This window comes from Hylemonella sp. GW821-FHT12C09, assembly GCF_058807395.1.
In genome coordinates this window covers 54093-109104 of record NZ_JBXAQQ010000012.1, presented here as the reverse complement: position 1 = coordinate 109104, position 55012 = coordinate 54093, and the positions used below count along the sequence as shown (strand labels likewise).

The following is a 55012-nucleotide window of genomic DNA, read 5'->3' as shown; positions in this document are numbered from 1 at the left end:
GGTGACGAGGTGCTGCGGCAGGTCTGCCACCGCGTCAACAGCCTGCTGGCAGGCCAGATGCGGCTGGGGCGCGTCGGCGGCGACGAGTTCGTCATCCTGCTGTCAGACACGCGCATGCCCCTGGCCACGGTCATCAGCCGCGGCATCATCGACAGCATCGACGAGAAACCCTTCCGAGTCGGCGAGAAGGCCTTCTATGTGCGCGGCTCCATCGGCCTGATCGAGGTCAGTCCCGGCACGCAGTTCAAGGAGGTGCTCTCCACCTCAGACCGTGCCTGCCGCGAAGCCAAGACCGGCCAGTACCGCGGCTTGGTCGTGTACGAACAGGATTCCCCGGCCTTCCGGGAGCACCAGGCTGAACTGCGGCTGATCGGCGAGCTCTCGGCGAGCGAGACCATTGCCGGGCTCTTCCTCGAAATGCAGCCCATCATGTCGCTGACCCGGCCGAACGATGCGCTCAACTTCGAGGTGCTGCTGCGCATGCGGGATACCGCCGGCAACCTGGTGCCGGTCAGCCGGGTGATTGCTGCGGCCGAGGACAGCGGACGCATGAGCAAGATAGACCACTGGGTACTGTCCACCACCCTGGCCTGGCTGGACCAGCATCGGGCCAAGTTGCTGCGCACACAGTTCGTCTGCATCAACCTCAGCGGCGCCTCGCTCAATGACGAGGAGTTCATGCAGGAGGTGTTCGACATCCTGCGCCGCAACAGCCATGTCTCCAGTTTCCTGTGCATCGAGATCACCGAGAGCATCGCCCTGCACGACCTCAAGAACACGCGCCGTTTCATCGACAAGGTGCGCAGCTATGGTGCCCGGGTGGCGCTGGACGATTTCGGGGCCGGCTACACGTCTTTCTCCTACCTCAAGGAGTTGCCCGCCGACCTGCTCAAGATCGATGGCAGCTTCGTGGTCAACATGAACCAGCACCCGGCCAATGTGTCCATTGTCGAGGCCATCGTCAATCTGGCGCGCAACCTGGGCATGAAGACGATCGCCGAATGGGCCGAGGATGCCGCCACGGTGCAGGCCCTGGCGGAAATCGGCGTCGACTATGTGCAGGGTTATGCCGTGGCGCGTCCCATGGCGCCGGAGAAGATCCTGGAAGTCAGCTCGGCCGCCAGCTTCATCAAGAATGTCGAGCTGCTGCACTTTGTCGAAGCCCAGGACCGGCAGAACAACCCGCTGGCCCAGCTCGACCTGCTGATCGACAACGACAAGCAGTCGCCCCCCAAGATCCACTGAGAACCTGCAAATAAATCTGCTGCGCGGCCCAATCGCCGCGTTGGGCGGTGCTCGGGCCGCTCGCTACGATTTCCTTACAAGTTCGGAGCCTCTGCCCTGCGCGCTCAAGCTGCGGCGGCGCGCAGCGCCTGGCGCAACTCCTCGCCCAGTTCGGGCTTGTGGGCAAAAGGATCGGTCGGGTTGCGCGCCTGCATGATATCTTCCAGGCGCGTCTGTACCGAGGCGATGGCCTTGGGATGGCTGTAGATATAGAACTGGCCTGCTGCTGCCGCGTCGAAGACCTTCTGCGCCACCTCGGCCGCCGTCACCTTGCCCGAACTCACCGCCTTGTCGCTCATGGCCTGGCCGATGAGCTGGCTGCGCGTGGGCTTGCCCATGGCCAGTTCGCCCGGCCGGTTGCGTTCGCTCTGGTGGATGCCGGTGGGCACGAAGAACGGACACAGTACCGACGCATGAACCTGCTGCGTCACCAGGGCCAGGTCCTGGTACAGGGTCTCGCTGAGCGAGACCACCGCATGCTTGCTGACGTTGTAGACGCCCATGTTCGGCGGATTCAGCAGGCCGGCCATGCTGGCGGTATTCACGATGTGGCCGCGGTAGGACGAATCCTTCTGTGCAGCCTCCAGCATCATGGGCGTGAACAGGCGCACGCCGTGGATCACGCCCCAGAGGTTGACGCCCAGCACCCACTGCCAGTCCTGTACCGTGTTTTCCCAGACCAGGCCGCCGGCGCCCACGCCGGCGTTGTTGAAGACGAGGTGCGGTGCACCGAAGCGCTCCTGGACACGACGCGCAAGATGCTCCATCTGCGCGGCATCGGAGACGTCGACCTGTTGGGCCAGCACCTCGGCACCGGCGGCCTTCATCTCCGCAGCCGCACGGTCCAGCGCATCCTGCTGCACGTCGGCCAGCACCAGTTTCATGCCCAGGCGGGCGCCGATGCGTGCGCACTCCAGCCCGAAGCCGGAACCGGCACCGGTCAGCACGGCGGTCTTGCCGGCGAAATCCTTGATCATGTTGTCTCTTCCTTTTTGAGTACGTAGCCGATGCGGGGGAAATGGACATGGACCACGCCCGCGCGCCCATCGACGCGTCGGATCGTGTAATGCATGCGGGTGGCGGCCACCAGTTCCCCCGTACTGGGCTCGGGGCCGAAACTGTCGCTGGCGATGCTGACCCGGCTGCCCAGCGCAATACCGTGCTCATCCTGGAAAGGATGGTCGGCGAGAACCGCCCCCCTCTCCGGCGACGCCGCGCAGTGCGCGATGGCGGCCGCGGCGTCCAGTTCGCTGCGTCTGCCCTGCCCCATGGCCGCCATGCGCGCCATCCAGGCCTGGACCGAGGGCGTGGCTTCGAGGATACCGACCATCGCAGGCGTCTGGGTCTGCGTAAACCAGAGCGGGTGGTAGGCCGCGAAGTCGGCCACGCAGGGCGCATCTCCCAGCAGGTAGTCCTGCCCGTGCAGCATGTCCGAGAGTCGGCGCAGGTAGCTGCGGTAGGCCGCCGTGGCATCCGGGGCTGGCGCCCGGGGTACGGCCGTGCGCATGCGCGCACGGTCTTCACCGAAGGTCTTGGCGATCGGGCCCCATTGCTCGGGTGCGCCACCGCCAAAGACCTGGGCCATGCCCCTGGGCTGGAAGTTGTAGCTCATGGCGGCCCAGAACAGGCGCTCGTCGGCCCACTGGGCGACCACACGGGCCAGGCCTTTGTTCCCGGAGGGGTAGAGGGCGGGCTCGGGCTGCAGGTGTTCCAGCACGTCGCAGATCAGGGCCGTGTCGCAGTAGATGTGTGAGCCGATCTGCAGGACAGGCGTCTTGCGGTAGCCGCCGGTCAATGCCACCACATCCGGCTTGGGCAGGAGGCTCGGCACGGTGACGGATTTCCACGCCAGGCCCTTCCAGCCCAGGATCAGGCGGATCTTTTCCGAGAAAGGGGACGATGCGTAATGGTGCAGGATCAGGTCAGCCACGGGCTCTCCTCGGCGCAAAGATCTGCGACCAGGTGTCGCGGATATCGCGCACCTCGGCCTCACCCAACGCCCTCTTGTCTTCCAGCAGCCGGTGCAGGCGCGGCAGGTTGTAGTGCGGTACCGCCGGGTACAGGTGGTGCTCCAGGTGGTAGTTCACATGGTGCGGAAACAGGAAAAAACGCCCGATCCAGTTGCCCACACTGCCCCAGGTCCGGTTGGTACGGGCCGCCGTCAGCGGGGAGCTGAGATCGCGCACCGCGCCGTGTTCGCAGATGGCCCGCAGGCGAAGGATGGGTTGCAGCGTCGTGAGCAAGGGCAGGGTCCACAGGGCCAGATAGACCAGCAGGCCGTCGAGGCGGCCGATCAGTGCGGCGCACAGCGGCGCCAGCAGATGGAAGGCCACCACGCCCCAGCGATCGCGCCGGGCCGCCGCGCGCAACTGCGGCGAAGTGTCGTCCAGCGGGGAGATGCGGCGTTTCGTGTCTTCGTTGATCGCCGGTGAGCCGAAGAAGTAGGCGTAGGTTTTCCAGGCGTTCCAGCCGATCAGGTCCTGCCCCAGCTTCTTCCACAGATAGGCCTTGCCGCGCGGGTAGCCGCCGTGGATGGCCGTGTCCGGATCTTCGGGGCCATAGAGGTTGTTGTGGTGCAGGCGGTGCGTGACACGATAGGTGCACATGGAAACCCCGCCGCTCATGCCGATCAGGCGTCCCAGCAAATCGTTGAGGGTGCGGTTCGCGAGGAGGCGGTAATGGGCCGCTTCGTGCGCCAGGATGAAGAGGCCGTGCTGGGCCACGCCGATCAGTACCAGGCCAGCCAGTCCACCGGCCCACCACAACGGCGTCGGCCACGCAGACAGTACCAGCGCCATGCCGGCGGCGGCCAGCAGCAGGGTCTGCGCGACGGCAAGCAACGAGCGGGTGTCCGAGAGCCCGGTCAGCGGCGCCAGTTCCTCGGCGGACAGCAGGCGCCGGGCCTGGGCATTGCGGCTGCCGGGCGCGCGCAGATCGTCGCGGAACTCCTCACCGCGCCGTGCAATGCCCTGCCCTGCGCCATCGCCTTGCTGCGGGTGCGGGGCATGGTCCATGGCAATGCCTAGATCAGCTTGACGAGCTGCTTGCCGAAGTTCCGGCCCTTGAGCAGGCCCAGGAACGCCTCGGGTGCGGCTTCCAGATTCGGGGCGACGCTCTCGCGTGGGCGCAGCTTGCCGGTGCCCACCAGGGTGCCGAGTTCCTTGAGGGCCTCGGGCCAGACTTCCATGTGCTCGCTGACGATGAAACCCTGCACCTTGAGTCGGTTGGTCAGGATGAGCTGCGGATAGGTCATGGGCACAGGCTGACCATCGTAGCCGGCGATCATGCCGCAGACGGCGATGCGGCCGTGCGCGTTCATGCGCGACAGCACGGCATCCAGCACCAAACCGCCCACGTTCTCGAAATAACCGTCGATGCCATTGGGACAGGCTTGCTTGAGCGCCTTGGACAGCGAGCCCGCGTCCTTGTGCTGCTTGTAGTCGACGCAGGCGTCGAAGCCCAGTTCCTCGACCACATAGTCGCACTTGTCCTTGCCACCGGCAATGCCCACGACACGGCAGCCACGTGCCTTGGCGAGTGCACCGTAGGCGCTACCCACGGCGCCCGCGGCGGCGCTGACCACCATGGTCTCACCGGCCTTGGGCTCGATGATCTTGACCAGGCCATACCAGGCGGTGACGCCCGGCATGCCGACCGCGCCCAGGTAGTGGCTCAGCGGCACATGCGTGGTGTCGACCTTGCGCACCGCGCCGGGCTGGTTGGCATCGACCACGCTGTACTCCTGCCAGCCGCCCATGCCCACCACCTTGTCGCCGGCGGCGAACTTGGGGTGGCGGCTCTCCACCACCTCCCCCACGGTGCCTCCGATCATGACCTCGCCCAGGGGCTGGGGCTGCGCGTAGCTCTTGCTGTCGTTCATACGCCCGCGCATGTACGGGTCCAGGCTCAGGAAATGGTGGCGCACCAGCACCTGGCCGTCCTGCAGTGCAGGCGTCTGGACGGTGACAAGCTTGAAGTTGCTGGCCGTGGCTTCGCCCTCGGGGCGGTTGTCGAGCAGGATCTGGCGGTTGCTGGGCATGGTGTGTCTCTGTAGGTCTGGGTCAGTCGGTGGAAATCACGTTGAGCGCCTGGCTGTCCTTGGGGCCGGTCGGCAGGCGCCTGACGTACTTGAAGGTGCCGGTGGCGTGCGAGCAAGGTTTGCCCTCGGCGTCGTAAAGGGTGGCCTCGGTGAAGGCCAGGGTGGCGGTGCGGTGGATCAACCGGCCCCTGGCCGTGAGCTTGCCGCGCGCGGCCTGCATGAAGCTGGTTTTCATTTCGATGGTGACCACGCCCATCTCGGGCTGCACGCTGCGCGCCGCCGTGGCCATGGCCACATCCATCAGCGTCATGGTGGCGCCACCGTGCGTGACGGCAAAGGAATTCAGGTGCTCGGGTCTGGCCTCGTAGTGCAGTTCGGACTGGCCATCTTCGAAGCGCTCCAGGGTGAAACCCAGGTGATCGACAAAGGGGACGCGTACGCCAAAAGGAATCGACATACAGCCTCCTCAACCTCCGGTCACGCAGCTCACGCCGCCATCCACGGCCAGCCACTGGCCGGTGATGTGCTTGCCGGCGGCCGAAGCGTAGAGCACGCACAGGCCCTTGAGGTCCTCGTCGTCACCCAGGCGCTGCAGCGGCGCGTGCTTCTTCAGGTTCTCTTCGCCCCAGGCGGCCAGGGTGCCGGCTGTCATCTTGCTCGGGAAGAAGCCCGGGCAGATGGCGTTGACGTTGATGCTGTACTTGCCCCATTCGGCGGCCAGAGCGCGCGTGAAGTTGATCACCGCGCCCTTGGAGGTGTTGTAGGCGATGGTGGTCATCTCGGGCGGGTTACCGCCCAGGCCGGCGATGGACGCCACGTTGATGATGCGGCCCGACCTGCGCGGGATCATGCTCTTCTTGCCGATCACCTGGCTCAGGATGAAATAACCGCGGATGTTGAGGTTCATCACCTTGTCCCAGGCGGGAATCGGATGGTCTTCGGCGGGCGCGCCCCAGGCGGCACCGGCGTTGTTGACCAGGATGTCCACCTCGCCCATGCGCTGCATGGTTTCATCGGCCAGGCGGTGGATGTCGTCTTCGCGGGCGCAGTCGGCGGCGATCCAGCGCGCGTCGATACCGGCGGCCTGCAGGTCGGCCACCGCCACCTCCAGCTCGTCGGCCTTGCGGGCGCTGATCATGATGCGTGCTCCGGCCTCGCCCAGCGCCTGGGCCAGCTGCAGGCCCAGGCCGCGTGAGCCGCCGGTGATCAGGGCGGTCTTGCCCTTGAGGTCGAAAAGTTGCTGGATGTTGCGTGTCATGGTCGTCTGCCTTGGTTCCTTGCTTATTTCATGCGGGAGCGGATCCAGATCAGCAGGACCCCGGTGCCCGCGACGATGGTGCCGCCGATCTGGAGGATGTCGGCCAGCCGCCTGTCGTAGCGCTGCACGAACATGCCCAGGACCAGCGCGATCAGCCCGCCATAGACAAGTATCCAGACCAGCCGCTCGACGCGGAGTTTGTTGAGTTCGCTTGCCATCAGAACGCCTCCTCGGGAAATTCCGCACACGTCATGTCACGGGATTCCACCACCTTAAGCCAGGCGCCGATTTTCGGCAATTCATATCGGAAGAAAAATTGCGTCGCCAGCAGGCGGCCACGCTGGGTCATGTCCCGGCTGTCCGGTTTGGCCGCCAAGGCTACTTCGAGCCAGATCCAGGCCAGCACCGTGTGGCCGAAAGCCTGCAGATAGGGCACGGCATTGGCCAAGGCCTCACCGGGCTGACCGGTGGACCAGGCCGCTTTTGTCGTCGTGCCGACCTGCTGCAGGGCCTGGGCCAGCTGCGCAGCGTAGGGGGCCAGTTCGACCTGCGTCTGCGCACGGGCGATGGTGCTTGTCATGCGGCCGGCCAGCAGCTGCAGGCCCCGGCCCTCCTCCATCAGCACCTTGCGACCCAGCAGGTCCAGGGCCTGGATGCCGTGTGTGCCCTCGTGGATCATGTTGAGGCGGTTGTCGCGCCAGTACTGCTCCACCGGGAAATCGCGCGTGTAGCCGTAACCGCCGTGGATCTGGATGGCCAGGGAATTGGCTTCCAGGCACCACTCGCTGGGCCAGCTCTTGGCGATGGGCGTCAGCACCTCCAGCAGCAGGCGAGCCTCGTCGGCGGCCTCGGATGTGCCCGTATGCTGCTCGTCGACCAGGCGCGCGCAATAGAGCTGCAGCGCCAGCGAGCCTTCGCAATACGCCTTCTGCGCCAGCAGCATGCGCTTGATATCGGCGTGTTCGATGATGCGGATCTGCGGCTGGGTCGCGTCCTTGCCCGCCGGGCCCAGTCCACCGCCGGGCCGCCCCAAGGTGGACTGCGCCCCCTCGGGGGGCAGCGACGACGCGCCAGCGCGGAGCGTGGGGGCTTGTATCGGCCGGCCTTGCGGGCGGTTCCTGGCGTAGTCCAGCGCGGCCTGGTAACCCGCCATGCCCAGCATGGTGGCCGCCATGCCGATGCCGATGCGCGCCTCGTTCATCATGTGGAACATGCAGCGCAAGCCCTGGCCGGGCTGGCCCACGAGATACCCGATCGCCCCACTGTCACCGCGCACCGGGTACTTGCCTTCACCGAAGTTCAGCAGGGTGTTGCTCGTGCCGCGCCAGCCGCACTTGTGGTTCAGGCCGGCCAGCGCCACGTCGTTGCGCTCCCCGGTCAGCTGGCCCTGTGTATCGACCAGCTTCTTGGGCACGATGAACAGCGAGATGCCCCGTGTCCCCGGTATCGTCTTGCCATCGGCACCAGGGATCTTGGCCAGCACCAGGTGGATGATGTTCTCGGTCAGCTCGTGTTCGCCGGCCGAGATCCACATCTTGTTGCCCCTGAGGCGGTAACGCGGGCCGAGCGGATCCGTGGCATGGTCCGCACCATCAGGAACCGCACGCGTGGCGATGTCGCTCAATGACGAGCCGGCCTGCGGTTCGCTCAGGCACATGGTGCCGGAGAAACGCCCCGCGAATTCGTTTTTGGCAAAGACCTCTTTCTGCAGATCCGTGCCATGTGCCATCAGCAGGTTGGCATTGCCGGAAGTCAGCAGGCCCGAACCGATGCTGATCGAGGCCATGGCGAAGAAGGAGTTGGCCGCCGCCTCCACCGTATAGGGCAGCTGCATGCCGCCGATGTCGTAGTCCTGCGCGGCGCTGAGCATGCCTGAGGCCGCGTAGGCCTTCTGGGCATCGTGGGTGGCCTGCGGCAGGATGACCCGCTCGCCATCGAAGCGCGGCTCCTCGGTGTCGACCGTTCGGTTGAACGGTGCGTATTTCTCGCGGGCGATGCGCTCGCAGGTGTCGAGCACCGCGTCGAAGGTCTCGCGGTTGTGGTCCGTGAAACGCTCGCGCGCATTCAGCGTTTCGGCCGCGAGCCACTGGTAGAGCAGGAAGTCGAGGGTCTGCCGGTAGCTCATGGTGCGAGGCGCCTTTCCTGCTGTTTACAGCACCTCGAACACGCCGGCCGCGCCCATGCCGCCGCCGATGCACATGGTGACCACCACACGCTTGGCGCCGCGGCGCTTGCCTTCGATGAGGGCATGGCCGGTCAGGCGCTGGCCACTCACGCCATAAGGATGGCCCACGGCGATGGCACCGCCGTTGACGTTCAGGCGGTCCGCCGGGATGCCCAGCTTGTCGCGGCAGTAGAGCACCTGCACGGCGAAGGCTTCGTTGAGTTCCCAGAGGTCGATGTCCGAGACCTTCAGGCCCAGGCGCTTGAGCACCTTGGGCACCGCAAACACGGGGCCGATGCCCATCTCGTCGGGCTCGCAACCGGCCACGGCAAAGCCCAGGAAACGGCCCAGGGGCTTGAAGCCGCGTTTGCTGGCGAGCTCTTCGCTCATGAGCACGCAGGCGCCGGCACCGTCGGAGAACTGGCTGGCATTGCCGGCCGAGATCACACCGCCGGGCATGGCCGGCTTGATGCCGCTGATACCTTCTTTCGTGGTGCCTTCGCGCAGGCCTTCGTCCGCGCTGATCGTGACCTTCCTGGTGATCAGGCCCAGGGTCTTGTCGGCCACGCCGGCCGTCACCGTGATGGGGGCGATCTCGGCGTTGAACAGGCCAGCGGCCTGGGCCGCGCAGGCCTTCTGCTGGCTGGCGGCACCGTATTCGTCCATCACATCGCGGCCGATGTTGTAACGCTTGGCCACCTGCTCGGCGGTCTGCAACATGTTCCAGTAGATCTCGGGCTTGGCCTTGAGCAGGGCAGGGTCCGTGATCATGTGGCGGTTGGCCTCGTTCTGCACGCAGGAGATGCTCTCCACGCCGCCGGCCACGTAGACATCCCCCTCACCCGCGATGATGCGCTGCGCGGCCATGGCGATGGTCTGCAGGCCCGAGGAGCAGAAACGGTTGATGGTGACACCGGAGACGGTGACCGGGCAACCGGCGGCCAGGGCGATCTGGCGCGCGATGTTGGAGCCCGTGGCGCCCTCGGGCGTGGCACAGCCCATGAGCACGTCGTCCACTTCGCCGGCGTCGATGCCGGCGCGCTGGATGGCGTGCTGCACGGCATGGCCACCGAGGGTGGCGCCGTGGGTCATGTTGAAAGCGCCCTTCCAGCTCTTGGCCAGGGGGGTGCGTGCGGTGGAAACGATAACGGCGTTGGTCATGTCTGAATCTCCTAATGCTTAGCCGTTGAAGCTCTTGCCTTCGGCCACCAGGCGGGCCAAGAGGGGGGCCGGCTGCCAGAACTTGGCGTCGTCCAGCGGGTTCTGCGCAAAGCGTTGCATGCTCTGGACCACGTTGAACAGGCCGATGGTGTCGGCGTACTGCATGGGGCCGCCACGGTGGATGGGGAAGCCGTAGCCGGTCAGGTAGACCATGTCGATGTCGCTGGCGCGCGAGGCAATGCCCTCCTCCACGATATGCGCCCCCTCGTTGACCAGGGCGTAGACCAGGCGCTGAACGATCTCTTCGTCGGAGATCTTGCGCGGCGTGATACCCATGTCCTTGCGGTGCTTCTCGATCATCTCCACCACGACCGGGCTGGGGATGGCGTCGCGCTTGCCGGGCTTGTAGTCGTACCAGCCGGCGCCGGTTTTCTGGCCGTACCGGCCCATCTCGCACAGGAGGTCGGCGGTCTTGCTGTATTTCATGCCCGGCTTTTCCACGTAACGACGCTTGCGGATGGCCCAGCCGATGTCATTGCCAGCCAGGTCACCCATGCGGAAGGGACCCATGGCGAAGCCGAATTTCTCGACCGCCTTGTCGACCTGCTCTGGCGTGGCGCCCTCCTCGATCAGGAAACCGGCCTGGCGGCTGTATTGCTCGATCATGCGGTTGCCGATGAAACCGTCGCAGACACCGGAGACCACGGCGGTCTTTTTGATGGTCTTGGCCACGGCCATCACGGTGGCCAGCACGTCCTTGCCGGTCTTGGCGCCGCGGATCACTTCCAGCAGCTTCATGACGTTGGCGGGACTGAAGAAATGCAGGCCCACCACGTCCTGCGGGCGCTTGGTGAAGGAGGCGATCTTGTTGACGTCCAGCGTGGAGGTGTTGGAAGCCAGGATGGCACCGGGTTTCATGACCTCGTCCAGCTTCTTGAACACGGTCTCCTTGACACCCATCTCCTCGAAGACAGCCTCGATCACGAGATCGGCGTCCTTGAGATCGTCGTAGTTCAGCGTGGTCGACAGCAGCGCCATGCGCTGCTCGTACTTGTCCTGCTTCAGTTTGCCCTTCGTGACCTGGGCTTCGTAGTTCTTGCGGATGGTGGCCAGGCCGCGGTCCAGCGCTTCCTGTTTCATCTCCAGCATTTTCACGGGAATGCCGGCGTTCAGGAAATTCATGGTGATGCCGCCACCCATGGTGCCGGCGCCGATGACGGCCACAGCCTTGATCTCGCGTTTCGGGGTGTCTTCCGGCACATCCGGAATCTTGGAGGCGGCACGTTCCGCGGCGAAGATGTGGCGCAGTGCGCGGCACTCAGGGGTCCACATCAGGTTGATGAAGATCTCGCGCTCGTAGAGCAGACCTTCGTCGAATTTCTTCTTGGTGGCGGCTTCCACGGCGTCCACGCACTTGAGCGGGGCTGGGAAATTCTTGGACATGCCGCCCACCATATTGCGGGCGAACTGGAAATAGGCGTCTCCCAGCGGGTGCTTGGCCGGCAGGTTGCGCACCAGAGGCAGCGGGCGCACGTCGGCCTTTTCCTGGGCCAGGGCAATCGCTTCGTCCAGCAGTGTTTCGTTGGACTTGGCCAGTTTGTCGAAGAGCTTCTGGCCGGGCACCATGGCCAGCATCTCGCTGGGCACCGGCTCGCCACTGACGATCATGTTCAGCGCGGGCTCCACACCCAGGGCGCGCGGCAAACGCTGCGTGCCACCGGCTCCAGGGATCAGACCGAGTTTGACTTCAGGCAGGGCCACCTTGCAGCCCGGCGCAGCGATGCGGTAATGGCAGCCCAGGGGCAGCTCCAGGCCACCTCCCATGGCGATGGTGTGCATGGCGGCCACCACGGGCTTGGCCGAGTTCTCGATGGCCAGGATGACGCTCAGCAGGTTCGGTTCCTGCAGGGCCTTGGGGGTGCCGAATTCCTTGATGTCGGCGCCGCCCGAGAAGGCCTTGCCTGCACCCGTGATGACGATGGCCTTGACCTTGCCGTCGGCGTTGGCCTTGGCCAGTGCCTCGGTGATGCCCTTGCGGGTTTCGTAGCCCAGGCCGTTGACGGGCGGGTTGTTCAGCGTGATCACGGCGACGTCGCCATGCACCTTGTATTCAGCGCTCATGCTTGCGTTCCTCGGGTGGTTCAGAAAATCGAACGATCGTTCGATTTTTGATTGTAGAAGGTTTATGTTGCGATGCAACGAGGGTTTGTCACGGCTGGGACAAGCGCTCCACTGTGCCGGCACACAGCGCTCCAAACTTGTAAAGAAATCGTAGCGAGCGGCCCGAGGGCAAGGCGGACGGAGCGCAGCCACCGGAACGTACTTCTGTACGTGAGGATGGCGAGCACCGCCCAACGCGGCAATCGGGTCGCGCAGCAGATTTATTCACAAGTTTCAGACCTCCAGCCACTCCTTGCGGGTATAGCTGTCGTTGCGCAGCGCTTCGGGGGTGCCCTCGAAGACGATGCTGCCGTGCCCCATGACCAGGGCGCGGTCGGAAATGGCCATGGCGATGGTCAGCTTCTGCTCGATCAACAGCACCGAGATGCCGCGGTCCTTGAGCGTCTTCAGGTATTGGCCCACCAGTTCCACGATCTTGGGCGCCAGGCCTTCGGTCGGCTCGTCGATGATGATGAGGTCCGGGTCGCCCATGAGGGTGCGGCACAGGGTGAGCATCTGCTGCTCGCCGCCTGACAGCACGCCGGCTTCGGTGTGCTGGCGCTCCTTGAGGCGCGGGAACATGGCGTACATGTCATCGAAGGTCCAGCGGCTCTTGCGCCCCTTGCCTTTCTCACCCAGCATCAGGTTCTGGTGCACGGTCAGGTCGGGGAAGATGTCGCGGTTCTCGGGCACGTAGCCCAAGCCCAGGTGGGCGATCTCGAAGGCCTTCTTGCCCTGGATCTCCTGGCCCTTCCACTGCACGCTGCCGGCGCAGTCCACCAGGCCCATGACGGCCTTGGCCGTGGTGGAGCGCCCGGAGCCGTTGCGACCCAGCAGGGCCACGATCTCGCCGGGCTGCACCTCGAAATGCACGCCGTGCAGCACATGGCTCTTGCCATAAAAGGCGTGCAGGCTCTCAACTTTCAGCAATGCAGACATGTCAATGGCCTCCCGCCTGCGAGTCGGCCACGGTGGAGCCCAGATAGGCTTCCTGCACGCGGGCGTTCGCGCGTACCGCTTCCGGCGTGTCAAAGGCCAGCAGCTCGCCGTAGACCACCACGGCAATCTTGTCGGCCAGACCGAAGACCACGCCCATGTCGTGCTCCACGGTCAGCAGGGTCTTGCCCTCCGTCACTTCGCGGATCAGCTTGATGAACCGCGTGGTCTCGCTCTTGCTCATGCCGGCCGTCGGTTCGTCCAGCAGGATCACGCTGGCGCCGCCGGCGATGGTCACGCCGATCTCCAGGGCACGCTGCTCGGCATAGGTCAGGTTCACGGCCAGGATGTCGCGCTTCTTGTCCAGGCGGATCATCTCCAGCAGTCCCTCGGTACGGTCGTTGGCGTCTTCCAGATCGGCCAGGAATTTGAAGAAGGTGTAGCGGTAACCCAGGCTCCAGAGCACGGCACAGCGCAGGTTCTCGAACACGCTGAGTTTGGGGAAGATGTTGGTGATCTGGAAGCTGCGCGCCAGGCCCATGCGGTTGATCTCGTAGGGCCGCATGCCGTCGATACGCTTGCCGTGCAGCAGCACTTCGCCACTGGTGGGGCCGAAACGCCCGCTGATCAGGTTGAACAGCGTGGACTTGCCGGCGCCGTTGGGGCCGATCACTGCCACACGTTCACCGGGCTGCACGACCAGATCGACGCCACGGATGATCTCCGTCTTGCCGAAACTCTTGCGCAGCGCCTTGAGCTCCAGTGCAGGTTGGGTCATGTTCGTGGCCCCGCTCATAGCGCTTCCCTCCGCTTGATTTCTTTTTCGATGTCTTCCTGGACCAAGCCCCATTCATGCACATAGTGGCGGCGGCACAGCTCGAACAGGCCCAGGCCCGTGAGCATCACGAAGGCGCCCCCAAACCAGTGGTCCGGGCTGTGCGCGTTGAGCGGAAGGCCGATGAAACGCAACTCCGGCCCCATGGAAAGATTGAGCTGCAGGTGGTAGACCATCTCGATCAGCACCGCCGCCCCCACCAGCAGCACCAGGGCCGAAATGGCCAGGCCCAGGTAACTGACCCAGAGCTTGCGCAGGAAACCGAAACTGGCCACACGCAGGTTCATCATGATCAGGCTGGCGATGCCGCCAGGGGCGTACATCACCATGAACACGAAGATCAGGCCCAGGTACAGCAGCCAGGCCTTGGTGATCTCCGACAGCAGCACCGAGGCCAGCACCATCAGCACGCCACCGATGATGGGGCCGAAGAAAAAGGTGGCGCCGCCCAGGAAGGTGAAGAGCAGGTAGGCGCCGGAGCGGATGCCGCTCACCACTTCGGCCGTGACGATCTCGAACAGGATGACCCCCAGGCCACCCGCGATGCCGGCGAAGAAGCCCGAGATGATGAAGGCCAGGTAACGCACGCGCTGCGTGCTGTAGCCGATGAACTCCACCCGCTCCGGGTTGTCACGCACGGCGTTCAGGATGCGGCCCAGCGGTGTGCGCGTGAAGGCGAACATGAGGGCCACACAGACGAAGGTGTAGACCGCGATCAGGTAATAGACCTGGGTGCCGGGCCCGAAGCTGATGCCGAAGAAGGGCTGGCCCACGACCCGGTTGCCCGAGACACCGGCCTCGCCGCCGAAGAATTCGGAGAACATCAGTGACATGGCGAACACCAGTTCGGCCAGGCCCAGCGTGATCATGGCAAAGGGTGTGCCGGACTTGCGTGTCGTCACGTAGCCAAAAAGCAGGGCAAAACCCAGGCCGGCGAAGCCGCCGATGATGGGCAGCAGGCTCACGGGAATGGGCAGGGTTCCCTTGCTGACCATGTTCAAGGCATGGATGGCCATGTAGGAGCCCAGGCCCGAGTAGACGGCGTGGCCGAAGCTGAGCATGCCGCCCTGCCCCAGCAGCATGTTGTAGGACAGGCAGGCGATGATGGCGATGCCCATCTGCGAGAGCATGGTCACCGACAGGCTGCTGGTAAACAGCTTGGGCACAAAGAGCAGCAAGAGGGCAAAGAGACCCCAGATGATCCAGCGACCAACGTTGTAGGGCTTGAATTCGTAATACTGCTTCACTGCGCGATTCCCATGGCACTACGTTTCAGCAAAGAAGGATGCATACCACGATGCAAACCGAGGGCTACCGCGGAACCGGCTTTGCCGGGCCGCTGGTTGCGCCCCCTTGAGGGGGAGGCGCCGAAGGCGCTTCGGGGGTGTTTCATATTCATTCGTCCCGTGTACCGAGCAGGCCCTTGGGCCGGAAGATCAGGATCAGGACCAGGAAGAGATAGGGCAGGATGGGTGCGACCTGCGAGAGCGTGAGCTTGAGCACCGAGTTGTTGCGAGCTGCCGCGCTGAGCTCCAGGCCCAGCTGCTGCGCCAGCGTGATGAAGGAATAGTCAAAGGCCACGGCAAAGGTCTGGATCACGCCGATCAGCACCGAGGCCAGAAAGGCGCCAGAGAGCGAACCCAGCCCGCCCACCACCACCACCACGAAGATGACGGAGCCCACGGTACCGGCCATGGCCGGCTCGGTGACGAAGGTGCTGCCGCCGATCACACCGCCCAGGCCGGCCAGCGCAGCGCCGGCGCCGAACACCAGCATGAAAACGCGGGGCACGTTATGCCCCAGGGATTCAACCATCTCGGGGTGTGTCAGCGCGGCCTGGATCACCAGGCCGATGCGGGTGCGGGTGAGCATGAGCCACAGGGACACCAGCATGAACAGCGCCACCAGCATCATGAAACCGCGCGTGGCCGGGAAAGGCGAGCAGGCCGCGGCCGCACAAAGCTCGGCCGGCGCCACGCCCCAGACCAGGCTGATGCCCTCGGCAGCATGGTTGACCAGCGTGAACATCGGGCCCTGCAACAGCTCGGGCGGGCGGAATTCCACCGCCGTGCGGCCCCAGACCAGCTGCACCAGCTCGAGGATGATGTAGGACAGGCCGAAGGTGATCAGCAGTTCCGGCACGTGGCCGTATTTGTGCACCTTGCGCAAGGCGAGGCGCTCGAACACCGCGCCCAGCAGACCCACCACCAGCGGGGCCATGATCAGTCCGGGCCAGAAGCCGACCAGAGAGGCCACACTGTAGCCAATGTAGGCCCCCAGCATGTAGAAGCTGGCATGGGCGAAATTGAGCACGCCCATCATGCTGAAGATCAGCGTCAGCCCGGAGCTGAGCATGAACAGCAAGAGCCCATAGCTCAAGCCGTTGAGCATGGAGATGATGAAGAACTCCATCAGGAAACAACCTTCCGTGTCTGCCGGGCAGACCTCAATACGTACACATTCCTGTCAGACATGAAAAGGGCCCGACCTTTTCAGAACAATCGGGCCCCATGCCTGGCTGCAGTCAGGAAAACTCAGGGACGCTTCATCTGGCAGCTGGTGGGGGTGCTGGACACGTAGGACGGGAATTCCTTCACCAGGGCCAGGGTCATGCCGGTGTTCTCCGGGCTGTACGGGAACTTCTTGTCCGCCTTCTGCCATACCGTCAGGAACAGCGGCTGCTGCATCTGGTGGTCGGTCTTGCGCATTTCGACATCGCCGTTGTAGCTCTTGAACTTCAGGCCTTCCAGGGCGGCCGCCACCTTGACGGGGTCGGTTGACTTGGCCTTGGCCATGGCTTCACCCAGCGCCTTGTAGATGTGGATGACCGAGCCGGTGTAGAAGTCGTCCTTGAATTTGGCCTTGTATTCGGCCTGCCACTTGCCCATGTCACCACCCATGTTGTAGTGGTTGTAGGACACCTGGAAGACGCGGCCGGCACTGGTCTGGCCCAGGGCGGTCGGCGTACCGCTCACGCCGGTGTAGTAGGTGTAGAACTTGCCGTTGTAGCCGCCTTCGTTGGCCGCCTTGACCAGCAGGGCCAGGTCGGAACCCCAGTTGCCGGTGATCACGGTGTCGGCGCCAGAAGCCTTGATCTTGGCGATGTAGGGCGCGAAGTCGCGCACCTGGGCCAGCGGATGCAGGTCTTCGCCGACGATCTTCACATCGGGGCGCTTGAGCGCGATCAGCTCCTTGGCGAACTTGGCGACCTGGTGGCCGTGCGAGTAGTTCTGGTTGAGCAGGTAGACGCTCTTGATGTCTTTCTGGTCCTTCATGAAGGTGGTGATGGCTTCCATCTTCATGGAGGTGTCAGCGTCGAAGCGGAAGTGCCAGTAGCTGCACTTACTGTTGGTGAAGTCGGGGTCCACGGCCGAGTGGTTCAGGTAGATGATTTCCTTGCCGGGGTTGCGCTCGTTGTGCTTGGCCACGGCGTCGATCAGCGCGCCGGCCACCGAAGAGCCGTTGCCCTGGGTGATGTAGCGCACGCCCTGGTCGATGGCGGCCTTGAGCTGGTTCAGGCTTTCCGCCGGGCTGAGCTTGTTGTCGAGGGCGATGATCTCGAACTTCACGCCGGCCGGGTTGCCCGCGCCGCTGAACTTCTCGCCGAAGAACTGGAAGCTGCGCACCTGGTTGTTGCCCACCGGGGCCATCAGGCCGGACAGCGGATCGATCCAGGCGATCTTCACGGTTTCGCCCTTCTGGGCCAGGGCCGCACCGGCAAAAGCCAGCATGGCGGCGGCGGTCACAAGTTTCGTGGTGAACTTCATTTGAAATCTCCTCGTTGACAAAACCATTGCAGCGTAACCAAATTCCTAGGGTGCAGCGCTAGGGATTGCCCTAGAACTATCGCCTTTGCGACTCCGGCACCAAGTCGGCCGGAGCATCGTACCCAGGCAGCTCATTCAGCATGCTGGCGGGCGCTCAGGTCCCGGGCAGCCTGTAGTCCTTGAGCGTCTCGCGCAGCCGCGTCTTGAGCATCTTGCCGGTGGCGCCCAGGGGGATGGCATCGACAAAGATCACGTCGTCCGGGATCTGCCACTTGGCCGTCTTGCCTTCGTAGAACTGGAGCAACTCTTCCTTGCTGACTTCCGCACCGGCTTTCTTCACGACCACGACCACAGGCCGCTCATCCCATTTCGGGTGTTTCATGCCGATGCAGGCCGCCATGGCCACAGCCGGGTGGGCCACGGCGATGTTTTCCACCTCGATCGAGCTGATCCATTCACCGCCGGACTTGATCACGTCCTTGCTGCGGTCGGTGATCTGCATATAACCATCGGGGTCGATGGTGGCGACGTCACCGGTGGGGAACCAGCCGTCCTGGACCAGCGGGTTGCCGCCCTCGCCCTTGAAGTACTCGCGCAGGATCCAGGGCCCGCGCACCAGCAGGTCGCCGTAGGCCTTGCCGTCCCAGGGCAGATCCTGGCCGTCGCCCCCCACGATCTTCATGTCCATGCCGTAGATGGCGCGCCCCTGCTTGAGGCGGATCTTCATCTGCTCGGACTCGGGCATCGTCAGGTGCTTGTTCTTGAGCGTGCACAGCGTGCCCAACGGCGACATCTCGGTCATGCCCCAGGCGTGCAGCACTTCCACGCCGTATTCTTCGCGGAAGGCCGTGATCATGGCCGGCGGGCAGGCCGAGCCGCCGATGACGGTGCGCTTGAGCGTGGAGAACTTCAGGCCGCCGGGTTTCATGTGGCCCAGCAGCATCTGCCAGATGGTGGGCACGCCGGCCGCGTAGCTCACACGCTCGGCCTCGATCAGTTCGTATATCGATTTTCCGTCCAGCGCTGGCCCCGGAAACACCAGCTTGGCACCGGTCAGCGCGGCGGAATAGGGAATGCCCCAGGCATTGACGTGGAACATGGGCACCACCGGCAGCACCGAGTCGCGTGCGCTGAGGCACATCACATCGGGCAGCGCCGCGGCATAGGCGTGCAGGATGGTGGAGCGGTGGCTGTACAGCGCGGCCTTGGGGTTGCCCGTGGTGCCGCTGGTGTAGCACATGCTGGAGGCCGAGTTCTCGTCGAACTCGGGCCAGCGGTATGTGTCACTCTGGGCACCGATCCAGGCCTCGTAGCTTTGCAGGCCGGGAATGCCGCTGTCCTTGGGCAATTTGTCGGCGTCACACAGGGCGATCCAGTGCTTCACCGTGGTGCACTTGGCGTGCACGGCCTGGATGATGGGCAGGAAGGACAGGTCGAAGCACAGCACCTGGTCTTCGGCGTGGTTGGCGATCCAGGCGATCTGCTCGGGGTGCAGGCGCGGGTTCAAGGTGTGCAGCACACGGCCCGAACCGCTCACGCCGAAATAGAGTTCCAGATGGCGATAACCGTTCCAGGCCAACGTGGCCACGCGGTCGCTGAACTTCAGTTTCAGAGCATCCAACGCATTGGCCACCCGACGCGAACGCAGCGCCACGTCACGCCATTGGTAGCGGTGGAGGTCGCCTTCAACCCGGCGCGAAACGATCTCGCCGTCACCATGATGACGTTCGGCAAAGTCGATCAGGGAAGAAATCAGCAGCGGCTGGTTTTGCATCAATCCGAGCATGGACAGGTCTCCTTTTGTGTTCTGTGCTCTCTCTTTACCAGTATGGCGCAAGCAAACGGGCTGTCCACACAGGGTAAGTCCCTGATCAGGACCGGAGATAGTCCGCTGCGTGACAATGCACGGATGTATGTCGCAAGCGAAGTTCCCGTGGATGCAGAGGCCGCCGTCGAGTCCGGCCTGGGCTGGGTCAACCGCTACGCCGCCCTCGGCCCAGCCTTCCACACCGCCCTGCCCCCGCAGCCCCTGCCTGCGCCCTACTGGGTCGGCCAGAGCCGCGCCGTAGGCCGGGACCTTGGCCTCCCCGAAGGCTGGACCGAATCCGGGGACCTGCTGCAGGCGCTCAGCGGCAACCGCCCCCTGGCGGGCAGCCAAAGCGTCGCCACGGTCTACAGCGGCCACCAGTTTGGCGTCTGGGCCGGCCAGCTGGGCGACGGGCGTGCCCTGCTGCTGGGTGAGACCGATACCGGCCTGGAGCTCCAGCTCAAGGGCGCCGGGCGCACGCCCTATTCGCGCATGGGCGATGGCCGGGCCGTGCTGCGTTCCAGCATCCGGGAGTTTTTGTGCAGCGAGGCCATGCAGGGCCTGGGGATTCCGACCACACGTGCCCTGTGCGTGACCGGCTCGGACGCGCCTGTGCGTCGGGAAGAAATCGAAACCGCCGCCGTGGTCACCCGCGTGGCACCCAGTTTCATCCGCTTCGGCCACTTCGAGCACTTTGCAGCCAACGACCAGCCCGAAGAGCTGCGCCGGCTGGCCGACTTTGTCATCGACCACTACTACCCGGCCTGCCGCGGCACGGAGAAGTTCGCTGGTAATGCCTACGCCGCCCTGCTCGACGCCGTCAGCGAACGCACCGCCGCGCTGCTGGCGCAGTGGCAGGCCGTGGGTTTCTGCCATGGGGTCATGAACACCGACAACATGAGCATCCTGGGCCTGACGCTGGACTACGGCCCCTTCCAGTTCCTGGACGGCTACGACCCGGCGCACATCTGCAACCACTCCGACACCCAGGGCCGCTACGCCTATGGCCGCCAGCCCAACATCGCCTACTGGAACCTCTACTGCCTGGGTCAGGCCCTGCTGCCGCTGATCGGCGAGCAGGAACTGGCGCTGGCCGCGCTGGCGTCCTACAAAACCGTGTTCCCGGCCGAACTCGAAGCGCGCCTGCGCGCCAAGCTCGGTCTGCACACCTCACGGCCCGGGGACCGGGCCCTGGTCGAGGGCATCCTCAAGCTGCTGGCCCAGGAGCGTGTGGACCACACCATCTTCTGGCGCCGGCTCAGCCAGTACGCGGGCGATGCCCAGGCCACCCCGGTGCGCGACCTGTTCCTGGACCGCACGGCCCTGGACGACTGGTTGCGCGGCTACGATGCCCGCCTGGCCCGGGAAGAAGGCAAGCCCGCCGCCGCCATGCTCAGGGTCAATCCCAAATTCATCCTGCGCAACCACCTGGGCGAACTCGCCATCCGCCAGGCGCGCGAGAAGGATTTTTCCGGCGTTGCGAAACTTCTGGCCTTGCTGGAGACTCCATACGACGAGCACCCCGGCCATGAGGCCGAGGCCGGTTTCCCGCCCGACTGGGCCAATTCCATAGAGATCAGCTGTTCATCATGAGCTACGCCATCCAGAAGACCGCCGAAGAGTGGAAAGCCCTGCTGGCCGCAAAACACGCCGAACCCGTCGCCTACCAGGTCACGCGCCACGCGGCCACCGAACGTCCGTTCACAGGTAAGTACGCCGACTTCTGGAAACCCGGGCACTACAGCTGTGTCTGTTGCGGCGCGCGCCTGTTCGAGTCCGACAGCAAGTTTGACGCCGGTTGCGGCTGGCCCAGCTTTTCCGAACCCGCCGAACCGCACGCCATCGAAGAGCGCCGCGACATCAGCCACGGCATGGTGCGCGTGGAAACTGTCTGCGCCCAGTGCGGCGCCCACCTGGGCCACGTCTTCGAGGACGGTCCCGCGCCCACCGGGCTGCGCTATTGCATGAACTCGGCGGCGCTGGAACACAAGCCCTGAGCGGCCTTCCCTGCCCCGATAATGCGGGCAGACGAGTCTTTACCCCATGAAAATCCTGATCGACTTCTTCCCCATCCTGCTGTTCTTCGGCGCCTACAAGTTTTACGACATCTACGTCGCCACCGCGGTGCTGATGGCCGCCACCGTGCTGCAGACCGGCCTGATGTACGCCATCGACCGCAAGCTGCAGACCATGCAGAAGATCACCCTGGCGCTGATCCTGGTCTTCGGCACGCTGACTCTGGCCCTGCACGACGACCGCTTCATCAAGTGGAAGCCCACCGTGCTCTACGCCGCCATGGCCGTGGCGCTGGCCGTCGCGCTGTGGGCCATGAAAAAGAACTACCTCAAGCTGCTGCTGGGCAGCCAGCTGGAACTGCCCGATGCCGTGTGGATGCGCCTGAACGTGGCCTGGATCGTCTACTGCGCCTTCATGGCCGCGCTCAATGGCTATGTGGCGGCCTTCTACAGCACCGAGGCCTGGGTCAACTTCAAGCTCTGGGGTTATGCCTTCCCCCTGATCTTCATCGTCGGCCAGGGCCTGTACATCGCGCGCTACCTGAAGACCGACCAGGCCTGAGCGCCATGAGCGCCGCGCAGAACCGCCTCAAGCAAGCTCGCACCGCTGTACGCAGCACGGAGGTACTCCAGTGACACAGGACCTGTCCGGACTGGCCGGCCGCATGGCCGAACGCCTGCAGCAGAAGCTGCAGCCCAGCGTGCTCGACGTCATCGACGAAAGCGCGGCGCACGCGGGCCACACCGGCTCCAACGGCACGCCCTACGGCACCCATTTCCGGGTGCGCATTGCTTCACCCTTTTTTACAGATATCCCGCGCGTCGCGCGGCACCGCCTTGTGTATGATGCGCTGCAAGATTTCATCGCCCAAGGCGTGCATGCGATCGCCATCGAAACGCTCTGAACGCACCCGGGCCTGTTTTCCCCTCCCCTGACCTCTCCGTCGATTTCCTAGGATTCATGATGAACAAGCTGATACTCCCGGCCCTGGCCCTGGCCACGCTGATGGGCGCCCTGGCTGCTCCGGCCCAGGCCCAAAACCTGGCCATCGTCAATGGCAAGCCCGTCCCGCTGGCACGCGTCGATGCGCTGGCCCAGCAGTTCGCCCGCTCGGGCCGCCAGATCACGCCCGAGATGATGGACGAGCTCAAGAAGGCCGTGGTCGACCGCGAACTGCTGGTGCAGGAAGCACAGAAGCAGGGCCTGGACGCCAGCCCCGAGTTCAAGGCGCAGATGGAGTTCACGCGCGACTCCCTGCTGATCCGTGACCTGGTGACCACCTTCCAGAAGAACAACCCGATCACCGACGCCGAGATCCAGGCCGAGTACGACAAGTTCGTCGCCGCCAATGCCGGCAAGGAATACCGTGCCCGCCATATCCTGGTCGAGAAGGAAGCCGAAGCCAAGGCCATCATCGCCCAGCTCAAGAAGGGCGCCAAGTTCGATGCCATCGCCAAGAAGCAGTCCAAGGACCCGGGCTCCGGCGCCAACGGCGGCGACCTGGACTGGGCGGCAGCCGGCAACTACGTCAAGGAATTCTCCGACGCCATGGTCGCTCTGCCCAAGGGCAAGATCACCGAAACCCCGGTCAAGACCCAGTTCGGCTACCACGTGATCCGCCTGGACGACGTGCGCGAAGCCCAGCTGCCCAAGCTCGAGGACATCAAGCCGCAGATCGCCCAGCAACTGGGCCAGCAGAAGCTGGTGAAGTTCCAGGACGAGCTCAAGGCCAAGGCCAAGATCGAATAAACCCTGGCAGCATCCCGGAAAAACGCGGCCTGGGCCGCGTTTTTTCATGGCCCGGATAAAACTCGCGGGGTTTGCTCGCTTGACGCCGGCCCGTCGCCTGTATTCAATCGGTGCAGCAAGTCCCCTTCCCCAACGACCACAGACCAGGAGATCCTCCATGCAGCCCTTGTTCAAGCAATTACTGAAAGCCGCCCTCGCCACCAGCGTCCTGTTGGGCGCCATCAGCGCGAGTGCCCAGAGCGGCAAGACCGAGGTGCTGTGGCTGGGCCAGGCCAGCGTGCGCATCACCACGCCCGGCGGCAAAGTCATCGTGGTCGATCCCTGGCTGCGCACCAACCCCAAGACCCCGGCCAGCTTCAAGAACCTGGAAGCCCTGGGCAAGGTCGACCTGGTGCTGGTCACACACGGCCATTTCGACCACGTGGCCGATGCCCCGGATCTGGCCAAGATGCACAAGGTTCCGATGTACGGCCCGGCCGGCCTGAACCAGACCCTGACCACCCTGGGCGTGCTGCCCGCGGAACTGTCCCCGCGCTTCGGCAAGGGCGGCACCATCATGCCCTTCGGTCCCAACGGCGTGAAGATCACCGCCACCCACGCCGAACACTCCTCCGAGTACGCCTGGAAGAACCCCGCCACCACCAAGGAAGAAGTGCAGGTCGGCGGCGAGCCGGTGGGTTTCATCATCGAGATGGAAAACGGTTTCAAGATCTACCACATGGGCGACACCGGCCTGTTCGGCGACATGAAGTTCATCGGCGAGTACTACAAGCCCGACCTGCTGCTCATCCCCATCGGCGGCCACTTCGTCATGAGCCCGGTGGATGCCGCCTATGCGGTGAAGAACTACCTCAAGCCCAAGTACGCCCTGCCCATCCACTACGGCACCATCCCGCAGCTCAAGGGCACCACGGCCGAGTTCTCTGCGGCACTGGGCAACGAGGCCAGCAAGATGCTGGCGGTCAATCCCGGTGAGAAGGTGGACTTCTGATGCCCCTGCCGTTCCCGCCCCTGCGCCGCGGCCTGGCCCTGGCGCTTTTTCTCATTTCATCCGTGTTCATGACCGCCTGTTCCACCATCCCCCCAGCCGCCCGCGAGGCGCTGGCCCCCCAGGGCACCCTTCGTGCTGCCATCAACTTCGGCAACCCCATCCTGGCCAGCAAGGACGCCGCCGGCCAGCCCGCAGGGGTCTCCGTCGATCTGGCGCGTGAACTGGCCAAGCGCCTGGACGTGAAGCTGGAACTGGTCACCTTCACTTCCGCCGGTGCGGTCGTGGACGCGCTCAAGGCCAACAAGGTCGACATCGCCTTCGTGGCCATCGATCCCCTGCGCGGCCAGGACGTGCTGTACAGCGCGGCCTACGTGGTCATCGAAGGCGCCTACCTGGTGCGCCAGGGCTCCGCGATCCGGCGCAACGAGGAGGTGGACCGCCCGGGCATCCGCGTGGCCGTCGGCAAGGGCAGCGCCTATGACCTGTACCTGACCCGCGAGATCAAACAGGCCACCCTGGAGCGCGCGCCGACCTCCCCCGCCGTGGTCGACTTCTTCCTCGCCCAGAACCTCGAGGTCGCCGCCGGCGTCAAGCAGCAGCTGGAGGCCGATGCCAAGCGCGTGCCAGGCCTGCGCCTGCTCGACGGTCGCTTCATGGTCATCAACCAGGCCATGGGCACGCCACGGGTGCGCGGCGAGGCCGGTGTGGCTTATCTGCGCGGCTTCGTCGAGGAGATGAAGGCCAGCGGCTTCGTGGCCCAGGCCCTGCAGCGCCACAAGATCGAAGGCGCGGCCGTCGCCCCGGCGGCGCCCTGAACCCGCAGGGGGCGCGTCCCCCTGCCTTCTGAAAGCGGGCTGCTGCTGGGATAATCGGAAGTATGTCCCTGCCCGAACATCAGCTCGAACTCCTGTCTCCGGCCCGTACCGCCGACATCGGCATCGAGGCCATCAACCATGGCGCCGACGCCATCTACATCGGCGGCCCCTCCTTCGGCGCGCGCAGTTCGGCCGACAACGCCGTGCAGGACATCGCCCGCCTGGTGCAGCACGCGCACCGCTACAACAGTCGCATCTTCGTCACGCTCAACACCATCCTGCGCGACGACGAGCTGGAGCCGGCGCGCAAGCTGGCCTGGCAGTTTTTTGACGCGGGCGTCGACGCCCTGATCATCCAGGACATGGGCCTGCTGGAGATCGACCTGCCGCCCATCCAGCTGCACGCCAGCACCCAGACCGATATCCGCACCCCCGAAAAAGCCCGTTTCCTGCAGGACGCAGGCCTGAGCCAGATCGTGCTCGCGCGCGAGCTGACGCTGCAGCAGATCCAGGCCATCCGCGCCCAGATCGACCCGGCGCGTTGCACCCTGGAGTTCTTCGTGCACGGCGCCCTGTGCGTCGCCTACAGCGGCCAGTGCTACATCAGCCACGCCCACACGGGGCGTAGCGCCAACCGCGGCGACTGCTCACAGGCCTGCCGCCTGCCCTACCAGGTGCAAGACAGCCAGGGCCGTTTCGTGGCCCACGACAAGCACGTGCTCTCGATGAAGGACAACAACCAGAGCGCCAACCTGGCCACGCTGGTGGACGCCGGCATCCGCAGCTTCAAGATCGAAGGGCGCTACAAGGACCTGGCCTACGTCAAGAACATCACCGCCCACTATCGCAAGCTCTTCGACGAGCTGCTGGAGCAGCGCCCCGAGCTGGCCCGGGCCTCCAGCGGCCGCACCACCTTCAGTTTCACGCCCGATCCGGACCAGAACTTCAACCGCGAGTTCACCGACTACTTCGTACAGGGTCGCAAGGAGGACATCGGCGCCTTCGACACCCCCAAGAACCCGGGCCGGCACCTGGGCTACGTGAGCAAGGTCGGCCCCGATTTCGTGGAACTCACGGTAAGTGAACCCGGCACCGTGCTGCACAACGGCGACGGCCTGTGTTACTACGACCTGCAGAAGGAACTGGTGGGCCTGGCCATCAACCGGGCCGAGCCGGCCGGCCCGCTGGCGGTCGACCAGTGGCGCGTCTACCCGAAAGACCCAATGGCCGGTTTCAAGGACCTGCGCAAGGGCACCGAACTCAACCGCAACCGCGACATGAACTGGGTACGGCTGATGGAAAAGAAATCCAGCGAGCGCCGCATCGGTGTCTGGGCCAAGCTGCAGGAAACCGTCACGGGCTTTGCCCTGGAGTTGATGGACGAGGACGGCCATGCGGGCCAGGCCAGCGTCGTCGCCGCCAGAGCGCCGGCCAAGAACGCCGCGCAGGCCGAGGCCACGCTACGCGAACAGCTGGGGCGCTTTGGCGCCACGCTCTTCGAACCGATCGCCATCACCCTGGACCTGGCACAAACCTGGTTCATCCCCGCCTCCACGCTCAACGCCCTGCGCCGCGACGCCGTGGCCGCGCTGGAAGCCGCGCGTGCCGCCGCCTACATGCGCCCGCCGCGTGCCAAGCCCGTGGAGCCGCCCGCGCCCTACCCTGAAGACACGCTCAGCTACCTCGCCAACGTGTTCAACGAGAAGGCGCGCGATTTCTACGCGAAGCACGGCGTCAAGGTCATCGCCGCCGCCTACGAAAGCCATGAAGAAGAAGGTGAGGTCAGCCTGATGATCACCAAGCACTGCGTGCGCTTCTCGCTCAGCCTGTGCCCCAAGCAGGCCAAGGGCGTGACCGGTGTGCAGGGCACGGTGCGCGCCGAACCGCTGACCCTGATCAACGGCAAGGAAAAACTCACGCTGCGCTTCGACTGCAAACCCTGCGAGATGCACGTGGTGGGCAAGATGAAAAAATCGGTGCTGAACCAGGCCGCACGCGAGGCCGGGGTCGTGCCCCTGAAGTTCTACCGCACGCGTCCGGCGATGGCGCTGGACTGAGCCCAGGCAAACCACGGCCTCATCTCAGGGCCCGCGCTGCGATCCGGGGCCATCCAGCGGCGCCATATCGGTCTGGTACTCCCAGTCGCCCACATGCAGCACGGGCAATTCGCTGCCCTGCCGGATGGCCTCCATCAGGGCCTGTTTTTCCTCTTCCGACACCAGTTGGTAATACCGATGCGCCGGCGCGGCAGTGGACATGGCCATCGATCGGGAGGATCCCGAGGCGTCGCCGGTACGCCAGTAGATGGCCTCGAGCAGCAGGCCGAAGCGCTCATAGGCGCACTTGCGGATCCAGCGTTCGGTCTCGGGATCATCCCAAGCGCGCCCGGCACGTCGAGGCTGGAAATGCCGGCCGACATCGATCATGGCGACGAAGCGGTGATGGCGCGCGTCCAGCGGCATGGTGCGCAGGCGGTACATGCCAGCGGACACCTCCAGCGCCAGCAGGCTCTCCCGTATGACCCGGTCCAGCAGTTCACGCCGGAAAGCCTTGCGCTCCTCCAGGTTCATGCGATGCGGCAGCATGGAATGGTGGCTGATGGTCTCCGGGCTGGCGCCCCTGTGCTTGTGAAAGAGGGAAAACATGGTCCGCGCCATTCTGCAACGCCATGCGCAGCGCCGGTATCGACTTGGTGTGGATTTGTAAGCAGCAAATCCGTCCGGCAAAAAAAATCGCCGCCATCGGCCTGGCGGCGATCGGATGTCGAAGCGACGGCAGCTCAGTTGCGCACGTAGACGATCTTCTTGCTGCCACCCTCGCAGCTGCCCACCACCTTGCGGTCGCCGACCTGATCGGTGGCCACGATCTCCAGCGTGTAGTTCTTGACGCCGTTGGCGTCCATCTTGGCAGCAATTTCGGCCTTCAGTTCGTCGCAGGGCTTGAGCTGGGCCCAGGCGCTGGGCAAGACAAAGGCCAGGGCAATGACGAGGGACAGACGTTTCATGGGGACTCCTTGTGTGTGATTTAAATCAGGCCAGCAGAATACCTTTTCCAATTTATACCGCAAGCCCGGCGCGCCAGCGCCGCCGGATGCGGATTGTTGCAATTGCACACAGTTCATGGCGCCCGTTCACGGGCTCTCAGAGCAGCGGGCGCACTTCCCGCGCCGCTTCCCAGAGCATGGGCAGCAGTTCGCGCTGCAGGGTGGCTCCGGACATTCGCGCCGTCGAAGCCACCACATTGAGGGCCGCCACGGTGCGGCCCTGCAGGTTGCGCAGCGGCACGGCCAGGGCATGCACGCCCAGTTCATGCTCCTCGCTGCTCAGGCAAAAATCGTCGCGCCGCACCTGCTCGATCAGGGCACGGAACTGTCGCGCCTCGGTCACGGTGTGCAGGGTCAGGCGTTCCAGCAGGCGCCCCTTCATCCAGGCCTGGAACTCCGCACGCGGCAAGGCCGCCAGCAGCACGCGCCCGGTCGAGGTGGCATGGGCGGGCAGACGCGCGCCGAGGTGCAGGCCATAGGCCATGAGCTGCGGCAGGCCATCGGCGGCGCTGCGCCGCACATCGCTGCTGCGCGCCACGATCACCACCTCGTCGCCGTTGGACACCACGGCCGAATAGGCCTGGCCGGTCTGCGCCGCCAGTCGCTCCAGCGCGGGCTGGAACACGCGCGGCAGGCGCGAGGACGCCAGGTAGCTGCCGGAAAAACGCAGCACCTTGCTGGAGAGCCAGAAATAGCTGCCATCGGTCTCCAGATAGCCCAGATGGGTCAGGGTCAGCAGATGCCGGCGCGCCGCGGCCCGTGTGATGCCGGCGCGCTGCGCGGCCAGCGTGGCGTTGAGGCGCTGGCGCTCGGTGTCGAAGCTCTCCAGCACCGCCATGCCCTTGGCCATGCCTTCAATCAGGTCGGATCTGGCAATCATGGGAATTCCATCGTTTGCGCGATGATCGCACATTTATGGCGATCATCGCGCATTGACGGACATCAAGGGATGCATTTCCGAGCACTCCTGCCTATCCTCGGACATCGTCTTTTCGCACAGGAGCACCTCATGCGTACCCAGGTTGCCATCATCGGCGCCGGCCCCTCGGGCCTGCTGCTTGGCCAGTTGCTGCACAAGGCCGGCATCGCCGCCATCGTCCTCGAGCGCCAGACCGGCGACTACGTGCTCACGCGCATCCGCGCCGGCATCCTGGAGCAGGTCTGCATCGACCTGATGGACGAAGCCGGTGTCGGCGCGCGCATGCACAAGGAAGGCCTGGTGCACGGCGGCTTCGACATGCTGTTCAAGGGCGAGCGCCACCGCATCGACATGAACAAGCTGACCGGCGGCAAGAACGTCATGGTCTACGGCCAGACCGAATTGACCAAGGACCTGATGGACGCGCGCGCCGCCGCCGGCCTGACCACGGTGTACGAGGCCGCCAACGTGCAGGTGCACGACTTCGACAGCAAGAACCCGCGCGTCACCTACGAAAAGGACGGCAAGACGCACGAGATCCAGTGCGACTTCATCGCCGGCTGCGACGGCTTCCACGGCGTGTGCCGCGCCAGCGCACCGCGCAGCGCCATCCGCGAGTATGAAAAGGTCTACCCCTTCGGCTGGCTGGGCCTGCTGTCGGACACGCCGCCCGTGCACGAGGAACTGATCTATGCGAACAGCCCGCGCGGTTTCGCGCTGTGCTCCATGCGCAGCGAGACCCGCAGCCGCTACTACCTGCAGGTGCCGCTGACCGACAAGGTCGAGGAATGGTCTGATGAAGCCTTCTGGCAGGAGCTGCGCCTGCGCCTGGACCCCGAGGCCCGCGACAAGCTGGTCACCGGCCCCAGCATCGAGAAGAGCATCGCCCCGCTGCGCAGCTTCGTGACCGAGCCGCTGCGCTTTGGCCGCATGTTCCTGGCCGGTGACGCCGGCCACATCGTTCCGCCCACGGGCGCCAAGGGCCTGAACCTGGCGGCCACGGACGTCAAATACCTGTTCAATGGTCTGGTCGAGTACTACCAGGACAAGTCCGAAGCCGGCATCGACCGCTACTCCGAACTGGCCCTCAAGCGCATCTGGCGTGCCGAGCGCTTCTCCTGGTGGTTCACCAGCCTGATGCACCGCTTCCCGAACGAGGGCGAGATCGCCCAGAAGTTCCAGGAAGCCGAGCTCGACTACCTGATCCACAGCGAAGCGGGTTCGCGCAGCATCGCCGAGAACTACGTGGGCCTGCCGCTGGACTTCGGCCGCTGACCTCAGCAACCCCCTGCAGCCCCGCTTCGGCGGGGCTTTTTTTTGCCTGGGGCCCCATTCCCCCTCATTTCAGTGTTGTTTTATCTTCCATTTTGCTTAATACAATAAATTTGATATATTTGATAAAACCTTAGCGGGAATCGCTTCCCTCACTACCATGGCCGTCAACTTCCACCAACCCTCGGTCTACGCCCTCTTCGATGCCATGCCGGCACCCCTGCTGACCTTCGCGGTCAGCGGACTGGTGACCTACGCCAACCCGGCGGCGAAACAGCATCCAGGGCGGCCAGTGGACACCATGAGCGGCAACCCCGTCATCAAATCCCTGGTCGCTGCTGCCACCCTGGGCAAGGTCAAGCTGCCCTACACCGCCAAGATCGAGCTGGCCGACGGGCACAGGATCGAAGGCAGTTTCATGTCAGGGCCTGCGGGTCTGGACATCGCCTTCGTGGGCATGTCCGACACCGTCGGCGCCGCAAGCATCGGCCCCGCCCCCGGCCACATGAAGCTGCAGCACATCATGGAACTGCTGCGTGACGAACTGACGCCCCCCATGCACCTGCTGCAGCGCCAGCTGCTGACCCTGCCATCGGGCAGCGGCACCACCGGTGTCGAACTGGCGGTCCAGGCGATGGGACAGCGTCTCATGCGCCTGGCCGACCTGATCGAGGTCTTCGGCAACGAGGTCCTCGATCTCAACGACCGCATCGAACCGGTGGCGCTGATGCGCGAACTCTGCAAGGAACTGGGCGACCGCGCCGACAGGATGGGCGTACGGCTCGAAATCATCGAACCCAAGCAGACACTGCCGCCCATCTACGGGAACCGCAAGCTGCTGACACGCGCTTTCCACGAATGCCTGGAAAACGCCCTGATCCACTCGCGCAAGGAAATCAGCAGCGGACAGGAACTGGCCGTGGAAATCAGGTTCACCCTGTCGGGCGAACATGTCCTGTTGAGCGTGCGCAACCGCGGGGTCAGCCAGCTCAAGGTTGGCGGCCAGGATGAACTGCGGCCCTTCGTGACCCCCGGCAACGCTGAAGCCGTCCCCCGGCTCGGGCTGCCGCTGCTTCAGCGTATCGTCAGCCTGCACGGCGGACAGCTCCGCCTGGGCAGCGTGGACGATGACACGGTACAGGTCCTGATGGAATTTCCGACCGGTGCGCCCATGCGCGGCCAGTCCAACCTCGATATCACCCAGGCCCAGCGATATGCGAAGGATCTGGCCGAATTGATGTCGCGTCGCAAGAAGGAGAAAGCATGAAACGCAACGCCCTGATCGTGGATGACCAGCCGGACATCCGCAAACTCATCCTCATGACCATGGAATCGGAGGACTTCCAGCTGCACGAAGCAGACAACGGCGTGGACGCCTTGCGACTGGCCCAGAACCTGCGCCCGGCCGTGGTCCTGCTGGACGTGATGATGCCCGGCGGGCTCGATGGCTACCAGGTCTGTGAAAAGATCAAGTCCGATGAAGTGCTCAAGCACGCCACCAAGGTGATCCTGCTGACCGCGCGCGGGCAGCGCACGGACATCGAGCGGGGCCAGGCCGCCGGCTGCGACGCCTACCTGGTCAAGCCCTTCAGCCCGATCGAACTGCTCGACACCGTGGACCGGTTGGTGCCGCGATGAGCAAACCAGCGCCCCCTGTTTGCGCCGAGCGGAGGTCACTGATCGCCGCCCTGGGGTTGGCGGCAGTTCCTCTGACACTGCCGCGCCTAGCGCGCGCGGGCGACGCACTCCAGAAGGGCGCGCGGTTGCGGCTGGCAGTGGTACCACAGCTCACGCCGGTCGAGATGTACCGCAACTGGCAGCCGCTGGTTGAAGCCCTTGAACAGGCGGGACTGCCTTGCGAGCTCATCATCCACCCATCGATTGCGATGTTCGAACGGGAGTTCGAACAAGGTATGGCCGATGTCGTCTTCCTGAATCCCTACCACATGGTCATGGCCAATCGCGCGCACGGCTACCTGCCACTGTTGCGCGACGAGCGCGCACTCGAAGGCTTGCTGCTGGTCCTGCGTGACAGTCCGGTGCAGCGCATCGAGGAACTGCAGGGGCAGCGCATCTCCTTTCCGGCACCCAATGCGCTGGGCGCCAGCCTCTATATCCGCGCCATGCTGGCCCGCAAGGGCGTGGCTTTCAATGCGCATTACGCCTCCAATCACCGCAACGCCATTCGCCAGGTCCTGTCGGGCGACTCGGCGTCCGCCGGCGTGGTGCGCACGACCTACGAGATGGAGCCCCCCGAAGTGAGCCAGGCGATGCGGATCCTTTATGCGACGCCCGCCATTGCGCCACATCCGCTCGCTGCGCATCCGCGCGTGCCAATGGCGATCCGGCAGGCACTGACCACGACCCTGCTGGCTTTCGCACGCGAACCGCAACGCCTGCCGATGTTGACAGCGATACAGATGCCCAAACCCATGACGGCCGACTACGCGCGGGACTATGCACCACTGAGCCACCTGGGACTGGAAAAGTACATCATCAAGCAGTGAACGCCATGCAGCGCGCCTCCAGTCTGTTCAAAGCCTTGCAGCCCCCCTATAGCCTGCGCACGGTCCTGATGCTGGCTTTGACGGCTCTGGCGCTGTTCATGGTGGCCGTCAACGGTCTGGTGTCCTACCAGCGGATCGATCGCGAAACTCTGGAGAAGGCCCGGCAACAGGCCGACTCGCTGGCCCAGCTGGTCGCCTCCGCCAACACCGAGGCCATGATCCTCAACGACATCGGCGCCATCGAATCCAGTCTGCTTCAGGTGACCCGACTGCCTGGCGTGAGCAGCATCGCCGTGATCCGCTCCGACGGACGCCGCCTGGCCGAGGTGCGCCGTGAAGGCGGGCAGTTCCGCAGCAGCGTCGGCGGCACGGAGGCGTTGCCGGCGCCGGCTGCCGACGGCTCGATTCCGGCGCGGATCCTGGCCGAGGACTACCAGGCTTGGGCCAACATCGGTGTGGCGCAGCGCACACCGCTCGGCTGGGTCCGGGTCGATTACAGCCTGTCGCAGCGCCGGCTCGAACAGGAGCAGCTGTGGCAGGGCGCCGCCTACACCCTGTTGGCGACCATCGCCGCCATCCTGACCATCCTGCCGCTCATACTGAACTGGGCCTTGCGCCCGCTGCAGCAGCTTGCCACCATCGCCGGCAGCCTTTCCAGCCAGATCGGTCGCCAGGTGGTCATCGATTCAAGCAGCCTGGAAGCCAATACCCTGGCACAGGCGCTCAACAAGGCCAGCCATGACGTGGCGGAGGAAGTTGCGCGCACCCAGGTGATCGTCAACACAGCGGCCGTGGCAATCATCAGCCTCGATGTCCGCGGCCACGTGATTTCAGCCAATCCGGCCACGACCAGCATCTTCGGCGTGCAGGAAGGTGATCTGCTTGGCCAGTCGCTGGAGCAGTGCATACCGGGCCTGGGCAGCGGCACTCTGCATGAGCTGTTCGGCGAGCTGGAGAACACAGCCGGTCGTGTCTACCGCATCGTGCGTCAAGACTTTTTCGGCATTCGCCTGGGCGGTACCTTCTTCCCGATCGAAGTCACGCTGGGGCAGACCCCCCAGGGCAGTGCTCTTCACTACGTCTGTATCGTGCGCGACATCACCGACGAGCGCGCCGCCCTGGAGACCTCGGAGCTATATGAGCGCGCGCTGGCGAGCAGCCACAACGGCGTGTTCATCACCAACGCCAAGGTCGCAAGCCAGCCCATCATCTTCATCAACGAAGCCTTCCAGAAGATCACTGGTCTGGGCCCGCACCAGGTGCTGGGCCGCAGCATGGACCTGCTGCGCAACGACCAACGCAGCGAACCCGGGCTCAGGGAGCTCCAGCTGGCGGTCCTGGAGCAGAGAAATACCAGCATCACCTTGCTGCACGAACTCCCCAATGGGCGCCAGCTCAACGCCGAGGTTTCTCTTTCACCGGTGCGTTCAGCTGAAGGAATCTTGACCAATTTCGTCGGCATCGTGTCCGATGTCACCTCCCGCGTGCGAGCGGAGCAGGCCATCGCCGAGCGCAGCGCACAACTCGATGCCATCTTCAGCCTCAGCCCGGACGGTTTCGTGCTGTTTGACGCCAATGGGGAAATGTTGTTCGCCAACCCGGCCTTCGAGCGCATGACCTGCCTGCCATGGAAGCAGGACGGACGACAAATGACGCTGGCGGAACTGGAAACCAGCCTTGCCGAACTGTGCCATCCTGATCACCCACTGCCCGCCCTGGATGGCCAAGACGATGAATTGACACCGTGGCAGGCCCGTCTCGTGCTGACCCGCCCGCAGCATCGTGTGGTTCAGGCGCAGTCCCGTCGCAACATCGCCGGCCGCGGAGAAACCATCTTGTACTTTCGTGACGTGACGCATGAGGACGAGGTCGACCGCATGAAGAGCGAGTTCCTGGCCTCGGCGGCGCACGAGCTGCGCACGCCCATGGTCAGCATCTTCGGTTTTACCGAGCTGCTGCTCAAGCGCCGGTTCACCGACGAACGACGCGCCGACATGCTGGCGACCATCCATCGCCAGTCGGGCCTGCTGGTCAAGATGATCAACGAGCTGCTGGATCTTGCGCGCATCGAATCGCGCCGCGGGCTGGACCTGCACATCGGCGAACATCCGCTCAGCGAACTCGTGCTCAACAGCGTCAAGGGCCTGATGCGCAAGGACAACGAGCGCCAGGTCAGCATCCACCACATTCCTGACGTACCGGTCTTGATCGATCCGGAGAAGATGCAACTGGCCCTCAGCAATCTGCTGAGCAACGCCTTCAAGTACTCCCCCCAGGGCGGCGAGGTAGCCCTTTCGGCGCGAGTCACGGTGCAGAACGACCGGGAGTACGCCGTGCTGGAAGTGAGTGACCGGGGCATCGGCATGACGCCCGAGCAGCTGGCGCGCGCCTTCGAGCGGTTCTACCGTGCCGACACCACAGGCAACATCCCGGGCACCGGCCTGGGGCTGAGTCTGGTGAAGGAAGTGGCCGAACTGCACCACGGCCACGTTGAACTCGAAAGTGAAGCCGGCCGCGGCACTCAGGCGCGCCTGTACATCGCGATGCCTTCGGGTACCACCGTCATCTGAAGGGGCGGCCGCTGCGGCCGTTGCAAGACCCCGCGCCCCGCCACGCCACGCCCGGGCGCAGTACACGGCCAAGGGCGCCGGTCTCAGGCCGATGCCGCCTGCTTGCGAAAATCCCGGGCCATGGCCTGGATTTCCTGGAAGGGCACGGGCTTCTGAAACACGGTCACGCCCTCGGGCAGGCCGCCGCGATCCTTGATGTCGCCCTTGCTCAGGGCGGTGACCACGATGACGTTCAGATCGTCAAAACCGGAGCCCGGCTTCTTGAGCGAGCGCACCATCTGGAAACCATCCATGCCCGGCATGTTGAGGTCAGTCACCACCATGTCGGGGCGAATCTGGCCGATGCGCACCAGCCCTTCGAAACCGTTGACCGCCGTCGTCAGCTCGACCGGGAAATCCCAGCCCTGGACCATCAGGGAAAACAGGCGCAGGAGATCGGGATCGTCCTCCACCAGCAGCAGCCTGAGCGCCCGTCCGGCATCATGGTCACCGTCGTTCTTCAGCGACGGCGGCTGAGCGATCACCTGCGCGCGCTCAGCCAGGAGCCGGTCCACGGCACTGCGTGCGATGCGCCGATGCCCGCCGGCGGTTCGCCACGCAGGCAGCACACCGGACTCCACCCACAACTGCACGGTGCGCACGGCCACGCCCAGCACCTCACCGGCCTCGCGCGTGGTCATCAGTTCGTCGTTGCTGGAGATTTTTCTCATTTATGGCATTTTTAATTTTTCCGGCATTGACGGCATTCTAGCCAGCGGCGCCGGAAAAACCACTCAGGCGGCCATCCCCGGATCCTGAAGATCGGAGGGACGCGACAGCACGAAATCGGCGGTGAGCGGGAACCACAGCGTCACCGCGGTCCCCTGCTGGGGCATGCTTTCGATCTGCACACGCCCCTCCTGCAGCTCGGTGATCTCCTTCACCAGGCTCATGCCCAGGCCGGTGCCAGGTATGGCACCGGAGGGGTCGGCCCGCCAGAAACGCTCGAAGACCCGGGCCAGCTGTTCGGTCGTCATGCCCATGCCCTGGTCCGTCACGCGGATCCCGACAAAGCGATCGCTTCCCTCTTCCTTGAGCACGGTTTCCAGCGTGATGTCCCCGCCATGGGGCGAATACTTGAAGGCGTTGGAAAGCACGTTGAGCAAGGCCTGCTGCGTCTTTTCTGGATCGACCATGATGGCCTCGGCCCCATGCGGCATGTGCAGCTTGACCTGACGCTTGTCATGCTTGATCAGCAGGCCCTTGATGGTCTGGTCGATGATGGTGCCGACCCGGCAGTACTGCCGGTGGAAGTCCTTGCCCTGGCGCGATTCGATACGCGAAAGATCGAGCAACTCGTTGATGAGGTTGATCAGCAACCGGGACTGGCGATGGATGGTGCCCAGCAGTTCCTGCAACTGCTCGGGCGCCATCTTGCGCGTCATCATCAGCTCGGCAAAACCGAAGATGCTGGCCAGCGGGGTACGCAGTTCGTGGGCGGCCGTGGAGAGGAATTCGCTCTTCATGCGGTCGACCTCAGTCTCGCTGGTGATGTCGCGGAAATAGAGCACGATGTCGCGCCTGCTGGTCAGCGTCAGGCTCATCAGCAGGGTCACGCGGCGCGGTGAGACCAGATGGAGGGTCCGCGTGTGCTTGACCGCGGCGGCCTGCCCCTGGCTCTCCAGCACGGCATCGAGCAGCGCAGAGATCGGCTGGCGCCGCGACTCCTCGGGTGCCAGCAACTCGCCCAGGTGTTTTTCGAAAGCATCCAGCGTCAGACCGGCGATCCGGCTTTCGTCGATGCCGAACATCTCGCACAGCGTGCGGTTGACATGCTCGACGTTGCCGCTCGGGCCCGCATGGAGCACCCCGCTATCGCCCAGCTCGACAATCGCGCGCAGCTGCTCGATCTGCACGCGCAGCTCCATCATGTCCGGGTGCTGGCCGCTGCTGCTGCGCAGCACTTCGGCCACGGAGTCGTACAACGCATAGTCCTTGAGCCCCAGGCCCAGCTGGCGCATCTTGTCGAAACTCGCCGCGGCCGCTGTCACAAGGAACATGAGCCCGTTGTCGCCTAGCGGCTCCACCGTTCCGCGCAACACCACGGCGGAATTCGCGCGACTCCTGAAGATCACCAGGTCGCCGGCGCTGGCGATCCAGTTCTTCAGGGTCCCGATGCCGGCCGGCTGATTGACCAGAAAATGCTGGGCGAAGGGATCGCCGACGAGCAGGTCAGGCAGCAGTTTTCGCAGGCTCGGCCCCACGGCCTGCACCAGCAGGCCAGGGTCAAGCTGAAGGTGAAACGGAAAAATCCTGTCCAGCTGGTCTGCATCCAGCGTCAAGCTACCGGCCGGTACAGCGGGTTCGTGCATCACAGGCCCATGTCCGACGCCAGCAGGCCGGCATCCGCGCGCAACAAGGCGCCATGCTCCCGATCAGCCGCATTGATGTCGTCCCGCAGGTGGATGAACTTGTCGACGTTGTTGATGAAGATATCCAGCATTTCGGGGTCGAATTTTTTCGCCCGCTGGACGTTCATCATGTTCAATGCCTGTTCGTCGCTGAAGGCCTTGCGGTAAACACGGTCCATGGTCAGGGCATCGAAGAAGTCGATCAGGGCCACCACCCGTCCTGACCACGGGATCTGCATACCGCGCAACTGATTCGGGTAACCGCTGCCGTCCCAGCACTCGTGGTGCGTCAGCGCGACATCGGCCGCCATCTGGAACAGCGGAATATCCGATTGCCCCAGGATCTCCGCACCGGCAACGGTATGTCCGTTCATGATGCCCCGCTCTTCGGGGGTGTAGCCGCCGGGCTTCTTGAGCACGGCGTCCGGGATGGCAATCTTGCCGATGTCATGCATGGGCGCAGCCACACGGATCATGTGCGCCTCGCTTTCGGCGCGGCCTATCAGCTGTGCCAGCAACTGGGACAGGGCCCCGACACGGTCCATGTGCACGCCAGTATCGTCGTCCCGGTATTCAGCGGCGCGGCTCAGCAGCGTAAGCGCATTGAGGTGCGCCTGCTCGATCTGCTTGAGCACGTCATCCCTGTCGCGCACCAGCTTCTTGAGGTCCGCCGTGTAGCGTCCCAGCTGCGCGAGCGCGGCATTCGAATCGGCAAAAGCCAGGCTGCCATAGGCTCTGGCGTATTGCTCCATCGATGTACCTGCCACAGAATCCGTCACTGACATTCGTACGCCTCGGTTCGTCTTGCGCCCCACTACCCCTGGCCAGCCTCAGGCCGGGCCTGAGCTGATGGGGCTACCTGTTAGCCTGAGATTAGTATTTTATCTATATTTATCATATTTTGCATTAAACAAGGGTTTCAAAAATGAAGATGCTCAAAGGGGTCAAAGTCCTGAGCCTGGCGCTCAATCTGCCGGGGCCGGCCGCCTTGAGCCGCTTGCGAAATATGGGGGCACATTGCGTCAAGGTCGAACCGCCGGCCGCCACCCCAGCAGGCTCGGCCGACCCCATGAAAAGCTATGCGTTTGCAGCCTATGAGGCGCTGCATGAGGGCATCCGGATCGTCGTGGCGGACCTGAAGACGGACAAGGGCCGGCGCAAGCTGGCGCAGGAACTGGCGCGCACCGACGTGCTGCTCACCTCGTTCCGGCCGGCCGCCCTGAAAAAGCTCGGCCTGGACTGGAAGAGCCTGTCTCGACAGTATCCCGCGCTCAACATGGTCAGCATCGTCGGCTGGCCGGGCGCCCGGGCCGACATCCCGGGCCATGACCTGACCTATATGGCCGAAAACGACCTGCTCAACGGGCTGGAACTGCCCCCTACCCTGTTCGCCGACATGGCCGGTGCCCTGCTGGCCAGCGAGGCGGTGCTGCAAGCCCTGCTGCAACGCCAGGCACAAGGTCAGGGCACACGGCATGAGGTCGCCCTGGCGCAGGCCGCGGCCTGGCTGGCGCAGCCGCGCCGCTGGGGGCTCACCACGCCCAAAGGCGCGGTGGGCGGCGCCCATGCCGGCTACCGCGTCTACGCTTGCAAGGATGGCCGTGTGGCGGTGGCGGCCCTGGAGCCGCATTTCGCCCAGGCCCTGTGCACGGCAGCCGGACTGAAAACGTCCGACATGCTTGCACCGGCCACCCGCAAGACACTGGAAAGCTGGTTTGCGCAGCAGACGCGCCGCACGCTGGACGCCTTGGCGCAGCGGCTGGACCTGCCGCTGCACACCCTCGCCACAACCTGAAACTCAGCGCGGCTTGCGCGCCGGCCTGGCCTTGGCGCCGCCGGTCTCACGCGGCGGCAGGCCGGTGTGCTGCGTCAGGATGCGTCCCTTGACCGGCGTTTTCGCCGCGGGTTTGGCGACGGACGGCGTGGAGTTCTTGCGCCGCGCGCTCTGGTAGCCGCCGTCGGTCAGCGGCTGGAAGGTGGGGATCAGGTGCTGCTTGCCGTTGCCGATCAGGTCGGCCCGGCCCATGGTCTTGAGCGCCTCGCGCAGCAGCGGCCAGTTGTTGGGGTCGTGGTAGCGCAGGAAGGCCTTGTGCAGGCGGCGGCGTTTCTCGCCGCGCACGATGTCCACCTTCTCGCCACGCTCATCACGGTGGATGCCCTTGAGCGGATTCAGGCCGCTGTGGTACATGGTGGTGGCGGTGGCCATGGGGCTGGGGTAGAAGGTCTGCACCTGGTCGGCACGGAAACCGTTCTTCTTGAGCCAGAGCGCGAGGTTCATCATGTCCTCGTCGCTGGTGCCCGGGTGGGCCGCGATGAAGTAGGGAATGAGGTATTGCTTCTTGCCCGCTTCCGCGCTGAACTTCTCGAACATCTGCCTGAACTTGTCATAGCTGCCGATGCCGGGTTTCATCATCTTGGAGAGCGGGCCGCCCTCGGTGTGCTCGGGCGCGATCTTCAGATAGCCGCCCACGTGGTGCTGCACCAGCTCCTTCACGTACTCGGGCGACTTCACGGCCAGGTCGTAGCGCAGGCCGGAACCGATCAGGATCTTCTTCACGCCCTTGAGCGCACGCGCGCGCCGGTACATGTGGATCAACGCGCTGTGGTCGGTGTTCAGGTTCTGGCAGATACCGGGGTAGACGCAGCTGGGTTTGCGGCAGGCGGCCTCGATTTCGGGCGACTTGCAGCCGATGCGGTACATGTTCGCCGTGGGGCCGCCCAGATCGGAGATGACACCAGTGAAGCCCGTGACCTTGTCGCGGATGTCCTCGATCTCCTGGATCACGGAATCCTCGGAGCGGCTCTGGATGATGCGGCCCTCGTGCTCGGTAATGGAGCAGAAGGTGCAGCCGCCGAAGCAGCCGCGCATGATGTTCACGCTGAAGCGGATCATCTCCCAGGCCGGGATCTTGGTCGCACCGTCATGGCTGCCGTTTTCATCGGCATAAGCCGGGTGCGGGCTGCGCGCGTACGGCAGGCCGAACACGACATCCATCTCGGCCGTGGTCAGCGGAATGGGCGGCGGATTGATCCAGACGTCGCGCGCGGTCGTGCCTTCGCCGTGCGCCTGCACCAGCGCGCGCGCATTCCCGGGGTTGGTCTCCAGGTGCAGCACGCGGTTGGCGTGGGCATACAGCACAGCGTCTGACTTGACCTGCTCGTAGCTGGGCAGGCGGATCACGCAGCGCTCGCGCGGCAGGCGCTTGATGTTGCCCTTGCCGCTGAGCGCGGGGTTGGCCATGAAGGTCAGCGGCTGGATGGCCGGCAGCACCGGCGCGGCACCGCCCTCTTCCTTGCTGCAGGACTGGCCTTGCGCCGCGGCCTGCTCGGAAGTGGTCTGGTAGGGGTTGATGTGCTCTTCGACGTGACCCGGGGTGTCGACCTCGGTCGAGTCGATCTCGAACCAGCCTTCGGGGCTGTGGCGCTGGACGAAAGCCGTGCCGCGCACATCGGTGATGTTCTGCACCGGCTCGCGCGCTGCGATACGGTGCGCCACCTCGACCAGGGCGCGCTCGGCATTGCCGTAGAGCAGCAGGTCGCACTTGCTGTCCACCACGATGGAGCGGCGCACCTTGTCGCTCCAGTAGTCGTAGTGGGCGATACGACGCAGCGAACCCTCGATACCGCCCAATACGATGGGCACCTCGGGATAGGCCTCGCGGCAGCGCTGGCTGTAGACAATGGCCGCACGGTCCGGTCGCTTGCCGCCCACGTCGCCCGGGGTGTAGGCGTCGTCGCTGCGGATCTTGCGGTCCGCCGTGTAGCGGTTGATCATGGAATCCATGTTGCCCGCGGTCACGCCCCAGAACAGGTTGGGCTTGCCCAGCACCTTGAAGGGGTCGGCACTCTGCCAGTCGGGCTGGGCGATGATGCCCACGCGGAAGCCCTGCGCCTCCAGCACGCGCCCGATCACCGCCATGCCGAAACTCGGGTGGTCCACATAGGCGTCGCCCGTGACCAGGATGATGTCGCAGCTGTCCCAGCCCAGCTTGTCCATCTCGGCACGGCTCATGGGCAGGAAGGGGGCCGTGCCGAAGCGCGCGGCCCAGTACTTGCGGTAGCTGGTCAGCGGTTTGGCGGCACGCGGAAAGAGGGAGACGTCGGCAGGAGCGTTCATGGGCAGGGCAGGCAACCTTGGAGTGTACGTTTTTGGCAATACCAGCGGGGCGCCGGGGGGATCAGTTGCTTGGCAGCTGTGCCATGCGGGCGCAGAATGGTTTCACGCCATCCGATTCGACCACCACACCATGCCCACCTTCGACACCCTCGCCAGCTTCTGGTCGATCCCCATGATCAAGACCAATGTTCTGGTCCTCTTCAACCTCTTTGGTGCCCTGCTGCTGGGCCTGCTGGTCGGCTACGAGCGCGCCTACCACGGCCGCGCGGCCGGCATGCGCACCTACGGCCTGGTCTGCATGGCCTCCGCTGCGCTCACCGTCATTGGCGGCTACTCCTCGGCCTGGTTCGGCGGCAACTTCCTGCTGGGCACGGCCACCGACACCAGCCGCGTGATCCAGGGCATCGTGACCGGCATCGGCTTCCTGTGCGCCGGCGTCATCATGCGCGAGGGCTTCAATATCAGCGGCCTGACCACGGCAGCCTCGCTCTGGGCGGCTTCGGTCATCGGCATCCTGGTCGGCGTCGGCTTTTATGCGGCGGCCATCGCCCTGGCCGCGCTGTCGGCCTTCTCCATGATGTGGATCTCCCGGCTGGAAACCTGGCTCCCATCGCGTCAGGCCGTGGCCGTCACCCTGCGTTTCCGCCCCGGCTTCCTGCCCAGCGAACCCGCCCTGCGCCAGATGGCCGAGGCCCGCGGCTACGACATCGCCTCGGGCACCATCGCCATCGAGCTCGAAGACGACATCCTCCAGTGGTCCTTCGTGGCCGTGGCACGCAACCGTCAGCGCATGATGCCCATCTCCGAGCTCTCGCACGAGATGGCGCGCTTCGACGGCGTCACCGGCTTCCAGCTCAACTACGCCCGGAATTAGGCGCAAGTTCTAGTACTGCGCCCCAGAGGTAGAGGAGCATGATGAAAGCGATGAAAGCGATGAATTCGTGCGCAGGGCCAGGCGCAAACCACAGCCCTAGCCTTCGCTATGGCGAGGATTTGCAACGCGGCCCTGCGCGCGAAGGCGCGCTTTCATGTTTCGATACTTCTGGGGCGCAGTACTAGGGCCGCCCTGCCCCGGCGACCTCGACCGGCATCGCATGGATGGTGCCGGTGCGCATCTCGCACGATTGCTCCGGCGTCACCTTCACCTTGCCCGAGAGGATGTAGAGCGTGCGCCGCTGCGCTCCCCCAAGCATGCAGGCCACAGGCTGCCCCGGCATGGGCACGCGGTGCGTGATCTCACCCCCCTCGCGCACGCGCAGCACCTCGCGGCTGGCCGGCGAGGCCAGCCAGACGGCGTCCTCGGCATCGAGACAGAGGCCGTCGGGGCTGCTGCCGGGCAAGGCGGCCCAGGTGCGACGCCCGCCCAGGGCGCCATCGTCGGCGATGTCGAAGGCAGTCAGGCGCGCCGCGTAGCTTTCGGCCACGATCAGCGTGCCTCCATCCGGGGTGATGATGCAGCCATTGGGAAACATCAGCTCATCGGCGACCACGCGGGGGCGTCCATCGGGCGTCACCAGAATCAGCGTCGTCGCCCGCGGTTCGGCCCGCGCCAGGAAGTCGAAGCCAAAGTTGCCGATATAGGCGCGCCCCCGGGCATCCACCACCATGTCGTTGCAGTGAAACGGCGCCAGGCCCGACAGGTCCGCCACCTCGACCAGCGTTTCGCCGTCCAGTCTGAGCAGGCGCCGGTCGCACATGGACACCACCAGCAGGCGGCCGTCGGGCAGCCAGCCCAGGCCCGAAGGCTGGCCCGGCACGGCCGTCACCGTCGTGCAACGCCCGTCCGGTCCCAGGCGCTGCACCTGGTGCGTGTAGAAGTCGGAGAACCAGAGCGCGCCGTCATGCCAGCGCGGCGATTCGGGAAAGGCCAGCTGGCCGACGATCAACTGGGGAACGGTTTGGGACATGCGACCGATCTTGGGTAAAGCCCTGCCGCCCGTCAAGCGTTTGCAGGACAAGAGGCCCGATAATCGACACATGGCTGACACTTCCCGCAGCGTCGAACGCACGCACCCCAAATCCCTGGCAGATCTCTTCGTTTCCTTCACCGTGCTGGCCCTGCAGGGTTTCGGCGGCGTGCTGGCCGTGGCCCAGCGCGAACTGGTCGAGCGCAAACGCTGGTTCACGAACGAGGAGTTCGTCGAGGAATGGGCCGTGGCGCAGATCATGCCCGGCCCCAACGTGGTGAATCTGGCCGTCATGATCGGCGGGCGCCACTTCGGCGTGCCCGGCGTGCTGGCGGCGCTGGCCGGCATCTTCACCGCGCCCCTGGTCGTGGTGCTGTCACTGGCCCTGCTGTACGCCCAGTTCGCCAGCCATCCGGGTGTGATCGGCGCGCTGCGCGGCATGGGCGCGGTGGCGGCAGGCCTGGTCGTGGCCACCGGCTTGCGGCTGGCATCCTCGCTCAAGAACAGCGTCATGGGCATTGCGCTGAACAGCGTGCTGGGTCTGCTGGGCTTCATTGCCGTGGCCCTGTTGCGCTGGCCGCTGATCTATGTGTTGCTGGGCCTGGGCAGTGTGGCCTGTGTGCTCGCCTACCGCCTGCTGGGCCGGGAGGCACGCGCATGAATCCGATGCTGGACCTGGGCTGGAGCGACTGGCTCTATCTCTTCACGCACTTCCTGACGCTTTCGCTGCTGTCCGTGGGCGGCGGCATCACGACGGCGCCCGACATGCACCGCTTCCTGGTGGACCAGCAGGGCTGGCTCACCGATCCCCAGTACACCTCGTCCATCGCCATCGCCCAGGCCGCGCCCGGGCCCAACATCCTGTTCGTGGCCCTGCTGGGCTGGCATGTCGGGCTCAATGCCGGGGGGCTGGGCTGGGCGCTGTTCGGCGTGCTGGTCTGCATGCTGGGCATCATCATGCCCAGCACCATCCTGGTCTACGTCACCTCGCGCTGGAGCCATGAGAACCGCGACTTGCGCGCCGTGCGCGCCTTCAAGCTGGGCATGGCGCCCATCGTCATCGCCCTGTTGATCGCCACCGGCTGGATCCTGGCCCGGGCCCACGGCGACCCGGCCCGCGACTGGCCCCTGTGGCTGGTCACTGCGCTGAGCGCCCTGATCGTCTGGCGCACACGCCTGCACCTGCTGTGGCTGCTGGGTATCGGCGGCGTGTTGGGCTGGTTCGGCCTGGTCTGAAGACCACCATGCCTCTGCCCACGCTCAACCTGCTCGGTGCCGGACGGGTGGGCAAGACCCTGGGCCACCTGTGGCACGGCCTGGGCAGCTTGCAGGTGCAGGACGTGCTGACCACCTCGCCGGCCAGCGCGCAGGCCGCGGTGGACTTCATCGGAGCCGGCCGCCCGCTCGCCGCCCTGGACGACATGCGGTCCGCCGACTACTGGCTGATCGCCGTGCCGGACCGGCAGATCGCGGCCAGCGCGCAGGCCCTGGCCGCTGCGGGCCTGCCGCCGTCGATCGCCTTCCACGCCAGCGGTGCGCTGGCTGCCGCCGAACTCGCGCCCCTGCAGGCCGCGGGCTGGCAGGTCGCCAGCGCGCACTGCATCCTGAGCTTTGCCACGCCGGCCCAGGCCGTGTTGCAGTTTGCCGGCACACCCTGCGCGCTCGAAGGCCAGGCCGCCACCCTTGCTGTCCTGGAGCCGCTGTTCCAGCGTATCGGGGCGCGCTGTTTCACCCTGCCCTCCGCCGACAAGCTGCGTTACCACGCCGCAGCGGTCTTCGCCACCAACTTCCTGCCCGTGCTGCAGGCCACGGCCGAAGCGCTGTGGCTGGACAGCGGCGTGCCGCCCGAACTGCTGCCGCAGCTGCGCGCCACGCTGCTGCGCAACGCCGTGGACAACCTGCTGGCCCTGGGGCCGGCCGGTGCGCTGACCGGCCCGGCCGCGCGCGGCGACACGGCCCTGGTACAGCGTCAGGGCGCGTCCATCACCCAGTGGGATACGCAGGCCGGCGCCGCCTACGCCGCACTCAGCGAACTGGCCGCCAGGCTGGCACGCGACGGCAGGCTTTGAGTACAGACACCCAGGACGTGCTGCGTTATCCTGTCACGCACAGTTCAAGCTCCGAGACCCTGACATGAACAAGCCCCTCAAAATCATCCTCATCGCCCTTGCTGCCATCGTCGTGCTGCTGGTGGGCGTGGTGGCCTTCATCGTCGCCACCTTCAACCCCAACGACCACAAGCCCGAGATCATCAAGCTGGTCAAGGAGCAGACCGGCCGCACCCTGTCCATTCCCGGCGAGATCCGGCTCACCCTTTTTCCGCGCATCGGCGCCGACCTGGGCCAGATCTCCCTGTCCGAAGCGCGCAGCGATCAGGTCTTCGCGGCCGCCCAGCAGGTCAAGGTCTCGGTGGCTCTGGTGCCGCTGTTTTCCAAAAAAGTGGAGGTGGACCGCGTGCTGGTCGACGGCCTGAACGTCAAGCTGCAGCGTGACCGCCAGGGCCGATTCAACTTCGACGACCTGCTGTCCCGGGGCGACAAGGCGGCAGCCGCGCCGGACACCGGCAAGGCTGAAGCCTCGGGCGCCATACCCCTGCTCCAGGTTGGCGGCATTGCCATCACCAACGCAAGTCTGGACTACCGCGACAACGCCAGCGGCCAGCACCTGAGCGTCTCCAGACTGAACTTCAGCACCGGCCCCATCGCCGACGGCAGGAAGAGCACACTGGACTTCAGTGCCGACGTGCAGGGCACGAACCCGCCGCTGGCCCTGCAACTGGGCGTCAAGAGCGACTTCACGCCCCAGCTCGCGCAGCAAAAGCTCCAGCTCGACAATGTCAAGGCCAGCCTGGGCGGCACCGCAGCCGGCCAACGCGATCTGCAGGTCAAGCTGGGCCTGGCCAGCGTCGAAGCCTCCCCCCAGTCGCTCAAGCTGACGGCGCTCACACTTGAAGTGGCGGCCCCCAACCCGGCTGGCGGCACGCTGGCGCTCAAGCTGCAGGGTCAGGCCTCGGTCGACCTCGCGCGCGAAGCGGTTCAGCTGGCACTCGACGGCCAGCTCGACAGCACCAGCCTGGCCATCAAGGCCGGCGTGAAACGCTTTGCCCAGCCGGCCATCGACTTCGACATCGCCGCAGGCGAACTCGATGCCGATCGTTACCTGCCCCCAAGTAAAAAGCCGGCAGCAGCCACCGGCAGCGGCCCGGCGGGCCCTGAAGCCGTCATCGACCTCGCCCCTCTGCGTGCGCTGGATGCACGCGGCACGCTGAAGATCGCCTCCCTCAAGATCATGAACCTGCGTGCGGCCAGCATCCGCCTGCAGCTCAAGGCCCAGGGCGGCAAGGCCGAACTCAATCCCTTGACGGCCACGCTCTACGGCGGCGGCGTGAACGGCGTGCTCACCGCCAATGCCCAGGGCGCCCAAACTCTGGCGGCCAAGCTGGACCTGCGCGGCGTCAACATCGGCCCGCTGATGAAAGACGCGCTGGACCAGCAGCCCATCGACGGGCGCGGCAATGTGGCGCTGGATGTCAGCACCAGCGGCAACACCGTGAGCCTGTTCAAGAAGAACCTCAACGGCACGGCCGGCGTGCAGCTGAGCGATGGCGCCATCAATGGCCTGGACATCGCCGGCGCCCTGCGCAACGTCAAGGCCAAACTCGGCGGTGGCTCACAGGAAGGCAAGGCCGGCGCCCAGGAGAAGACCGACTTCACCGAATTCGGCGCCAGCTTCAAGATCAACAAGGGCGTGGCGCACAACGACGACCTGTCCGCCAAGACCCCGCTGCTGCGCCTGGGTGGCGCCGGCGACATCTTCATCGCCGAGGACCGGCTGGACTACACCGTCAAGGCCACCGTGGTCCCCACCCTGCAGGGCCAGGGCGGCCCCGAGATGGACCAGCTCAAGGGCCTGACCGTGCCCGTGCGCCTGAGCGGCCCCTACACCGCCATCGGCTGGAAGATCGACTTCGGCGCCGGCGCCGGCAACCGCGCCAAGGAACTGGTCGACCAGCGCAAGGCACAGCTGCAGCAGGAAGCGCAGCAGCGGCTGGACGAGGAAAAAGCCAAGGCCGCGCAACGCCTGAAGGAACAGGCCGAAGACCGGCTCAAGAACCTGCTGCGGCGTTAGGGCCTGTTCACACTATTTTCTGGAGTGCGAACAGGCGCTAGTCCCCGGGCTGCCCGAACTTCAGCACGCGCGTGGCCAGCAGGGTTTCGGCAAAGAAGCAGCACAGCGCGGCCATGAAACAGCTCACGCCGGCCAGGAAGGCGTAGATCGCCAGCCGCTCGATCTGGAAGACCGTGGTCTCGCCCAGGAAGAGGATCACGATGGTTAGGCCGATCATGAAGGCGCACAGCGTCAGCAAACCGATGGTGCTGTTGGCCAGCTTGCCGCGTGTGCGCAGCATGGCCAGCTCGGCAGTCCACTGCGGCGCCAGCACCGGCTCGGCATTCAGCCGCAATTTTTCCTCCAGCACACGCCCGCGGTCGATGATGCGCGACAGGCGCCCGGCCACCGCACCGATCATGCCGGAGACGGCGGTCAGCAGGAAAACCGGTGCTACCGCCAGCTGGATGCCGTGGGTCACGGTGCCGGAATCGACAAAAAGGGCCATGCGCTTACTCGTGTGAGGTCGGGTGGGTATGGGCGCCGATTATCACCGCCTCCCACAAACAGGGGAAGACAGGCGCCGCATTTGTGCCTATAAAGACGCACATCCACAAGCAGCCAGCAGGGGGTTCCATGAGCATCCGCATCCTGTGCGTCCACGGCGTCAACACCAATGAGAACGGCGACTGGCTGGCCAAGTGGCAGCAGTCCATCCGCAGTGCGGCCGCCAGCGCCGGCGTGGCCGCCGACGCCTTCGAATTCCACGAGCTGCGCTACAACGCGCACTTCGAAGCCGTCCAAGCCGACGGTGCCGTCTACGCCGAGGCCGCCAAGCGCCTGTGGAACAGCTACTGGGCCCACCGTCGCGCGCTGGGCCGCGCCGCGGAAAAAGGCCTGGGCACGCTGATCGACAACACCATCGGCATGGTCGCCAAATGGACCGCCCTGCCCCAGCTGCGCCAGCAGCTCGCCAGCGATCTGGCGCAAAGCATCAAGCGCGTCAATCCGCACGTCATCTGCGCGCACAGCCTGGGTTCGCTCATCACCTACGACACCCTGGCCGCCCAGCAGGACCTGGCCCAGGACCGTCTGCTGGTCACCCTGGGCTCGCAGATCGGCCACCCGGCCCTGGCCGAAAGTTTCGGCGGCTACCTCAAGCCCCTGGGCACCGTGCGCCACTGGTACCACCTCTTCAACGCCGAAGACGCGGTGCTCACCTGTGAACTGGATTTCCCCGAAGCCCCCTACACCCAGCTCGACACCTATTTCGACGAGTGGGGCCCGCTGGACCACAGCGCCGAGCAGTACCTGGCGCACGAAGTCACGGCCAGCAACGTCTGGGCCGGCCTGGCCAAGGCGCTGCCGCGCAGCATTGGGCCGTGCAAGACCAAGCCCGCACCGGCGTTGGGTGGAAGCTGGTTCAAGGCGCCCACCATCCAGCGCCGCAGCCCGCGCAAACGCCGCGCACTGCTGATCGGCATCAACGAGTACCCGGAGCCGGAAAACCGCCTGAGCGGCTGCGTCAATGACGTGTTCCAGATGAGCGCCATGCTGCAGGAGCGCGGCTACCAGCCCGAGGAAATCCGCGTGGTGCTCGACGCGCGGGCCACCACCCGCGGCGTCAACGAGCGCCTGAAGTGGCTGCTCGAAGACGTGCGCGCGGGCGACGAACGCGTACTCTTCTATTCCGGCCACGGCGCCCAGGTGGCCGCGCTGGACTCCGACGGCGAACCCGACCACAAGGACGAGGCCCTGGTCACCTACGACTTCGACTGGAGCGGCAACACCGGCATCACCGACGACATGCTGGCCCGGTACTACGCCAACCTGCCCTATGAAGCGCGCTTCTCCATCGTCCTGGACTGCTGCCACTCGGGCGGCATCGCGCGCGCCGGCGGCGTGGCCGTGCGCGGCATCAACCCGCCTGACGACGTACGCCACCGCAGCATCGAATGGGACGCGGACAAGCAGATGTGGTTCCCGCGCAAGAAGCTGGATCTGCGTGGCCGCATGAACAAGGCACCGGCCGATGTGGTGCGCCGTTATCTGGGGATGGATGGAGCCACCCAGAAGATGGGCCGTGCCGTCAGCCGCTGGAGCGACGACCCCACCGCCTTCAAGGCCGCCACCCGGCGCCTGGGCCACCACGGCCCCTACAACCCGGTGCTGCTGGCCGCTTGCCGCGAAGACCAGTACGCCTACGAGTACACGCACGGCTCGGTGCCCTACGGTGCCATGACCTTCATGCTGATCCAGCAACTGCGCGCGACCGCCGGACGCAAGACGCTGGAAGACGTGGTGACGCAGTGCAACAGCGTGCTCAAGAGCAAGCTGGGCTACGAGCAGGAAGTGCAGCTCTACCGCCCCCGCGAGCACCATCAGACGCGTTTCCCCGGCAAGGCGCCGGTGGCGAAGAAGAAAAAGGCCTAGGCTTTTTTCAGCTGCCGGCGCAGTGGCGTCAGCAAGCCAGAGAGGCCGTTGTGGTCGATCTCGTGCATCAGCGCGAGCAGGCGGCCCAGGTCGCCGCTGGGAAAACCTTCGCGCGCAAACCAGTTGAGGTAGTTGCCCGGCAGGTCGGCGATCAGGCACCCCTTGTGTTTGCCGTAGGGCATTTCCACCGTCAGCAGGCGCTGCAATTGCTCGGCATCCGGCATCATCCGCCCGCCCTCTTGGCCGCGTAACCCTGGGCCTGCAGCAGGGCCAGCACCTTGTCGGCGTGGTCGCCCTGCACCTCGATCACACCGTCCTTCACCGTACCGCCCGTGCCGCAGGCCGCCTTGAGCTGCTTGCCCATCTGGGTCAGCGCCGCAGCATCGAGCGGCAGGCCGCGCACCACCGTCACGGCCTTGCCGCCGCGCCCGCTGGTTTCGCGCGAGACCCGCACCTTGCCGTCGCCCAGCGCCTGGGCCGCCTGCTGCGACTTGCAGACGCACTGCGCCTGCGGCCGACGGCAGACCGGGCACATGCGCCCGCCCTCGGTGGAATAGACCAGGCCGCCGCTGTTCTTCACGGCTCGAACCTGGCGTTGAAGGTGGCCATGTCGGCTGCGTTCTCGAAGCTCACCAGCTGGCCCTGTTTGCGGTCAGCCTCCCGGCTGGCCGCGAACAGGCTGTAGCGGCCCTTGAGGCCCATGGCTGGCAGATCGATCAGCGCATAGGGAAACGGCACGAAGACCTGGTGCTCGAACAGGATGCGGTGCGCGTTGCGCGGCGAGGGGTAGAGCTGGTAGTCACCGCTCGTGAAGGACTTGCTGCTGGACATGGGAGGCGTTGCGTGGAACGCCCGATTATCCCCGGTGCTCAGCTTTCGAATTTGCTGCGTGGCGCGCGGCGGCGTTCCATCTGGACCTGCCAGCGTTCCGCGGTCTCGATGGCATCCATCTGCAGCCGGGCCCGGTGCAGGATTTCATTGAGCTCACGCGCCTTGTCGTAGGATCGGCCATGCGATTCGTTGGCGAGCTTGCGTGCCACGTCCTGCATCACCGACAACAGTTTGGACAACTGGTCGATGCGATCCTGTCGTTCGTCGAAGTCGAAATTCATGCTCCACCCCCTGAGTACCTTGAACCTGGCGAACCCTCTGGCCCTCTGCCCTCTGTCGTGGCAGTTTTCGCAAGCATACCGAACTCGTAACTCTTTGTCACACATTTATATCGCATTGTGAAATAAACATGCCCGCGCATACCCACCAGCCCACCCCCAGCAAGGATGAGATCAACCTGCTCGATCCCTTCGAACGCCTGGGTCTGGACCGCATCCGGCTCGTCAGCACCGTCAAGGAAGCTGAAAAAGCCTGCGCCGAGCTGGCCGCGGCACCCCATCTGGGCTTCGACACCGAGTCCAAACCCACCTTCCGCGTGGGCGAGCTGTCCGACGGGCCGCACATCGTGCAGCTCGCCACGCCCGAACAGGCCTGGGTCTTCCAGCTGCACGAGCCCGCCAGCCGGGCGCCGGTGGCCGAACTGCTGGCCCTGCACGGCGTCACCAAGGCCGGTTTCGGCCTGGGTGACGACCGCAAGCGCATCACGGCCAGGCTGGGCGTGGAACCGGCTGGCGTACTGGAGCTCAACGCCGTGTTCCGCGAACGCGGCTACCGCAAGGACATGGGGGTGAAGGCCGCCGTGGCCATCCTCTTCAACCGTCGTTACCTCAAGTCCAAGAAGGCAGCCACCTCCAACTGGGCCAATCCGCGGCTGACGGAAGCGCAACTGGTCTATGCAGCCAACGACGCCTGGGCCGCCATCCGCGTGTTCCACGCGCTGGGGCTGGGCAACAGCTCCGCCAAGGCGCCTTAAGCGGGCTTGAGCTCGTACATGCCGTCGCCCATATTGCGCAGAGGGCCGAAGACGGCGGTGATGGCGGCCGTCTCGGCCGCCTGCCATTGTTCGACGATCTCGCGCTCGGCGTCGGTCAGGGCCGCGGTGTCGGGCTGCTCGCCGTACACGCCCGCGATGCGCTGGTAGGCCAGGTACACGGGCAGCACCAGGCTGGCGTCGCCCAGAGTGTCTTCCAGCGCGCGGCGAAACCGCAGCACGGCTTCGCGGTGCTGGGCCTCGGACACGCCTTCGGCGTCGTACAGTTTCACGGTGTAGTTCATGTGCAGGCGAGCATACCCGCTGCGAGTGTGTACAGTGAGGCCTGAAGAACTGACAGGTGGATGATGGCAAAACAAAGTGAATGGCCGGGCAAGGTGCTTGCGCTGATCAAGGGCGGCAACGCGACAGCGGCCATTGCCCAGATCAAGGTGGCGCCCACCGTGAAAGACCTGCAGCAACTGCAGGCCGCCATGGACAAGGCCCAGCTCAAGGGCCGCTGGCGCAATGTGGACCTCGCCATCGAGGAAAACCTGGCCTTGCTGGCCGCGCCGCGCCTGCACCGCTCACCCTGAACACCGCTCACAGGAGGACACCATGAGCAACATTCCCGGTACGCCCGAAAAACGCAGCCTCTGGGTGCGCTTGCTGCTCATGGTCCTGATGGCCATGGCCTTCCACCTGGCCGCCACGCTGCTCGGGGTGCTGGCCCTCGTCCAGTTCGTACTGGCCATCGTCGCCGGCGGCCCCAACGAACGCCTGCAGCACTTCGGCCGCGGCCTGGGGCAGTACCTGCGACAGATCACCGATTTCCTGAGCTTCGCCAGCGAAGAAGCGCCCTTCCCCTTCAGCGACTGGCCTTCGGCCGACTGAACGATCAGCGCGCCGCCTGCTGGCGCAGCAAGCGTGCGGCTTCCTCGGCCCGCGCGTCGTCGATCACGCGGATCACGCCGCCCACATCCACCGCACCGACCGGCTGCTCGAAGCGTCCGCTCAACGGCGTCTCCGGGTCCAGCATGCCGCGCTGGTACAGGTCCCAGATCTCCGGCCCGTAGTCGGTGGCCAGCAGTTCCGGCGCGAACTGCCCGAAAAAACCGCGCAGATTGGCCACATCGCGCAGCAGCATGCGCCCCGCGTGGTTGTTGCCCGCGGCGTCCACCGCCTGCGGCAGGTCGATGATCACCGGGCCGTCCGCTGCCAGCAGGATGTTGAACTCCGACAGGTCGCCGTGCACGATGCCCGCGCACAACATGCGCACCACCTCGGTCAGCAGCGTGGCGTGGTGCTGGCGCGCTTCTTCGGGCGTGAAGGCCACGTCGTTCAGGCGTGGCGCCGCGTCACCGTGTTCGTCGGTCACCAGTTCCATCAGCAGCACGCCCTCGTGGAAGTTCCAGGGCTTGGGCACGCGCACACCGGCCGCCGCCAGGCGGTAGAGTGCGTCGACCTCGGCGCTCTGCCAGGCCGCCTCGATGGCCTGGCGGCCATACCGCGAGCCCTTGGCCATGGCGCGCGCCTGGCGCGTGTTCTTGACCTTGCGGTTCTCGGTGTAGTCCACCGCCTGGCGAAAGCTGCGCTGGGTGGCCTCCTTGTAGACCTTGGCGCAGCGCGTTTCCTCGCCGCTGCGCACCACGTAGACCAGCGCCTCCTTGCCGCTCATGAGCTGGCGCACCACCGTGTCGATCAGGCCTTCTTCGACCAGGGACTGGAGTCTTGCGGGTACTTTCATCGTCCCATTTTGCGCCCTGCGCTCTTCACCAGCGCGCCGCCGGGTCTCTGGCAGGCCGGGCGCGGCACTTGCCGGCCGGCCCGTCTTGCTGCCAGAATGGTCTGCCCCGCCCACGCGGGCGCGAGATCCAACGCGAGGAGACCTGGCCATGACGCAGCATTCGTACGCGCAACCCGAGCCAGCGCCCGGCCCGCACGGGCTCCAGCGCCGCACCGCCCTGCTGGCCCTGCCCGGCCTGGCACTGGGCGTGACCGGCGCGGCAGCCGCGCCATCCCTGGGCAGCCGCCTGCAATCCTGGCCACTGAACACGCCGCGTGCCACCGGCATCCACGACCTGGCCCCCGCACCCGATGGCGGCGTGTGGTTCTCCGCGCAGCGCAGCGGCCACCTGGGCTGGTTCGACCCGCGCACGGGCAAGACGGAACTCATCGCCCTGGGCAGCGGTTCCTCGCCGCACGGTGTCATCGCCGGCCCCGATGGCGCCGCCTGGCTCACCGACGGCGGGCTCAACGCCATCGTGCGCGTGAGCTGGCCCGCGCGCGAGGTACGTGTCTATCCGCTGCCGGCAGGCACGCCCTATGCCAATCTCAACACCTGCGCCTTCGACGGCCACGGCGACCTCTGGTTCACCGGGCAAAGCGGCTACGTGGGCAAGGTGGCCCTGCGCAGCGGCGCGGTCAGCGTGCAGGCCTCGCCACGCGGGCGCGGCCCTTACGGTATCTGTGCCACGCCCAAGGGCGACATCTGGTGGTGCTCGCTGGCCGGCTCCTACATCGCGCAGATCGACCTCAGGACCGGCGGCTCGCGCATCGTGGAGCCGCCCACGCCCGACCAGGGCGCGCGCCGCGTCTGGTCCGACAGCCGGGGCCGCATCTGGGTGGCCGAATGGCGCAGCGGTTACCTGTCCATGCACGACCCCGCCGCGAACAGCTGGCGCACCTGGAAGGCGCCCGGCGACAGCCCGCGTGTGTACGCCGTCTACGTGGACGAGCAGGACATCGTCTGGGCCGCCGAGTGGAACCACAACGCCATGCTGCGTTTCGACCCGCGCACGGAAAAGTTCGACGTGCTGGCCATGCCGCGCGCCGGCGCCTCCATCCGCCAGATCCTGGGCCGGCCCGGCGAAGTCTGGTTGCCCGAGAGCGGGAACGAGTTCA

General features: G+C 65.4%; 56 protein-coding genes (2 of these 56 only partly in view). 25 read left to right on the top strand and 31 right to left on the bottom strand.

The genetic code is table 11. From position 1 onward, the window contains the following. Positions 1-1245, top strand: the end of a protein-coding gene (locus tag AC1RRP_RS17685; protein WP_493038496.1) for a putative bifunctional diguanylate cyclase/phosphodiesterase. Its footprint begins 1695 nt before the window's first position; only the last 1245 of its 2940 coding nucleotides appear in the window; its start codon lies beyond the left edge, outside the window; it ends in the stop codon at positions 1243-1245. Positions 1246-1349: 104 nt separating this feature from the next. Here AC1RRP_RS17685 and AC1RRP_RS17680 read toward each other — a convergent pair whose 3' ends face one another. From AC1RRP_RS17680 to AC1RRP_RS17605, 16 genes are all read right to left on the bottom strand, one after another. After that, positions 1350-2261, bottom strand: coding sequence for an SDR family oxidoreductase (locus AC1RRP_RS17680; protein ID WP_493038494.1), 912 nt, complete (start codon positions 2259-2261; stop codon positions 1350-1352). After that, positions 2258-3214: a glutathione S-transferase family protein gene (locus tag AC1RRP_RS17675; protein WP_493038492.1), complete on the bottom strand. Its 957-nt coding sequence runs from the start codon at positions 3212-3214 to the stop codon at positions 2258-2260. Before AC1RRP_RS17675 ends, AC1RRP_RS17680 begins: the two co-directional genes overlap by 4 nt. Next, positions 3207-4298 (bottom strand): fatty acid desaturase family protein, encoded by a 1092-nt coding sequence (locus tag AC1RRP_RS17670; protein WP_493038490.1) that lies wholly within the window; start codon positions 4296-4298, stop codon positions 3207-3209. The genes AC1RRP_RS17675 and AC1RRP_RS17670 overlap by 8 nt, the downstream gene beginning before the upstream one ends. An 8-nt stretch (positions 4299-4306) precedes the next feature. After that, positions 4307-5323, bottom strand: a complete 1017-nt coding sequence (locus tag AC1RRP_RS17665; RefSeq protein ID WP_493038488.1) for an NADP-dependent oxidoreductase — start codon at positions 5321-5323, stop codon at positions 4307-4309. 22 nt (positions 5324-5345) lie between these two features. Next, positions 5346-5780, bottom strand: a complete 435-nt coding sequence (locus tag AC1RRP_RS17660) for a PaaI family thioesterase (protein WP_493038486.1) — start codon at positions 5778-5780, stop codon at positions 5346-5348. Positions 5781-5789: 9 nt separating this feature from the next. Next, the gene (locus tag AC1RRP_RS17655; protein ID WP_493038484.1) at positions 5790-6581 is read right to left on the bottom strand and encodes an SDR family oxidoreductase; all 792 of its coding nucleotides are present in this window, start codon (positions 6579-6581) and stop codon (positions 5790-5792) included. 23 nt (positions 6582-6604) lie between these two features. Further along, positions 6605-6799 carry a hypothetical protein gene (locus AC1RRP_RS17650; protein WP_493038482.1) on the bottom strand — a complete coding sequence of 65 codons (195 nt, stop codon included), beginning with the start codon at positions 6797-6799 and terminating at the stop codon, positions 6605-6607. Further along, entirely contained in the window at positions 6799-8706 is a 1908-nt protein-coding gene (locus tag AC1RRP_RS17645) for an acyl-CoA dehydrogenase family protein (RefSeq protein WP_493038480.1), read from the bottom strand. Before AC1RRP_RS17645 ends, AC1RRP_RS17650 begins: the two co-directional genes overlap by 1 nt. Before the next feature lie 24 nt (positions 8707-8730). Continuing rightward, a complete protein-coding gene (locus AC1RRP_RS17640) occupies positions 8731-9906 on the bottom strand; it encodes an acetyl-CoA C-acyltransferase (protein WP_493038478.1) in 1176 nt (391 codons plus the stop codon). Positions 9907-9924: 18 nt separating this feature from the next. After that, positions 9925-12027, bottom strand: coding sequence for a 3-hydroxyacyl-CoA dehydrogenase NAD-binding domain-containing protein (locus tag AC1RRP_RS17635; protein WP_493038476.1), 2103 nt, complete (start codon positions 12025-12027; stop codon positions 9925-9927). A gap of 273 nt (positions 12028-12300) precedes the next feature. After that, positions 12301-12996, bottom strand: a complete 696-nt coding sequence (locus AC1RRP_RS17630; protein WP_493038596.1) for an ABC transporter ATP-binding protein — start codon at positions 12994-12996, stop codon at positions 12301-12303. Positions 12997-13006: 10 nt separating this feature from the next. Next, entirely contained in the window at positions 13007-13780 is a 774-nt protein-coding gene (locus AC1RRP_RS17625; RefSeq protein WP_493038474.1) for an ABC transporter ATP-binding protein, read from the bottom strand. Positions 13781-13794: 14 nt separating this feature from the next. Continuing rightward, complete coding sequence (locus tag AC1RRP_RS17620; RefSeq protein ID WP_493038472.1) at positions 13795-15084, bottom strand: branched-chain amino acid ABC transporter permease; 1290 nt, start codon at positions 15082-15084, stop codon at positions 13795-13797. Between the two features lie 148 nt (positions 15085-15232). Next, a complete protein-coding gene (locus tag AC1RRP_RS17615) occupies positions 15233-16249 on the bottom strand; it encodes a branched-chain amino acid ABC transporter permease (protein WP_493038470.1) in 1017 nt (338 codons plus the stop codon). 122 nt (positions 16250-16371) lie between these two features. Beyond that, positions 16372-17604 (bottom strand): branched-chain amino acid ABC transporter substrate-binding protein, encoded by a 1233-nt coding sequence (locus AC1RRP_RS17610; RefSeq protein ID WP_493038468.1) that lies wholly within the window; start codon positions 17602-17604, stop codon positions 16372-16374. A gap of 154 nt (positions 17605-17758) precedes the next feature. After that, positions 17759-19390 carry a 3-(methylthio)propionyl-CoA ligase gene (locus tag AC1RRP_RS17605; RefSeq protein WP_493038466.1) on the bottom strand — a complete coding sequence of 544 codons (1632 nt, stop codon included), beginning with the start codon at positions 19388-19390 and terminating at the stop codon, positions 17759-17761. 123 nt (positions 19391-19513) lie between these two features. Here AC1RRP_RS17605 and AC1RRP_RS17600 point away from each other — a divergent pair, with 123 nt between their 5' ends. The 8 genes from AC1RRP_RS17600 (at position 19514) to AC1RRP_RS17565 (ending at position 27039) form a co-directional block, all read left to right on the top strand. Further along, positions 19514-21004, top strand: coding sequence for a protein adenylyltransferase SelO (locus AC1RRP_RS17600; RefSeq protein ID WP_493038464.1), 1491 nt, complete (start codon positions 19514-19516; stop codon positions 21002-21004). Then, the gene (gene msrB / locus AC1RRP_RS17595) at positions 21001-21408 is read left to right on the top strand and encodes a peptide-methionine (R)-S-oxide reductase MsrB (protein ID WP_493038462.1); all 408 of its coding nucleotides are present in this window, start codon (positions 21001-21003) and stop codon (positions 21406-21408) included. The genes AC1RRP_RS17600 and msrB overlap by 4 nt, the downstream gene beginning before the upstream one ends. 46 nt (positions 21409-21454) lie before the next feature. Then, a complete protein-coding gene (locus AC1RRP_RS17590; RefSeq protein WP_493038460.1) occupies positions 21455-21988 on the top strand; it encodes a septation protein A in 534 nt (177 codons plus the stop codon). 103 nt (positions 21989-22091) lie between these two features. After that, entirely contained in the window at positions 22092-22331 is a 240-nt protein-coding gene (locus tag AC1RRP_RS17585) for a BolA family protein (RefSeq protein WP_493038458.1), read from the top strand. A gap of 59 nt (positions 22332-22390) precedes the next feature. Further along, a complete protein-coding gene (locus AC1RRP_RS17580; protein WP_493038456.1) occupies positions 22391-23176 on the top strand; it encodes a foldase protein PrsA in 786 nt (261 codons plus the stop codon). Between the two features lie 157 nt (positions 23177-23333). Then, the gene (locus tag AC1RRP_RS17575) at positions 23334-24167 is read left to right on the top strand and encodes a metal-dependent hydrolase (RefSeq protein WP_493038454.1); all 834 of its coding nucleotides are present in this window, start codon (positions 23334-23336) and stop codon (positions 24165-24167) included. Positions 24168-24235: 68 nt separating this feature from the next. Then, a complete protein-coding gene (locus tag AC1RRP_RS17570) occupies positions 24236-24982 on the top strand; it encodes an ABC transporter substrate-binding protein (RefSeq protein WP_493038594.1) in 747 nt (248 codons plus the stop codon). Positions 24983-25044: 62 nt separating this feature from the next. Further along, positions 25045-27039, top strand: a complete 1995-nt coding sequence (locus tag AC1RRP_RS17565) for a peptidase U32 family protein (RefSeq protein ID WP_493038452.1) — start codon at positions 25045-25047, stop codon at positions 27037-27039. Positions 27040-27063: 24 nt separating this feature from the next. Here the strand turns inward: AC1RRP_RS17565 and AC1RRP_RS17560 are convergent, their stop codons facing one another. From AC1RRP_RS17560 to AC1RRP_RS17550, 3 genes are all read right to left on the bottom strand, one after another. Next, on the bottom strand, positions 27064-27627 hold the full coding sequence (locus AC1RRP_RS17560) for a hypothetical protein (RefSeq protein ID WP_493038450.1): 564 nt from the start codon (positions 27625-27627) through the stop codon (positions 27064-27066). Positions 27628-27761: 134 nt separating this feature from the next. Further along, positions 27762-27986, bottom strand: coding sequence for a DUF1161 domain-containing protein (locus AC1RRP_RS17555; RefSeq protein ID WP_057676213.1), 225 nt, complete (start codon positions 27984-27986; stop codon positions 27762-27764). 136 nt (positions 27987-28122) lie between these two features. Then, the gene (locus AC1RRP_RS17550) at positions 28123-28905 is read right to left on the bottom strand and encodes an IclR family transcriptional regulator domain-containing protein (RefSeq protein WP_493038448.1); all 783 of its coding nucleotides are present in this window, start codon (positions 28903-28905) and stop codon (positions 28123-28125) included. 129 nt (positions 28906-29034) lie between these two features. Here AC1RRP_RS17550 and pobA point away from each other — a divergent pair, with 129 nt between their 5' ends. The 5 genes from pobA to AC1RRP_RS17525 all read left to right on the top strand — a co-directional run bounded on the left by pobA (position 29035) and on the right by AC1RRP_RS17525 (position 35293). After that, entirely contained in the window at positions 29035-30219 is a 1185-nt protein-coding gene (gene pobA / locus AC1RRP_RS17545) for a 4-hydroxybenzoate 3-monooxygenase (protein WP_493038446.1), read from the top strand. 157 nt (positions 30220-30376) lie between these two features. Next, positions 30377-31483 carry a sensor histidine kinase gene (locus tag AC1RRP_RS17540; RefSeq protein WP_493038444.1) on the top strand — a complete coding sequence of 369 codons (1107 nt, stop codon included), beginning with the start codon at positions 30377-30379 and terminating at the stop codon, positions 31481-31483. Beyond that, complete coding sequence (locus AC1RRP_RS17535; protein ID WP_493038442.1) at positions 31480-31854, top strand: response regulator transcription factor; 375 nt, start codon at positions 31480-31482, stop codon at positions 31852-31854. The genes AC1RRP_RS17540 and AC1RRP_RS17535 overlap by 4 nt, the downstream gene beginning before the upstream one ends. Beyond that, positions 31851-32723: a phosphate/phosphite/phosphonate ABC transporter substrate-binding protein gene (locus AC1RRP_RS17530; RefSeq protein ID WP_493038440.1), complete on the top strand. Its 873-nt coding sequence runs from the start codon at positions 31851-31853 to the stop codon at positions 32721-32723. Before AC1RRP_RS17535 ends, AC1RRP_RS17530 begins: the two co-directional genes overlap by 4 nt. Before the next feature lie 5 nt (positions 32724-32728). After that, complete coding sequence (locus AC1RRP_RS17525; protein WP_493038592.1) at positions 32729-35293, top strand: PAS domain S-box protein; 2565 nt, start codon at positions 32729-32731, stop codon at positions 35291-35293. Positions 35294-35376: 83 nt separating this feature from the next. Here the strand turns inward: AC1RRP_RS17525 and AC1RRP_RS17520 are convergent, their stop codons facing one another. The 3 genes from AC1RRP_RS17520 to AC1RRP_RS17510 all read right to left on the bottom strand — a co-directional run bounded on the left by AC1RRP_RS17520 (position 35377) and on the right by AC1RRP_RS17510 (position 38435). Continuing rightward, positions 35377-36003, bottom strand: a complete 627-nt coding sequence (locus AC1RRP_RS17520; RefSeq protein ID WP_493038438.1) for a response regulator — start codon at positions 36001-36003, stop codon at positions 35377-35379. 63 nt (positions 36004-36066) lie between these two features. Next, positions 36067-37644 (bottom strand): ATP-binding protein, encoded by a 1578-nt coding sequence (locus AC1RRP_RS17515; protein WP_493038436.1) that lies wholly within the window; start codon positions 37642-37644, stop codon positions 36067-36069. Next, entirely contained in the window at positions 37644-38435 is a 792-nt protein-coding gene (locus tag AC1RRP_RS17510) for an HD-GYP domain-containing protein (protein ID WP_493038434.1), read from the bottom strand. Before AC1RRP_RS17510 ends, AC1RRP_RS17515 begins: the two co-directional genes overlap by 1 nt. 173 nt (positions 38436-38608) lie before the next feature. Between AC1RRP_RS17510 and AC1RRP_RS17505 the strand changes: the two genes are divergently transcribed. Further along, positions 38609-39478 carry a CoA transferase gene (locus AC1RRP_RS17505; RefSeq protein ID WP_493038432.1) on the top strand — a complete coding sequence of 290 codons (870 nt, stop codon included), beginning with the start codon at positions 38609-38611 and terminating at the stop codon, positions 39476-39478. 3 nt (positions 39479-39481) lie between these two features. On the opposite strand, the gene AC1RRP_RS17500 is transcribed toward AC1RRP_RS17505, so the two are convergent. Beyond that, positions 39482-41800 (bottom strand): YgiQ family radical SAM protein, encoded by a 2319-nt coding sequence (locus AC1RRP_RS17500; protein ID WP_493038430.1) that lies wholly within the window; start codon positions 41798-41800, stop codon positions 39482-39484. 130 nt (positions 41801-41930) lie between these two features. Here AC1RRP_RS17500 and AC1RRP_RS17495 point away from each other — a divergent pair, with 130 nt between their 5' ends. Then, positions 41931-42674 (top strand): MgtC/SapB family protein, encoded by a 744-nt coding sequence (locus AC1RRP_RS17495; protein WP_493038428.1) that lies wholly within the window; start codon positions 41931-41933, stop codon positions 42672-42674. 181 nt (positions 42675-42855) lie between these two features. Here the strand turns inward: AC1RRP_RS17495 and AC1RRP_RS17490 are convergent, their stop codons facing one another. Further along, complete coding sequence (locus tag AC1RRP_RS17490) at positions 42856-43707, bottom strand: SMP-30/gluconolactonase/LRE family protein (RefSeq protein WP_493038426.1); 852 nt, start codon at positions 43705-43707, stop codon at positions 42856-42858. Between the two features lie 70 nt (positions 43708-43777). On the opposite strand from AC1RRP_RS17490, the gene AC1RRP_RS17485 reads away from it, so the two are divergent. The 4 genes from AC1RRP_RS17485 to AC1RRP_RS17470 all read left to right on the top strand — a co-directional run bounded on the left by AC1RRP_RS17485 (position 43778) and on the right by AC1RRP_RS17470 (position 47835). Next, positions 43778-44368, top strand: a complete 591-nt coding sequence (locus AC1RRP_RS17485; protein ID WP_493038424.1) for a chromate transporter — start codon at positions 43778-43780, stop codon at positions 44366-44368. After that, positions 44365-44943, top strand: coding sequence for a chromate transporter (locus AC1RRP_RS17480; protein ID WP_493038422.1), 579 nt, complete (start codon positions 44365-44367; stop codon positions 44941-44943). Before AC1RRP_RS17485 ends, AC1RRP_RS17480 begins: the two co-directional genes overlap by 4 nt. An 8-nt stretch (positions 44944-44951) precedes the next feature. Beyond that, positions 44952-45776, top strand: coding sequence for a Rossmann-like and DUF2520 domain-containing protein (locus AC1RRP_RS17475; protein ID WP_493038420.1), 825 nt, complete (start codon positions 44952-44954; stop codon positions 45774-45776). Positions 45777-45840: 64 nt separating this feature from the next. Then, complete coding sequence (locus tag AC1RRP_RS17470) at positions 45841-47835, top strand: AsmA family protein (protein ID WP_493038418.1); 1995 nt, start codon at positions 45841-45843, stop codon at positions 47833-47835. 37 nt (positions 47836-47872) lie between these two features. Here the strand turns inward: AC1RRP_RS17470 and AC1RRP_RS17465 are convergent, their stop codons facing one another. Continuing rightward, a complete protein-coding gene (locus AC1RRP_RS17465; protein ID WP_460487338.1) occupies positions 47873-48322 on the bottom strand; it encodes a DUF2721 domain-containing protein in 450 nt (149 codons plus the stop codon). 128 nt (positions 48323-48450) lie between these two features. On the opposite strand from AC1RRP_RS17465, the gene AC1RRP_RS17460 reads away from it, so the two are divergent. Beyond that, entirely contained in the window at positions 48451-50247 is a 1797-nt protein-coding gene (locus tag AC1RRP_RS17460) for a caspase family protein (RefSeq protein WP_493038416.1), read from the top strand. Here the strand turns inward: AC1RRP_RS17460 and AC1RRP_RS17455 are convergent. Genes AC1RRP_RS17455 through AC1RRP_RS17440 form a run of 4 tightly spaced genes read right to left on the bottom strand, consistent with a single transcriptional unit; the run spans position 50244 to position 51359 of the window. After that, positions 50244-50474 (bottom strand): DUF3820 family protein, encoded by a 231-nt coding sequence (locus AC1RRP_RS17455; protein ID WP_493038414.1) that lies wholly within the window; start codon positions 50472-50474, stop codon positions 50244-50246. The two genes, AC1RRP_RS17460 and AC1RRP_RS17455, sit on opposite strands and share 4 nt — an antisense overlap. Next, a complete protein-coding gene (locus tag AC1RRP_RS17450; protein WP_493038590.1) occupies positions 50471-50782 on the bottom strand; it encodes an SUI1 family translation initiation factor in 312 nt (103 codons plus the stop codon). The genes AC1RRP_RS17455 and AC1RRP_RS17450 overlap by 4 nt, the downstream gene beginning before the upstream one ends. A gap of 41 nt (positions 50783-50823) precedes the next feature. Continuing rightward, entirely contained in the window at positions 50824-51078 is a 255-nt protein-coding gene (locus AC1RRP_RS17445) for a hypothetical protein (protein WP_493038412.1), read from the bottom strand. 38 nt (positions 51079-51116) lie between these two features. After that, entirely contained in the window at positions 51117-51359 is a 243-nt protein-coding gene (locus AC1RRP_RS17440) for a hypothetical protein (protein ID WP_493038410.1), read from the bottom strand. Between the two features lie 128 nt (positions 51360-51487). Here AC1RRP_RS17440 and AC1RRP_RS17435 point away from each other — a divergent pair, with 128 nt between their 5' ends. Next, on the top strand, positions 51488-52111 hold the full coding sequence (locus AC1RRP_RS17435) for a 3'-5' exonuclease (protein ID WP_493038408.1): 624 nt from the start codon (positions 51488-51490) through the stop codon (positions 52109-52111). Here the strand turns inward: AC1RRP_RS17435 and AC1RRP_RS17430 are convergent. Further along, the gene (locus tag AC1RRP_RS17430) at positions 52108-52413 is read right to left on the bottom strand and encodes a hypothetical protein (RefSeq protein ID WP_493038406.1); all 306 of its coding nucleotides are present in this window, start codon (positions 52411-52413) and stop codon (positions 52108-52110) included. The genes AC1RRP_RS17435 and AC1RRP_RS17430 overlap by 4 nt on opposite strands. A gap of 63 nt (positions 52414-52476) precedes the next feature. Here AC1RRP_RS17430 and AC1RRP_RS17425 point away from each other — a divergent pair, with 63 nt between their 5' ends. After that, on the top strand, positions 52477-52704 hold the full coding sequence (locus tag AC1RRP_RS17425) for a hypothetical protein (RefSeq protein WP_493038588.1): 228 nt from the start codon (positions 52477-52479) through the stop codon (positions 52702-52704). Positions 52705-52726: 22 nt separating this feature from the next. Continuing rightward, positions 52727-53002, top strand: a complete 276-nt coding sequence (locus AC1RRP_RS17420) for a DUF4389 domain-containing protein (RefSeq protein ID WP_493038404.1) — start codon at positions 52727-52729, stop codon at positions 53000-53002. Between the two features lie 4 nt (positions 53003-53006). Here the strand turns inward: AC1RRP_RS17420 and AC1RRP_RS17415 are convergent, their stop codons facing one another. After that, complete coding sequence (locus AC1RRP_RS17415) at positions 53007-53855, bottom strand: PA4780 family RIO1-like protein kinase (protein WP_493038402.1); 849 nt, start codon at positions 53853-53855, stop codon at positions 53007-53009. Between the two features lie 148 nt (positions 53856-54003). On the opposite strand from AC1RRP_RS17415, the gene AC1RRP_RS17410 reads away from it, so the two are divergent. Next, positions 54004-55012 carry the 5' portion of a Vgb family protein gene (locus AC1RRP_RS17410; protein ID WP_493038400.1) on the top strand. The gene runs 23 nt beyond the window's last position, so the window shows 1009 of its 1032 coding nt (coding positions 1-1009); it begins with the start codon at positions 54004-54006; its stop codon lies beyond the right edge, outside the window.

Excerpts from the sequence above, each read along its gene's own strand:
- AC1RRP_RS17680 (WP_493038494.1), bottom strand. The coding sequence starts at position 2,261 with ATGATCAAGGATTTCGCCGGCAAGACCGCCGTGCTGACCGGTGCCGGT.
- AC1RRP_RS17670 (WP_493038490.1), bottom strand. The coding sequence starts at position 4,298 with ATGGACCATGCCCCGCACCCGCAGCAAGGCGATGGCGCAGGGCAGGGC.
- AC1RRP_RS17665 (WP_493038488.1), bottom strand. The coding sequence starts at position 5,323 with ATGCCCAGCAACCGCCAGATCCTGCTCGACAACCGCCCCGAGGGCGAA.
- AC1RRP_RS17660 (WP_493038486.1), bottom strand. The coding sequence starts at position 5,780 with ATGTCGATTCCTTTTGGCGTACGCGTCCCCTTTGTCGATCACCTGGGT.
- AC1RRP_RS17655 (WP_493038484.1), bottom strand. The coding sequence starts at position 6,581 with ATGACACGCAACATCCAGCAACTTTTCGACCTCAAGGGCAAGACCGCC.
- AC1RRP_RS17650 (WP_493038482.1), bottom strand. The coding sequence starts at position 6,799 with ATGGCAAGCGAACTCAACAAACTCCGCGTCGAGCGGCTGGTCTGGATA.
- AC1RRP_RS17645 (WP_493038480.1), bottom strand. The coding sequence starts at position 8,706 with ATGAGCTACCGGCAGACCCTCGACTTCCTGCTCTACCAGTGGCTCGCG.
- AC1RRP_RS17640 (WP_493038478.1), bottom strand. The coding sequence starts at position 9,906 with ATGACCAACGCCGTTATCGTTTCCACCGCACGCACCCCCCTGGCCAAG.
- AC1RRP_RS17635 (WP_493038476.1), bottom strand. The coding sequence starts at position 12,027 with ATGAGCGCTGAATACAAGGTGCATGGCGACGTCGCCGTGATCACGCTG.
- AC1RRP_RS17625 (WP_493038474.1), bottom strand. The coding sequence starts at position 13,780 with ATGACCCAACCTGCACTGGAGCTCAAGGCGCTGCGCAAGAGTTTCGGC.
- AC1RRP_RS17615 (WP_493038470.1), bottom strand. The coding sequence starts at position 16,249 with ATGGAGTTCTTCATCATCTCCATGCTCAACGGCTTGAGCTATGGGCTC.
- AC1RRP_RS17610 (WP_493038468.1), bottom strand. The coding sequence starts at position 17,604 with ATGAAGTTCACCACGAAACTTGTGACCGCCGCCGCCATGCTGGCTTTT.
- AC1RRP_RS17605 (WP_493038466.1), bottom strand. The coding sequence starts at position 19,390 with ATGCTCGGATTGATGCAAAACCAGCCGCTGCTGATTTCTTCCCTGATC.
- AC1RRP_RS17600 (WP_493038464.1), top strand. The coding sequence starts at position 19,514 with ATGTATGTCGCAAGCGAAGTTCCCGTGGATGCAGAGGCCGCCGTCGAG.
- msrB (WP_493038462.1), top strand. The coding sequence starts at position 21,001 with ATGAGCTACGCCATCCAGAAGACCGCCGAAGAGTGGAAAGCCCTGCTG.
- AC1RRP_RS17590 (WP_493038460.1), top strand. The coding sequence starts at position 21,455 with ATGAAAATCCTGATCGACTTCTTCCCCATCCTGCTGTTCTTCGGCGCC.
- AC1RRP_RS17585 (WP_493038458.1), top strand. The coding sequence starts at position 22,092 with ATGGCCGAACGCCTGCAGCAGAAGCTGCAGCCCAGCGTGCTCGACGTC.
- AC1RRP_RS17580 (WP_493038456.1), top strand. The coding sequence starts at position 22,391 with ATGAACAAGCTGATACTCCCGGCCCTGGCCCTGGCCACGCTGATGGGC.
- AC1RRP_RS17575 (WP_493038454.1), top strand. The coding sequence starts at position 23,334 with ATGCAGCCCTTGTTCAAGCAATTACTGAAAGCCGCCCTCGCCACCAGC.
- AC1RRP_RS17570 (WP_493038594.1), top strand. The coding sequence starts at position 24,236 with ATGACCGCCTGTTCCACCATCCCCCCAGCCGCCCGCGAGGCGCTGGCC.
- AC1RRP_RS17565 (WP_493038452.1), top strand. The coding sequence starts at position 25,045 with ATGTCCCTGCCCGAACATCAGCTCGAACTCCTGTCTCCGGCCCGTACC.
- AC1RRP_RS17560 (WP_493038450.1), bottom strand. The coding sequence starts at position 27,627 with ATGTTTTCCCTCTTTCACAAGCACAGGGGCGCCAGCCCGGAGACCATC.
- AC1RRP_RS17555 (WP_057676213.1), bottom strand. The coding sequence starts at position 27,986 with ATGAAACGTCTGTCCCTCGTCATTGCCCTGGCCTTTGTCTTGCCCAGC.
- AC1RRP_RS17550 (WP_493038448.1), bottom strand. The coding sequence starts at position 28,905 with ATGATTGCCAGATCCGACCTGATTGAAGGCATGGCCAAGGGCATGGCG.
- pobA (WP_493038446.1), top strand. The coding sequence starts at position 29,035 with ATGCGTACCCAGGTTGCCATCATCGGCGCCGGCCCCTCGGGCCTGCTG.
- AC1RRP_RS17540 (WP_493038444.1), top strand. The coding sequence starts at position 30,377 with ATGGCCGTCAACTTCCACCAACCCTCGGTCTACGCCCTCTTCGATGCC.
- AC1RRP_RS17535 (WP_493038442.1), top strand. The coding sequence starts at position 31,480 with ATGAAACGCAACGCCCTGATCGTGGATGACCAGCCGGACATCCGCAAA.
- AC1RRP_RS17530 (WP_493038440.1), top strand. The coding sequence starts at position 31,851 with ATGAGCAAACCAGCGCCCCCTGTTTGCGCCGAGCGGAGGTCACTGATC.
- AC1RRP_RS17525 (WP_493038592.1), top strand. The coding sequence starts at position 32,729 with ATGCAGCGCGCCTCCAGTCTGTTCAAAGCCTTGCAGCCCCCCTATAGC.
- AC1RRP_RS17520 (WP_493038438.1), bottom strand. The coding sequence starts at position 36,003 with ATGAGAAAAATCTCCAGCAACGACGAACTGATGACCACGCGCGAGGCC.
- AC1RRP_RS17515 (WP_493038436.1), bottom strand. The coding sequence starts at position 37,644 with ATGCACGAACCCGCTGTACCGGCCGGTAGCTTGACGCTGGATGCAGAC.
- AC1RRP_RS17510 (WP_493038434.1), bottom strand. The coding sequence starts at position 38,435 with ATGGAGCAATACGCCAGAGCCTATGGCAGCCTGGCTTTTGCCGATTCG.
- AC1RRP_RS17505 (WP_493038432.1), top strand. The coding sequence starts at position 38,609 with ATGAAGATGCTCAAAGGGGTCAAAGTCCTGAGCCTGGCGCTCAATCTG.
- AC1RRP_RS17500 (WP_493038430.1), bottom strand. The coding sequence starts at position 41,800 with ATGAACGCTCCTGCCGACGTCTCCCTCTTTCCGCGTGCCGCCAAACCG.
- AC1RRP_RS17495 (WP_493038428.1), top strand. The coding sequence starts at position 41,931 with ATGCCCACCTTCGACACCCTCGCCAGCTTCTGGTCGATCCCCATGATC.
- AC1RRP_RS17490 (WP_493038426.1), bottom strand. The coding sequence starts at position 43,707 with ATGTCCCAAACCGTTCCCCAGTTGATCGTCGGCCAGCTGGCCTTTCCC.
- AC1RRP_RS17485 (WP_493038424.1), top strand. The coding sequence starts at position 43,778 with ATGGCTGACACTTCCCGCAGCGTCGAACGCACGCACCCCAAATCCCTG.
- AC1RRP_RS17480 (WP_493038422.1), top strand. The coding sequence starts at position 44,365 with ATGAATCCGATGCTGGACCTGGGCTGGAGCGACTGGCTCTATCTCTTC.
- AC1RRP_RS17475 (WP_493038420.1), top strand. The coding sequence starts at position 44,952 with ATGCCTCTGCCCACGCTCAACCTGCTCGGTGCCGGACGGGTGGGCAAG.
- AC1RRP_RS17470 (WP_493038418.1), top strand. The coding sequence starts at position 45,841 with ATGAACAAGCCCCTCAAAATCATCCTCATCGCCCTTGCTGCCATCGTC.
- AC1RRP_RS17465 (WP_460487338.1), bottom strand. The coding sequence starts at position 48,322 with ATGGCCCTTTTTGTCGATTCCGGCACCGTGACCCACGGCATCCAGCTG.
- AC1RRP_RS17460 (WP_493038416.1), top strand. The coding sequence starts at position 48,451 with ATGAGCATCCGCATCCTGTGCGTCCACGGCGTCAACACCAATGAGAAC.
- AC1RRP_RS17455 (WP_493038414.1), bottom strand. The coding sequence starts at position 50,474 with ATGATGCCGGATGCCGAGCAATTGCAGCGCCTGCTGACGGTGGAAATG.
- AC1RRP_RS17450 (WP_493038590.1), bottom strand. The coding sequence starts at position 50,782 with ATGTGCCCGGTCTGCCGTCGGCCGCAGGCGCAGTGCGTCTGCAAGTCG.
- AC1RRP_RS17445 (WP_493038412.1), bottom strand. The coding sequence starts at position 51,078 with ATGTCCAGCAGCAAGTCCTTCACGAGCGGTGACTACCAGCTCTACCCC.
- AC1RRP_RS17440 (WP_493038410.1), bottom strand. The coding sequence starts at position 51,359 with ATGAATTTCGACTTCGACGAACGACAGGATCGCATCGACCAGTTGTCC.
- AC1RRP_RS17435 (WP_493038408.1), top strand. The coding sequence starts at position 51,488 with ATGCCCGCGCATACCCACCAGCCCACCCCCAGCAAGGATGAGATCAAC.
- AC1RRP_RS17430 (WP_493038406.1), bottom strand. The coding sequence starts at position 52,413 with ATGAACTACACCGTGAAACTGTACGACGCCGAAGGCGTGTCCGAGGCC.
- AC1RRP_RS17425 (WP_493038588.1), top strand. The coding sequence starts at position 52,477 with ATGGCAAAACAAAGTGAATGGCCGGGCAAGGTGCTTGCGCTGATCAAG.
- AC1RRP_RS17420 (WP_493038404.1), top strand. The coding sequence starts at position 52,727 with ATGAGCAACATTCCCGGTACGCCCGAAAAACGCAGCCTCTGGGTGCGC.
- AC1RRP_RS17415 (WP_493038402.1), bottom strand. The coding sequence starts at position 53,855 with ATGAAAGTACCCGCAAGACTCCAGTCCCTGGTCGAAGAAGGCCTGATC.